Annotated in this window: 51 protein-coding genes and 2 riboswitches (1 of these 53 running past the window's edge); of the genes, 29 read left to right on the plus strand and 22 right to left on the minus strand. The window is 67.5% G+C overall.

The features are described from left to right. Positions 1-162: 162 nt before the first annotated feature. Entirely contained in the window at positions 163-891 is a 729-nt protein-coding gene (locus EKL94_RS09185) for a DOPA 4,5-dioxygenase family protein (protein ID WP_126928848.1), read from the minus strand. A 166-nt stretch (positions 892-1,057) separates the two neighbouring features. Between EKL94_RS09185 and EKL94_RS09190 the strand changes: the two genes are divergently transcribed. Continuing rightward, complete coding sequence (locus tag EKL94_RS09190) at positions 1,058-1,885, plus strand: isocitrate lyase/PEP mutase family protein (protein WP_126928849.1); 828 nt, start codon at positions 1,058-1,060, stop codon at positions 1,883-1,885. A 74-nt stretch (positions 1,886-1,959) separates the two neighbouring features. On the opposite strand, the gene EKL94_RS09195 is transcribed toward EKL94_RS09190, so the two are convergent. Beyond that, the gene (locus tag EKL94_RS09195) at positions 1,960-2,493 is read right to left on the minus strand and encodes a hypothetical protein (protein ID WP_126928850.1); all 534 of its coding nucleotides are present in this window, start codon (positions 2,491-2,493) and stop codon (positions 1,960-1,962) included. Between the two features lie 126 nt (positions 2,494-2,619). On the opposite strand from EKL94_RS09195, the gene EKL94_RS09200 reads away from it, so the two are divergent. Continuing rightward, entirely contained in the window at positions 2,620-3,216 is a 597-nt protein-coding gene (locus EKL94_RS09200; RefSeq protein WP_099605076.1) for an NAD(P)H-dependent oxidoreductase, read from the plus strand. A 16-nt stretch (positions 3,217-3,232) separates the two neighbouring features. Continuing rightward, entirely contained in the window at positions 3,233-3,826 is a 594-nt protein-coding gene (locus EKL94_RS09205) for a TetR/AcrR family transcriptional regulator (protein ID WP_126928851.1), read from the plus strand. Positions 3,827-3,839: 13 nt separating this feature from the next. On the opposite strand, the gene EKL94_RS09210 is transcribed toward EKL94_RS09205, so the two are convergent. Beyond that, the gene (locus EKL94_RS09210; protein WP_126928852.1) at positions 3,840-4,634 is read right to left on the minus strand and encodes a D-alanyl-D-alanine carboxypeptidase family protein; all 795 of its coding nucleotides are present in this window, start codon (positions 4,632-4,634) and stop codon (positions 3,840-3,842) included. A gap of 121 nt (positions 4,635-4,755) precedes the next feature. Here EKL94_RS09210 and EKL94_RS09215 point away from each other — a divergent pair, with 121 nt between their 5' ends. Beyond that, positions 4,756-6,303 (plus strand): alkaline phosphatase, encoded by a 1,548-nt coding sequence (locus EKL94_RS09215; protein ID WP_126928853.1) that lies wholly within the window; start codon positions 4,756-4,758, stop codon positions 6,301-6,303. On the opposite strand, the gene EKL94_RS09220 is transcribed toward EKL94_RS09215, so the two are convergent. Beyond that, positions 6,300-6,485: a hypothetical protein gene (locus EKL94_RS09220; protein ID WP_126928854.1), complete on the minus strand. Its 186-nt coding sequence runs from the start codon at positions 6,483-6,485 to the stop codon at positions 6,300-6,302. The two genes, EKL94_RS09215 and EKL94_RS09220, sit on opposite strands and share 4 nt — an antisense overlap. Before the next feature lie 98 nt (positions 6,486-6,583). Between EKL94_RS09220 and EKL94_RS09225 the strand changes: the two genes are divergently transcribed. Then, positions 6,584-7,483: a LysR substrate-binding domain-containing protein gene (locus EKL94_RS09225; RefSeq protein ID WP_126928855.1), complete on the plus strand. Its 900-nt coding sequence runs from the start codon at positions 6,584-6,586 to the stop codon at positions 7,481-7,483. 92 nt (positions 7,484-7,575) lie between these two features. Here the strand turns inward: EKL94_RS09225 and EKL94_RS09230 are convergent, their stop codons facing one another. From EKL94_RS09230 to EKL94_RS09240, 3 genes are all read right to left on the minus strand, one after another. Beyond that, positions 7,576-8,292, minus strand: coding sequence for an ABC transporter substrate-binding protein (locus EKL94_RS09230; protein WP_126928856.1), 717 nt, complete (start codon positions 8,290-8,292; stop codon positions 7,576-7,578). Positions 8,293-8,354: 62 nt separating this feature from the next. Next, positions 8,355-9,878: a carotenoid oxygenase family protein gene (locus EKL94_RS09235; RefSeq protein WP_126928857.1), complete on the minus strand. Its 1,524-nt coding sequence runs from the start codon at positions 9,876-9,878 to the stop codon at positions 8,355-8,357. Positions 9,879-9,903: 25 nt separating this feature from the next. Then, a complete protein-coding gene (locus EKL94_RS09240) occupies positions 9,904-10,326 on the minus strand; it encodes a DUF2141 domain-containing protein (RefSeq protein ID WP_012481398.1) in 423 nt (140 codons plus the stop codon). A gap of 156 nt (positions 10,327-10,482) precedes the next feature. On the opposite strand from EKL94_RS09240, the gene EKL94_RS09245 reads away from it, so the two are divergent. Genes EKL94_RS09245 through EKL94_RS09255 form a run of 3 tightly spaced genes read left to right on the plus strand, consistent with a single transcriptional unit; the run spans position 10,483 to position 12,612 of the window. Continuing rightward, the gene (locus EKL94_RS09245) at positions 10,483-11,583 is read left to right on the plus strand and encodes a sensor histidine kinase (protein WP_126928858.1); all 1,101 of its coding nucleotides are present in this window, start codon (positions 10,483-10,485) and stop codon (positions 11,581-11,583) included. Then, on the plus strand, positions 11,580-12,218 hold the full coding sequence (locus EKL94_RS09250; RefSeq protein ID WP_126928859.1) for a response regulator transcription factor: 639 nt from the start codon (positions 11,580-11,582) through the stop codon (positions 12,216-12,218). The genes EKL94_RS09245 and EKL94_RS09250 overlap by 4 nt, the downstream gene beginning before the upstream one ends. Positions 12,219-12,240: 22 nt before the next feature. After that, positions 12,241-12,612, plus strand: a complete 372-nt coding sequence (locus EKL94_RS09255; protein WP_126928860.1) for a VOC family protein — start codon at positions 12,241-12,243, stop codon at positions 12,610-12,612. A 95-nt stretch (positions 12,613-12,707) separates the two neighbouring features. Here the strand turns inward: EKL94_RS09255 and EKL94_RS09260 are convergent, their stop codons facing one another. Beyond that, on the minus strand, positions 12,708-13,550 hold the full coding sequence (locus tag EKL94_RS09260; protein ID WP_126928861.1) for an arylamine N-acetyltransferase family protein: 843 nt from the start codon (positions 13,548-13,550) through the stop codon (positions 12,708-12,710). Positions 13,551-13,753: 203 nt separating this feature from the next. Here EKL94_RS09260 and EKL94_RS09265 point away from each other — a divergent pair, with 203 nt between their 5' ends. After that, the gene (locus EKL94_RS09265; protein WP_126928862.1) at positions 13,754-16,291 is read left to right on the plus strand and encodes a methyl-accepting chemotaxis protein; all 2,538 of its coding nucleotides are present in this window, start codon (positions 13,754-13,756) and stop codon (positions 16,289-16,291) included. A 46-nt stretch (positions 16,292-16,337) separates the two neighbouring features. Here EKL94_RS09265 and EKL94_RS09270 read toward each other — a convergent pair whose 3' ends face one another. The 5 genes from EKL94_RS09270 to EKL94_RS09295 all read right to left on the minus strand — a co-directional run bounded on the left by EKL94_RS09270 (position 16,338) and on the right by EKL94_RS09295 (position 24,524). Further along, positions 16,338-18,860 (minus strand): PepSY domain-containing protein, encoded by a 2,523-nt coding sequence (locus EKL94_RS09270; RefSeq protein WP_126928863.1) that lies wholly within the window; start codon positions 18,858-18,860, stop codon positions 16,338-16,340. Between the two features lie 525 nt (positions 18,861-19,385). Next, positions 19,386-19,949 carry a TlpA family protein disulfide reductase gene (locus EKL94_RS09280; protein WP_126928865.1) on the minus strand — a complete coding sequence of 188 codons (564 nt, stop codon included), beginning with the start codon at positions 19,947-19,949 and terminating at the stop codon, positions 19,386-19,388. Beyond that, positions 19,946-22,330, minus strand: a complete 2,385-nt coding sequence (locus EKL94_RS09285; RefSeq protein ID WP_126928866.1) for a protein-disulfide reductase DsbD domain-containing protein — start codon at positions 22,328-22,330, stop codon at positions 19,946-19,948. Before EKL94_RS09285 ends, EKL94_RS09280 begins: the two co-directional genes overlap by 4 nt. Further along, a complete protein-coding gene (cutA, locus tag EKL94_RS09290) occupies positions 22,327-22,665 on the minus strand; it encodes a divalent-cation tolerance protein CutA (RefSeq protein ID WP_010481118.1) in 339 nt (112 codons plus the stop codon). Before cutA ends, EKL94_RS09285 begins: the two co-directional genes overlap by 4 nt. Before the next feature lie 68 nt (positions 22,666-22,733). Then, positions 22,734-24,524 (minus strand): endonuclease, encoded by a 1,791-nt coding sequence (locus EKL94_RS09295; protein ID WP_126928867.1) that lies wholly within the window; start codon positions 24,522-24,524, stop codon positions 22,734-22,736. A gap of 357 nt (positions 24,525-24,881) precedes the next feature. Between EKL94_RS09295 and EKL94_RS09300 the strand changes: the two genes are divergently transcribed. Together EKL94_RS09300 and groL are read left to right on the plus strand one after the other, a co-directional pair. Then, positions 24,882-25,169 (plus strand): co-chaperone GroES, encoded by a 288-nt coding sequence (locus EKL94_RS09300; RefSeq protein ID WP_006396661.1) that lies wholly within the window; start codon positions 24,882-24,884, stop codon positions 25,167-25,169. Positions 25,170-25,250: 81 nt separating this feature from the next. Further along, entirely contained in the window at positions 25,251-26,900 is a 1,650-nt protein-coding gene (gene groL / locus EKL94_RS09305; protein ID WP_126928868.1) for a chaperonin GroEL, read from the plus strand. Between the two features lie 183 nt (positions 26,901-27,083). Here the strand turns inward: groL and EKL94_RS09310 are convergent, their stop codons facing one another. Further along, positions 27,084-28,007, minus strand: a complete 924-nt coding sequence (locus tag EKL94_RS09310; protein ID WP_126928869.1) for a LysR substrate-binding domain-containing protein — start codon at positions 28,005-28,007, stop codon at positions 27,084-27,086. Between the two features lie 249 nt (positions 28,008-28,256). On the opposite strand from EKL94_RS09310, the gene EKL94_RS09315 reads away from it, so the two are divergent. The 7 genes from EKL94_RS09315 (at position 28,257) to EKL94_RS09345 (ending at position 33,360) form a co-directional block, all read left to right on the plus strand. Beyond that, entirely contained in the window at positions 28,257-28,892 is a 636-nt protein-coding gene (locus EKL94_RS09315) for a glutathione S-transferase family protein (protein ID WP_126928870.1), read from the plus strand. Between the two features lie 13 nt (positions 28,893-28,905). Next, positions 28,906-29,934 carry an LLM class oxidoreductase gene (locus EKL94_RS09320; protein WP_126928871.1) on the plus strand — a complete coding sequence of 343 codons (1,029 nt, stop codon included), beginning with the start codon at positions 28,906-28,908 and terminating at the stop codon, positions 29,932-29,934. A 55-nt stretch (positions 29,935-29,989) separates the two neighbouring features. Further along, a complete protein-coding gene (locus EKL94_RS09325; RefSeq protein ID WP_126928872.1) occupies positions 29,990-30,490 on the plus strand; it encodes a MarR family winged helix-turn-helix transcriptional regulator in 501 nt (166 codons plus the stop codon). Next, a complete protein-coding gene (locus tag EKL94_RS09330; RefSeq protein ID WP_126928873.1) occupies positions 30,487-31,227 on the plus strand; it encodes a DNA alkylation repair protein in 741 nt (246 codons plus the stop codon). Before EKL94_RS09325 ends, EKL94_RS09330 begins: the two co-directional genes overlap by 4 nt. A 55-nt stretch (positions 31,228-31,282) precedes the next feature. Further along, positions 31,283-31,621, plus strand: a complete 339-nt coding sequence (locus EKL94_RS09335; protein WP_126928874.1) for a DUF6616 family protein — start codon at positions 31,283-31,285, stop codon at positions 31,619-31,621. A gap of 112 nt (positions 31,622-31,733) precedes the next feature. Further along, positions 31,734-31,991, plus strand: coding sequence for a hypothetical protein (locus tag EKL94_RS09340; RefSeq protein WP_005411217.1), 258 nt, complete (start codon positions 31,734-31,736; stop codon positions 31,989-31,991). Between the two features lie 295 nt (positions 31,992-32,286). Further along, positions 32,287-33,360, plus strand: a complete 1,074-nt coding sequence (locus EKL94_RS09345) for a 3-deoxy-7-phosphoheptulonate synthase (protein WP_071227875.1) — start codon at positions 32,287-32,289, stop codon at positions 33,358-33,360. Positions 33,361-33,411: 51 nt separating this feature from the next. Here EKL94_RS09345 and EKL94_RS22405 read toward each other — a convergent pair whose 3' ends face one another. From EKL94_RS22405 to EKL94_RS09365, 5 genes are all read right to left on the minus strand, one after another. After that, positions 33,412-33,552: a hypothetical protein gene (locus tag EKL94_RS22405; protein WP_167796840.1), complete on the minus strand. Its 141-nt coding sequence runs from the start codon at positions 33,550-33,552 to the stop codon at positions 33,412-33,414. A 23-nt stretch (positions 33,553-33,575) separates the two neighbouring features. Then, the gene (locus EKL94_RS09350) at positions 33,576-36,635 is read right to left on the minus strand and encodes an efflux RND transporter permease subunit (protein ID WP_126928875.1); all 3,060 of its coding nucleotides are present in this window, start codon (positions 36,633-36,635) and stop codon (positions 33,576-33,578) included. Continuing rightward, positions 36,632-39,709 (minus strand): multidrug efflux RND transporter permease subunit, encoded by a 3,078-nt coding sequence (locus EKL94_RS09355; RefSeq protein ID WP_126928876.1) that lies wholly within the window; start codon positions 39,707-39,709, stop codon positions 36,632-36,634. Before EKL94_RS09355 ends, EKL94_RS09350 begins: the two co-directional genes overlap by 4 nt. After that, positions 39,706-40,872, minus strand: a complete 1,167-nt coding sequence (locus tag EKL94_RS09360; protein ID WP_126928877.1) for an MdtA/MuxA family multidrug efflux RND transporter periplasmic adaptor subunit — start codon at positions 40,870-40,872, stop codon at positions 39,706-39,708. Before EKL94_RS09360 ends, EKL94_RS09355 begins: the two co-directional genes overlap by 4 nt. A gap of 284 nt (positions 40,873-41,156) precedes the next feature. Further along, positions 41,157-41,774 (minus strand): trimeric intracellular cation channel family protein, encoded by a 618-nt coding sequence (locus tag EKL94_RS09365; protein WP_005411215.1) that lies wholly within the window; start codon positions 41,772-41,774, stop codon positions 41,157-41,159. Positions 41,775-41,858: 84 nt separating this feature from the next. Then, positions 41,859-41,962: riboswitch (glycine riboswitch) on the minus strand. A gap of 13 nt (positions 41,963-41,975) precedes the next feature. Next, positions 41,976-42,065: riboswitch (glycine riboswitch) on the minus strand. Positions 42,066-42,105: 40 nt separating this feature from the next. Here EKL94_RS09365 and EKL94_RS09370 point away from each other — a divergent pair. From EKL94_RS09370 to imm9, 4 genes are all read left to right on the plus strand, one after another. Continuing rightward, positions 42,106-42,381 (plus strand): GIY-YIG nuclease family protein, encoded by a 276-nt coding sequence (locus tag EKL94_RS09370; RefSeq protein WP_049443272.1) that lies wholly within the window; start codon positions 42,106-42,108, stop codon positions 42,379-42,381. A 73-nt stretch (positions 42,382-42,454) separates the two neighbouring features. Then, positions 42,455-42,886 (plus strand): nuclear transport factor 2 family protein, encoded by a 432-nt coding sequence (locus EKL94_RS09375; RefSeq protein ID WP_126928878.1) that lies wholly within the window; start codon positions 42,455-42,457, stop codon positions 42,884-42,886. 3 nt (positions 42,887-42,889) lie between these two features. Next, complete coding sequence (locus EKL94_RS09380) at positions 42,890-43,345, plus strand: hypothetical protein (RefSeq protein ID WP_126928879.1); 456 nt, start codon at positions 42,890-42,892, stop codon at positions 43,343-43,345. A gap of 251 nt (positions 43,346-43,596) precedes the next feature. Continuing rightward, positions 43,597-44,073: an Imm9 family immunity protein gene (gene imm9 / locus EKL94_RS09385; RefSeq protein ID WP_126928880.1), complete on the plus strand. Its 477-nt coding sequence runs from the start codon at positions 43,597-43,599 to the stop codon at positions 44,071-44,073. A 179-nt stretch (positions 44,074-44,252) separates the two neighbouring features. Here imm9 and EKL94_RS09390 read toward each other — a convergent pair whose 3' ends face one another. Next, a complete protein-coding gene (locus EKL94_RS09390) occupies positions 44,253-45,533 on the minus strand; it encodes an NAD(P)/FAD-dependent oxidoreductase (RefSeq protein ID WP_126928881.1) in 1,281 nt (426 codons plus the stop codon). 123 nt (positions 45,534-45,656) lie between these two features. Here EKL94_RS09390 and EKL94_RS09395 point away from each other — a divergent pair, with 123 nt between their 5' ends. Continuing rightward, positions 45,657-46,436: an NYN domain-containing protein gene (locus EKL94_RS09395; protein WP_059035564.1), complete on the plus strand. Its 780-nt coding sequence runs from the start codon at positions 45,657-45,659 to the stop codon at positions 46,434-46,436. Between the two features lie 144 nt (positions 46,437-46,580). After that, a complete protein-coding gene (locus tag EKL94_RS09400) occupies positions 46,581-47,201 on the plus strand; it encodes a glutathione S-transferase family protein (RefSeq protein WP_059035562.1) in 621 nt (206 codons plus the stop codon). A 93-nt stretch (positions 47,202-47,294) separates the two neighbouring features. On the opposite strand, the gene EKL94_RS09405 is transcribed toward EKL94_RS09400, so the two are convergent. Then, positions 47,295-49,472, minus strand: a complete 2,178-nt coding sequence (locus EKL94_RS09405; RefSeq protein WP_126928882.1) for a primosomal protein N' — start codon at positions 49,470-49,472, stop codon at positions 47,295-47,297. A 413-nt stretch (positions 49,473-49,885) separates the two neighbouring features. Here EKL94_RS09405 and EKL94_RS09410 point away from each other — a divergent pair, with 413 nt between their 5' ends. From EKL94_RS09410 to sppA, 4 genes are all read left to right on the plus strand, one after another. Next, positions 49,886-50,890, plus strand: a complete 1,005-nt coding sequence (locus EKL94_RS09410) for a hypothetical protein (RefSeq protein ID WP_126928883.1) — start codon at positions 49,886-49,888, stop codon at positions 50,888-50,890. Continuing rightward, positions 50,883-51,473 (plus strand): DUF3106 domain-containing protein, encoded by a 591-nt coding sequence (locus tag EKL94_RS09415; RefSeq protein WP_126928884.1) that lies wholly within the window; start codon positions 50,883-50,885, stop codon positions 51,471-51,473. Before EKL94_RS09410 ends, EKL94_RS09415 begins: the two co-directional genes overlap by 8 nt. A 236-nt stretch (positions 51,474-51,709) precedes the next feature. Then, complete coding sequence (locus EKL94_RS09420; protein ID WP_099554534.1) at positions 51,710-53,074, plus strand: MATE family efflux transporter; 1,365 nt, start codon at positions 51,710-51,712, stop codon at positions 53,072-53,074. Positions 53,075-53,190: 116 nt separating this feature from the next. Then, positions 53,191-55,113: a signal peptide peptidase SppA gene (gene sppA, locus EKL94_RS09425; protein WP_126928885.1), complete on the plus strand. Its 1,923-nt coding sequence runs from the start codon at positions 53,191-53,193 to the stop codon at positions 55,111-55,113. Positions 55,114-55,190: 77 nt separating this feature from the next. Here sppA and EKL94_RS09430 read toward each other — a convergent pair whose 3' ends face one another. Further along, the gene (locus tag EKL94_RS09430; protein ID WP_010481162.1) at positions 55,191-55,403 is read right to left on the minus strand and encodes a hypothetical protein; all 213 of its coding nucleotides are present in this window, start codon (positions 55,401-55,403) and stop codon (positions 55,191-55,193) included. A gap of 111 nt (positions 55,404-55,514) precedes the next feature. On the opposite strand from EKL94_RS09430, the gene EKL94_RS09435 reads away from it, so the two are divergent. Beyond that, positions 55,515-55,730: the start of an SDR family oxidoreductase gene (locus EKL94_RS09435; protein ID WP_126928886.1), read on the plus strand. 561 nt of this gene lie beyond the right edge of the window; only the first 216 of its 777 coding nucleotides appear in the window; it begins with the start codon at positions 55,515-55,517; the stop codon falls past the right edge of the window.

Raw genomic sequence — 55,730 nt, forward strand, 5'->3', positions numbered from 1 at the left:
CTTGTCAAGTAGCTTGTGGTGACCATGTGTAATCTTCCGTGTCGGTGAGGGAGTGCTAGTGCTGCGTGTTCTTTATTATTAGAATGCCGGCGCCGCCCACATCACGACAGCGTAAGTTGGTCGGCCGCGTCAGTTTGGTATAAGAGCCAGCCACACAGCCGCTCACGTCTCCAGCGGCACCGTCGGCACCACGTTCGGGAACACTTCCTCCAGCGGCTCCCGTTCCCCCGGCTTCGGTGCCGGCCAGTTGTAGGCGTTCACCGGCTGCGCGCGGTTCACCCATAACGCGTAATACAGATGGTCGGCGCGGCCATCACCGGTGTTGGGGTGGATCAGGATGGTCAGGCCCAGGCTGTTGAGCTGCAGCCAGGGCACCAGCACAGGCAGCAGGTCGTTGGTGAAGCCGAAATAGAACGACGGGGTGACGTGCGGTCCGCGTGGCTCCAGGTTCCAGTTGCCCAGCTCCACCGGGAAGCGCTCGGCGGCCCAGCGCCGCAGCAGCGCGGCCTTTTCGAAGTTGTCCTCGTCGAAGTAGATGTGCGCGTGATAGCTCTTGATGGCGGTGTAGGCGCGCGGGGTGGTGGGGAGCGTGGCCTCACCCGGGCGCACGCTGGCCGGGCGCGGGGTCGGTTCGCTGGCGGTGGCCTGGCCCCAGGGGCTGCGGCCCTCGGGCGCCGGCGGAACGATGGCGCGGAAGCCGGGGCGGCCAGGCTCGGTGGTGTTCACCACGCCGTCGCTGCGGGGTGCTGCGGTGGCGGTCGAGGCACTGGCCAGGCCGCCGGCGGCCAGACCCGCCGAAGCGATCAGGCGGCGCCGTGCGGGCGAGAGCAGGTCGGCCCAGTGGGCGTCATCATCGCCGGCGTCGGTGAGGGTCTGCGGGTCCGGGTGCATGAAGGGCTCCGTGGCGGCATTGTGTGGGCAGGCAAGCACGCTCGGACACCCGCATCCACAGCGTCCAATAAGCAGGGGGCATCACCTCATGCAGGTTCGCTCCGTCGTCGTTGAGCGTGGCCTCTGGGCGGGCTAGGGTGCAGGTCTGCCGCCCCCGGAGCCCGCCATGACCTCGCTCGATGCCGACACCCCGCGCATGCGCGCGGCATTCCGCCAGCTGCATGCGCAAGGTTGCTTCGTGCTGCCCAATCCGTGGGACGTGGGCAGTGCGCGCTACCTGCAGCGGCAGGGCTTCCTGGCGTTGGCCACGACCAGTGCCGGCTGTGCCTGGAGCGAGGGCCGGCCGGACGGCGCGGTATCGCTGCCGGCCACGCTGGCGCATCTGCGCCTGATGACGGCGGCGACCCCGTTGCCGTTGAATGCCGACTTCGGTGATGGCTTCGGCGCCACGCCGCAGGCGGTGGAGGAGGCGGTGGCTGCGGCGATCGACACCGGCATCGCGGCGTTGTCGATCGAGGATGCCAGCGGCGTCGCCGATGCACCGCTGCGTCCGGTCGACCAGGCGGTCGAGCGCCTGCGCGCTGCCCGTGCAGCCATCGACCGCGCGGGCGGCGACGTGCTGCTGGTCGGGCGTGCGGAGAACTTCTTCGTCGGCGTGCCGGATCTGCAGGACACGCTGCAGCGCCTGCGTGCCTACGCAGAGGCTGGTGCCGATGTGCTGTATGCACCTGGCATCAGCACGCGCGAGCAGATCAGCGCGGTGGTTGCCGCTGCAGGGGCGAAGCCGGTGAACCTGCTGGTTGGTGGACCAACACCGCTGAGCCTGCAGGACATTGCTGCACTCGGCGTACGCCGGATCAGCCTGGGCGGCGCACTGGCCCGTGCCGCGTGGGGCGGGCTGATGCAGGCTACACAGCCGATCGTGCAGGACGGACGCTTCGATGGCCTGCAGCAGGCGGCGTCGGGCGCGGCGTTGAACGCCTTGTTCCGGTGACGGAAACCCCGGCACTGGCCCTGGCCAGCAGACGGCAGTAGATCCACGCCATGCGTGGATGGATGCGCCTGCGATTACAGCGCTTCCATCCCACCCTTGGGCAGCGTTACGCCAGGCTCCAGCGCCGGCAGCAGTTGACGCAGCAGCGCGGGGTTGTCCAGCAGCGCGGCACCGTCAATGAAACTCCATTGGGTTGTGCCGACGCGGCGCACGGCGAGCATGAACGAGGTGCTGCGCATCGGCGCCTCGCGTACGCGCAGCAGCGACTGGCGGGGCACGAAGCAGACTTCTTCATCACCGGCTGCATAGGTGTGGCCCGGCACGCCGGCCTCGTCGCTGATGATGGTGACCCCGGCCTTGCGCAGTTCTTTCAGGGTGTCGCGGGTCATCCGCGCATAGGCCTCATCGCCCCCGGCCAGGCGCTTCAGGCTGGGATGGGTGCGGGCGATGATCAGCTCGGCATCGCCGCGGGCGAATGCGCCCATCATCGCCTGCACGTCCTGGCGCAGGGCCGCCGACTCGTCGGCGCTGAGTACGCCGGCCAGCGCCGCCGGGGCCATCGCGGCCAGCAGCAGGAGCAACAGGGGAACAAGCAGGTATCGGCGCATAGGCGGGTGTCTCACAGGGCAGCGCCGCACTATACGGTGGACGCGAAAACAGCGTCCCATCGATGGCGCTGGTATCCCGGGAATCACTACTTACTATTGGTAGGTATTGATTTCTGGAGATCCCCCATGCACAGCCTCATTGTCATCGCCCACCCTGAACCCGGTTCGCTGACCCATGCGATGGCGCATCGCATCGGCGATGCCATCACTGCCGCCGACGCCCGCAACACCGTGGCCTACGCCGATCTGATGGCCGAAGGTTTCGATCCGCGCTTCAACGCCCAGGATCAGGCCTTGTTCCGCAGCACTGGCGCGGTACCGGCCGACATCGCCGCCGAGCACGCACGGCTGGAGGCCACCGATACGCTGGTGCTGGTGTTCCCGTTGTACTGGTGGTCGTTCCCGGCACTGCTGAAGGGCTGGATCGACCGTGTCTTCACCAACGAATGGGCCTACGCACAGGATGCGCAGGGCAAGCTGGTGAAGAAGCTGCAGCGCCTGAACGTGCATCTGGTGGGGCTGGGCGGTGCCGATGCAGCGATGGTCGAACGACGCGGCTACGACGCGGCGATGAAGACGCAGATCGACATGGGCATCTTCGACTACTGTGGCGCACGCGTGCTGACGTCCGACCTGCTGCTGGATGCCGATACCGGTGCGGCCGGAACGCATCTGCAGACCGCGCTGGCGATCGGCCGTAAAATAGGCACTCCGATGCGCTGATCGCCGTGTTCCGCCGATGCCTGCCAACGCCGCTCCCACGCGCCGCCGATTGACCCGTGAGCAACGCGCCCGCCAGTTGCTGGATGTGGCCTGGGCGCTGGTTGGCGAAGAAGGCACCGACGCGTTGACGCTGGGACGGCTGGCCGAGGCGGCGGGCGTGACCAAGCCGGTGGCCTACGATCACTTCGTGACCCGTAACGGCCTGCTGGCCGCGCTCTACGATGACTATGACGGGCGCCAGACGGTGGTTTTCCACGAGCGTATCGGCCGCGCCCGGGCGCAGCTGGCCGACCGTGCGGCGGCCATCGCCTCCGGCTACATCGACTGCATCCTCAGCCAGGGTACTGAAGTGCAGGGCATCCTCGCCGCGCTGGTGGGGGCGCCGGAACTGCACGAAGTGCGGCGGCGCTATCAGCAGGATTTCATCGACAACTGCGACGCCTGGCTGGGCCCGTTCGCCATCGATGGCTCGGTGCCGTTGGCGGGACGCTGGGCGATCCTTGGTGCGGCTGAAACCCTGTCCGAGGGGGTGGCCGCCGGCGCGCTGGACAAGACCAACGCCGAGGCCGAGCTGCAGCGGCTGATCATGGCGACGGTAAAGCGTCGCTGAGCCGCTTCGGGAGTCAGGCCCCGGCAGTACTGCTGGCCAGCGTGGCGAATCCTGCCGCCAGCTGATCGCGTACCAGTGCGTCGCGCGCGTCGCGGCTTTCAGAACCCAATACCACGGTGATCAGGCGTATCGGCTCGTCCCGCCCGCGTACCGCCCGGCATGCGGTGGCGGCCAGGCAGAAGCCTGCGGCCCGGGTGTAGCCGGTCTTCAATCCATCCACGCCGTCATCGCCAAGCAGGGCATTCTGGTTGTTGCGGCTGAAGCTGCCGTGCGCGAACGCGCGCTGCGCGGTGACCGCCAGGATCTGTGGATGATCGTTCAACAGGCAGGCGGCCAGCACCGCCATGTCGCGCGCGCTGGACGCATGGTGCGGCGTGGTGATGCCGGAGACGCTGGCGAACCAGGTGCTGCGCAGGCCGAGCTGGCGTGCGTGCCGGTTCATGCGCTCCAGGAACGCAGGCTGCGATCCGTCCAGGTGGCGCGCGACCGCCAGCGCCGCGTCATTGCCGGAGACGATCATCAACCCTTCCAGCAGGCGCGCGAGCGTGACCGTTTCGCCGGGCACCAGGCCCATGCGCGTTTCATCGTCGGCGACCGCATGCACGTCGTCGGCGGCGATGGTGACTTCGTCGCCCCACGAGCGTCCACGCTCCTCGACACATTCGTAAGCGGCGTAGGCGGTCATCAGCTTGGTCAGCGAGGCCGGTTGCCTGGCGATGTCCGCGTTGTGCTGGTGAATCACCGCGAAGGTTGCCGCATCGAGGGTGATGGACGACAGCGGTGCACGCGCAGGAGCAGGAGACGGCATGGAAACGATGATGGCAGTGGGGACCCTGGAGGTTAGTGTGCGGCGGCTGCACGAAGCTGAAATATTGCAACGATATAACGTATCGTCATTATGGGCCGCCGATGGCCCGACAGGACATCCGATGACTGCACGTATTCCACGCCGCTGGCTTCATTCTTCGCTGCTGCTCGCGCTGGCCGCACTTGGCGGCTGCCAGCCCAACCTGCGCGCCGAGGCTGTTTCCACCGTCGAAGCCGGTCCGCTCAATGTGATCGTGATGATCAACGACGGTGCCGGCTGGGGTACCTGGGACGCCGCTGCCTACTGGCAGTACGGTAGCCGCGAAGGTGCACCCTATGCGGATTTCCCGCTGCGCCTGGCGGTGACCACCTTCCCGTTGAACGCGAGCAGCCAGCCGACCCGCGACAACGCGCAGACGCTTGGCTACGACCCGGGCAAGGCCTGGGATGACACGCCGGTTCCTGCGCAGGACCTGCCGTTTGCCGGCTACCAGTACCTGGCCGCGGTGGCTACCGACAGTGCGGCGGCGGGCACCGCGTTGTCCTCGGGCATCAAGACCTACAACAACGCCATCAACTACAACAACGATGGCCAGCCGGTCGAGTTCAATACGCTGCGCGCCAAGCGCCTGGGCATGGCCACCGGCGTGGTGACTTCGGTACCGTTCGCGCATGCCACACCCGCCGCATTCGCGGCGCAGAACGAATCGCGCAACAGTTATCACGCCATTGCGCACCAGATGCTGGCGCAGGGCCACATGGACCTGGTGATGGGCACCGGAGGCCCGGGCTACAGCGTCGACGGCCGCGCCTGCAACGAAGGCACGGACGCCGCCAAGGCAGAGGGCTGCGCGAATCCATGGGAGTGGGTGTCGCAGCAGGATTGGCAGCAGCTGGAAGCGGGCAGCACCATCGGCGGCAATCCGGCGGGACCGTGGCGCCTGATCCGCAGCAAGGAAGCGTTCGCCGCGCTGGCGCAGGGACGGTTGCCAGCCGACCGGCCGCTGATCGGTGTACCGCGCGTGGCCAACACACTGCAGCAGGCGCGCCACCTGCAGGTGCTGGGCAAGGATGCAGCCACGCCTTCGGGAGTGAGGAAGATCGACAGTGTGCCCGATCTGGCGACCATGACCCGCGGCGCGCTGCAGTTCCTGCAGCAGCGCTCGTCCAAGGGGCTGTTCCTGATGGTGGAAGGCGGCGCCACCGACTGGGCGGCGCATACCAGTGCCTGCGGCACCGAATGGCATTACGGCCAGTGCAGCGATCAGCCGCAGTATGGCCGGTTGATCGAAGAGACCGTGGAGTTCAATGACGCGGTGACGGCGGTGGTCGACTGGATCGAGCGCAACGGTGGCTGGGAGCGCAACCTGTTGATCGTCACCACCGACCACGACAACAGCATGCCGATGGGCCCGGATGCACAGAACGTTGCCTTCGCGCCGGTGCGCAACAACGGCCGTGGACGCATGCCGGGGATGAGCTTCCGTCCCACCGGCAACCATTCCAACGCGCTGGTACCGCTGTGGGCCAAGGGCGCCGGCGCGGAGCTGCTGGGCAAGCGCGTGCGGGGCGTTGATGCCGGCTACCGTCAGCACGTGCGCTGGAACGACGGCAGTTACATCGACAACACCGACGTGGCTGCAGCGGTGCAGGAAGCGCTGCAGCGTTAGGGGCGCGCCGGCCGTTGACCGGCAGTTGTGGGATGCCCGGCCGGCGAGGTTGCCGGCCAGCGGCCGGCACTACCGGGGGTGCTGCTGGGCGGCGGCGCCGGGGACGGGCTGGCCAGTTGGCGAGCCAGCTCGGCGCTGGCCACGTGGCCCTGCAGGAACAACAAGCCGCCGAAGATGTTCATGAGCGTGCCTCCACTTGAGTGGATTGCACGATACGGGCAGCATGGACGGGCAAAAAGCGATATTTCCGCAAGCGTGCCTTGAGAGGAATTCAAGCCTGATGTCCCGCCCACCGCTCCATGCCCTGCAAGGCTTCGTGGCCGCCGCCCGGCTCGGCAACCTGTCGCGCGCGGCGGCGTCGATGAACCTGACCGTCAGCGCGCTCAGCCATCAGATGCGGCAGCTGGAAGAACGGCTCGGGCAGCCGCTGCTGATCCGCCAGCCGCGTGGTGTCACCCTCACCCTTGAGGGGCAGCGCCTGCTCGACCAGGTGGGGCCGCACCTGGATGCGATCAACGAAGCCTTCCAGCCCTATGCCGCACGCGCCGAGCACGTGCTGACGATCAGCGCGGTGCCGTCGATGGCGTCGGCGTGGCTGGTGCCGCGCCTGGGGCACTTCGTGGCTGAGCACCCACAGATCGAGATCAACCTGCAGTCGAGCGAACGCCTGATTGATTTCGAGCGTCAGCGCCAGTTCGACGCCGCGCTGCGGCTGGGCAGCGGGCAATGGCCGGGCCTGGTCGTGGAACCGCTGTTCGACGAGTGGCTGGTGCCGATGGCGAGCCCGGCACTGATCGAACGCATGGGAGGCGTCGACCGTGTGCCGTTGGCCCGGTGGCCGCTGCTGGGTGATCCGGACGGGGCATGGGGCGCCTGGTTCGCGTTGAGCGGGCAGAGCCCACCGTCGCGCTTCGTGGCGGTGCTGGATGATTCGGAGGCGCACCATCGCGCGGCTCTGGATGGCGTGGGCGTGGCCCTCGGCCGGGTGACGCGGGCGCGGCTGCTGCTGGATTCCGGCCAGCTGGTCGCACTGTCCAGCCAGCGCTTGAAGACCGACTGGCCGCATTGGCTGGTGTACCCGCAGCGCTCGGCCCACCATCGTGGCTTCCTCGCGTTCCGCGACTGGCTGCATGCGCAGGCCGCCGAGCACGTGCGGCACATGGCAGACGCACATCTGTAGCGTTGAGCCAAGCCCGACCATCGCATCTGTAGAGTCGCGCCATGCTCGACTGCTCCTGCGAATGGCCAGTCGAGCATGGCTCGACTCTACAGTCACTGCACCAGCGTGACCGCCTGCCCGGCACGCGCGAAGGCTTCGCCCAGCAACGGGCCGGCCTTGATCGCTTCCACTTCCTCGAACAACGCCCGCAATGCATCGGCCGGGCGTGAGGCCGGTGCCGCCACCGCCTGCTGGATCGCGGTGAAACGGTCGGCCAGCACGCGGTGGCCGGGATGCGTCTGCGCCCATGCGTCCAGCGGCTGGCGTACACCGGCCGCGGCATCCAGACGCTGCTGATCGAACAGGGTGATGGCCGCCGCCGAGGTCTCTGCCCGCTCGATCGTGGCGTGGCGCAGCTCACGGCTCAGGAACAGGTCATAGGCCGCGCCACGCCCCACCGCGATGCGCAGCCCCTCGCGGTCGAGGTCGGCCACCTGCTGCGCAGGGCTGTTCTCGCGTACCAGATAGGTGCCTTCGATCTCCACATACGGGGCACTGAAGGCGATGCGGTCGGCGCGTGCCGGATCGATGGCCAGGAAGGCCAGATCCCAGCCGTCTTCGCCTGCTGCGGCGACCACCGAGGCTGCGGCCTCGTGGCATGTGAAGCGTGCCTGCACCCCCATCCGTTGCGCCAATGCGGTAGCCAGTTCCAGTGAGGGGCCGCGCGGTGAGCGCGCATCGCCCTGTGCCAGCACCGGGTTGCCCAGGTTGATCGCCACGCGCAGGAAACCGTGCGGTGCCAGCGTACTTCGATGGTCGGCCAAGGACATGCAGGACTCCACGGGGCAGGGGAGGCCCAGCATGCCAACAACGGTGTCCGCGTGGCGTGGAGTCAGCCGCGCGCGGCAAAGGTGCCGTGGAAGCCCAGTGGCACCGCATACGGCAGCCAGGCCTGTGCCAGCGGGCCGTCATCCACATGGCGCGCATCCAGCACGGCCAGGCCGCTGCGCTTGTTCACCGGATCGAGCAGGGTGCCGATCAACCAGCCGTCATCGGCGTTGCGGCTGCCCGGACGCGGCACGAACACATGCTCTTCGGCCATGATGTCCGGCCCGTAGTTCCACAGCTGGCGGCGCCCGTGCGCGATGTCGAACGCGGCCACGGCGTTGAAGTACGGCGCAGTGGCCGTGCCGTCGATGGTCGGCGCATACAGCCGTGCGCCACGTGTGTTCGTCGAGCGCGGGTCGAACAATGGGAACTCCACCGCGCTGATGCCCAAGGTCTCCCAGCGGGCCTGTCCACGACGCAGGTCCAGATGCAGCTCGACCAGGCTGGCGCCACTGTTGGCCGCATGTGCGCCGTCACCGGCCATCGCTTCCTTCATCGGCGAGCGTGCTTCGTTGATGTCGTCATGGCGTACTGCGCGCAGCACGATGCCGCCATCGCGGGTGAACGCGTCGCCGAAGTGGTAGATCGCCGCGAATGGAGCCTCGAACCATTGCGCCTTGTCCGGCGCATCCTTGGCGACCACCGCGATGCGCACAGGACGCTGCGGTGCGAACTGCATGCGCTCGAAGAAGCTGCCACCTGTGCCGGTGAAATCGAACGGCATCATCACGAACACCAGGTGCTGGTCGGTCATCGCGAAGGCATGCAGGTAGCCATGCTCGGGTGTTTCGATCACATTGGCGCTGCGCAGCTGGCCGTCCGCACCAATGTGCCAGACCAGCAGGCCATGGCCCCCCATCAGGCTGATCGAGCCGAAGTTCCAGAGGCTGCCGTCGCGGTCGCGCAGCGGGTGCGCCGAGAACGGCAGCGCCGCCAGGTCCGGACGCCAGGTGACCGGGCCAAGCGTCTGCAGCGAATCGGGGTCCACTTCGAACGCCGAACCGGATTCGCACAGGGCGAACAGGCGGCCATTGATCATCGTCACCGAGGTGTTGGCCACGTTGGCATCATCGTTGTTGCGTACCGCCAGCGCACCGGGAACGCTGGTGCCGGCAGCCGGATACTGGAAGCGGCCGGCCTTCTGTTCACGGGTGAATTTCGGCGTGGCGACCATGCGCCCGTGATGGGTCAGGCTGCCATCACCATTGAAGCGCCAGCCATGCACCATGCCGTCGCCATCGAACCAGTGGTCGTAGCGGAAGCCATCGCGCTCGGTCCACGCCGGGCCGTTGCGGTACAGCGTACCGGCCAGGCCTGACGGCAGCTTTCCGTGCAACTGCACGGTGGCCGGGCCGAGGCTTTCGCTGCCGACGCTGCGCCAGCCGAGCAGCCATGGGTGTTCCTGCATGCCCTGCGCGAACCGCGCCGGGTCGCCGGCGAAGGCGGGAGCGCTGCGCAGCGCGGTGGCGCCCAGAGCCAGGCAGGCACTGCTGCTGAGCAGGGTACGAAGGAAGCGGCGACGGTCCATGGTGGCCTCGGGTCTGGATGCGGAATCAGCGCAGGGTGATGTCGATGGCGGTGCCAGCGGCCGGCACGTCGACGCGCGCCTCGTCGAAGGTCGGCTTGCGCATCACCTGCGGGTTGTTGCTGAAGCCGTAGCCTTCCACCGGCATGCCGACCAGGTTGGTGTCGAGCTTGCCGTTGTCGTTCTCGTCGTGGGTGAGCAGCACGGCATAGCTGCCGGCCGGCACGCCCTTGAACGTGAAGTGGGCGCTGTCGCCGCTGGGCGCCGCCTGCTGGGCCTGCACGGGCCTGGCCTTGCCGTCCCAGGCGGCAGCGCTGTCGACCAGCGCAACGCGCAGGGTGCCGGTCTGCACGCGGACGTCGTGCACGGTCACGGCCAGGTCGGCGGCGTGGGCACTGCCGGCCAGGGCCAGGGCAGTCAGGGCAGTGCTGAGCAGGGCGGTACGGATCATGGCAGTGGCTCCGGAAGTGTGTGTGGCGGTGTGGAGCCAGTCTGCGTGGGGCGCTGCACTGGGTTCAGGGCCAGTGGTCATCGATTCGACGTGCCAGAAGTCACTTTCTGCGCCGGACCCATTGCCGCCGGCGTGCGCGGCGGTCAGCATCTGGCCATGCCCAGCCTGTTCCGCCATCTGTTGCGTCCCCTCAGCCTTGCCGGCCTGGTCACCGTGCTGGCGGTGGGCCTGTCGTTCGCTGTACAGCGCAGCGGTGCCGGGCTGAGCCTGCTGCTGCTTGCCGCGTTCCTGCTGCTGTTCGTGGTGCACGGCTGGGCGTCGGTGCCATCCCGCGTGCGCGCCGTCGCGGCGGTGTTGCAGGCGTTGCTGGCGGTAGTGCTGGTTGCGCTGCAGCCGCGTACTGGAACCGCTCCGGTGCTGCTGGTGGTGCTGGTCGCACAGCTGGCCGAGCACTGGCCGCCGCGCTTCGTGCTGGGCGTTGCGCTGCTGGCCAACCTGGCGGTGTATGCCGCGCTGCGCCACAGCGGCTTCAGCCAGCCGCTGCTGGTGGTGCTGCTCTATGGCGGCTTCCAGGCCTTCGCCGCGTTGACTGCACACTATGCCCGCAGCACGGCGCTGGCCCGCGATGACCTGGCCCGGGTCAACGCCGACCTGCTGGCCACCCGCGCGCTGCTGGCCGACAGCGCACGCGATGCCGAGCGCCTGCGCCTGGCGCGCGAACTGCACGATGTGGCCGGGCACAAGCTCACCGCGATGCGGCTCAATCTGCGCGCCCTGGCCGCTGACCCTGCGCTGGCCGGTCGCGAAGGGCTGGTGCTGGCGGAACAGTTGTCCGGCGAGTTGCTGGCCGACATCCGCCAGGTGGTGCAATCGATGCGCGATGATCGCGGCCTCGATCTGGCCACCGCACTGCATGCGCTGGCCGCACCCTTCCCACGACCGAAGCTGCAGCTGCAGATCGGCGACGGGGTGCGCGTGGCAGACCCGTTGATGGCCGAGACCGTGCTGCGGCTGGTGCAGGAAGCCCTGACCAACGCCGCCCGCCACGGCAATGCAGACACCGTGTGGCTGATGATCAGTGAAGAGGATTCCCAGTTGCGTATCGATATCCGCGATGACGGCCAGCGCGCCGAACGCATCCGCGAGGGCAATGGCATCGCCGGCATGCGCGAGCGTCTGGCGGCCGTACAGGGGCGGTTGGAGCTGGCGCGAACCGCGCAGGGCGGCATGCATCTGACCGCGCGGTTGCCGGCATGAGTGCCGCCAAGATCCGGGTGGCGCTGGCCGATGACCAGGCGCTGGTCCGCGCCGGCCTGCGCGCGCTGCTGCAGGGCCTGGGCGTGGACGTGGTGCTGGAGGCCGAGGAGGGCCAGACGCTGCTGGACGCGTTGGCCGCCCAGCGCGTGGATGTGGTGCTCAGTGACATCCGCATGCCCGGGATGGACGGCATCGAGGCAGTGCGCCAGCTGCGCGCGCGCGGCGATGCCACGCCGTGGCTGCTGCTGACCACCTTTGATGAAAGTGATCTGCTGCTGCGTGCCAGCGAGGCCGGCGCACAGGGCTTCCTGCTCAAGGATGCGGCACCCGCAGACCTGCGCGAAGCGATCGAGCGCGTCGCCGCTGGTGAGACCCTGCTGCTGCCGGTCAGTACCGAGCCGGTGCGCGCCCGTTACCGCTTCCACGACGAAGCACCGCCCACCGATACCTTCGGGGAACGCGAAGTGGCGATCCTGCGCCTGTTGGCTGGGGGATACAGCAACAAGGAGATCGCACGCAGCCTGTTCCTGGCCGAAGGCACGGTGAAGAACTACGTGTCCGCCATACTCGACAAGCTGGGCACCCGCGATCGCACCCGTGCGGTGCTCAAGGCGATTACCCTGCGCATCATCTGAGTGGACCGAGCAAGGAGTGCCAGTGAACCCGATCCTGCATGTGGAAATCCCGGCCAGTGACCTGGACCGTGCCATCACGTTCTACCAGCGGTGGCTGCAGGTCGCGGTGGACGAACCTATCGTGCTGCACGACTGCCGGATGGCCTACCTGCCGTTCTCCGATGAGGCCGCCGGTGCCAGCATTGCGCTGGTGCACGGCGCGGACTACCGGCCCTCCGAGCAGGGTGCGCGCATCTACATCGGCGTCGATGACCTGGATGCGAGCCTGGAGCGTGCACTGCAGGCCGGAGCTGAGCTACGCTTCGGACCCGCCGATGCGGGTGACTGGCGTGTGGCCGAGATCCGCGACAGCGAAGGCAACCGGATTGCGTTGCAGGCGCGCGCGTCCATGTAGCGTCGAGCCATGCTCGACTGCTTCTGGGGCGCTGGGAACGCGCCAGTCGAGCATGGCTCGACTCTACAAAAGCACCCGTCGGGCAGGGCTCGACGCTACACGTGGGTCGCGGCGCGCGAGCGCTGCAGCCAGTCATTGATGGCCGGGTCCAGTCGCGGGTCGTCCGGCAGCTGCATGCCGAAGCGCTGCTGCAGCACGTCACGCACATCACCCACATCATGCAGCGGGCGCTTGTCCGGTGCCTGGCCAGGGCGGTACTCGGTGTAGTTGCCGCTGCCGATGGTACGGCGCCAGTCCGGCCCGGTCAGCGATGCGCGCAGCTGGCCGGGGAAACTGGAATCGGGATGGGTGCATACGTACCAGTTGCCCACCACGTTGTCGATCGGTGCCGGCGCCTGCAGGTCGAACCGATACATCGCCCGCCAGCCATCGTTGGATTCGGCCGACAGCACGAAATCACCCTCGTCGGGCAGGCGCTGCAGCAGATAGCGTTCGTGCGGCGTGACCTGCGGCTGCGGATCATGCAGCCGCAGGGGCACGGTCGGGGTCAGGCTGCCGAAACCGGCATCCACCAGCCAGTCATCGCCATCCACCTGCACGCGTAGCAGCAGGTGGGTACGCGCGGTCAGTTCGCCGTCCTGGGCGGCCAGCAGTACGCGCGCGCTCAATGGCTGCGCGTCGAAGTCCAATGCCTGCAGCAGCGCCAGCAACCCGCCATTGAGTTCGAAGCAGTAACCACCGCGGCGGTCGTCCAGCAGCTTGCGCTGCACGCTGTCCAGGTCGATCGGCACCGCATCGCGCAGCAGGCAGCTGAGGGTCTCGAAGGGCAGCAGTGCGTTGTGGCGCTGCTGCAGCAGGGTCAGGCCGGCCAGGGTCCGCGGTGGCGGCGCATCCAGCTGCAGCCGCTGCAGGTAGCGGGGGACATCGAGCGTCGTCATGGAGGCACCGGGCGGGGGAGGGATGTCCACTGTGCTCCCCCAACCGGGGTTGAGGTCAAGCGCGGCGGCGGTGTCATGCCCCCGTCGCCTGCACCCGGTACAAAGGCCGCGTCCACCAGCGATGGAGGGACGCAGACGAAGAAAGCGCTAAAGTTGTCCTGAATAAGGCCGATACAGGTGCGTCCTTCCGCCTGGAGTCTGTCATGTCGGCCGTTGTCCCCCACCTCCGGTCCCTGCGCACGCGCCTTGCTGCGTTGCACTCGGCGTCTCCCGGGCTGCTGCGCTGGCTGCAGCCTCATCGGCTCAGCGTGGCCAACAAGCTCAAGGCCACACTGTGGATCTGCGGCCTGGGCCTGGTGGCGATCGCTGCTGTCTACGCCTGGACTGGCCATGCCAACGCACTGGCTGCGCGCAGCCAGGCCAGCTACCAGCGCGGCAGCGATCTGGCTGCCAGCCTGTCCACGCGGGTGGCCGAAGCGCGTCGCCTGCAGACCCAGTATGCACGCAGTTTCGATGATGCCGACCGCGCGCAGCTGTTGGCCACGCAGAAGGCGTTGCAGACCGATCTGCAGGCGCTGCGCGCGACGCCGATGGATGCTGGCCGGCGCAAGGCTCTGCAGGCACTGACCGAAGCTGCCGACGCGTTCTCACAGGGTGTGGCCGCCCTGTTCGAACGTGTCGACGAGATGGGCCGTGGTGATGCCGGCCTCGCTGCGCAGTTGCAGCAGGCCGCCGACACGCTGCAGGCGCAGGTGGATGTGCAGCAGCGGCCCGCGCTGGCGTTGTCCCTGCAGAAGATGCGAAGGCAGGAGGCACTGCTGCTGCTCGACGGTGATTCCACCCACGCCGACCGTGCCAGCGAGGAGAAGCTGCCGTTTGATCTCGCGCTGGCGGGCCTGCCTGCGGATGTGCAGGACACCCTGCGCACCGGGATGGAGGCGTATCAGGCTGCATTGCTGGGGTATACCGCTGCCCGCGTCGGCCTGGATGTGGAAGCGCAGTCGCTGCTGGATACTGCCGCGGGCGTAGCGCCGGCGCTGGCCGCATTCCAGCAGGCACAGGTGGCGGCGCTGGCCAAGGCGCAGGCGCGGCAACAGGCCGGCGCGCGTACGATGAGCGTGCTGTTCGCACTGACCCTGCTGCTGGTGGCCGGCGTGCTGATCACCAGCCTGGTGCTGGTGCTGCGTGCGGTGCGCCAGCCGATCCAGGACACCCTGCGTTTCGCCAGCGACATCGCCGACGACCGCCTTGACACCACTCTGCGCGTCTACAACGCCAACGATGAGATCGGCCAGCTGGCCCAGCGCCTGGTCGACATGCAGCAGCGCTTGCGCGCGCGCATCGAGACCGAGCGTGCCGTGGCCCGCGGCAACACCCGCGTGCGCCAGGCATTGGACAGCGCACAGGCTGGCTTGATGGTGATCGATGCCGAAGGCCTGGTGGCGTACGCCAATCCGGCGCTGCTGCAGCAACTGGAATGCCAGGGCGACGAGCTGGTGGGCAGCGATGCGGTGCGCCTGCATCCGGCGCTGGCCAGCCTGGCCGGCGTGCGACATCGCGAAGAACGCGAGATCGGCCATGGCGGCGTGCGCTATCAGCTGATCGCCAATCCCATCGTCGACGAAGGGCATTTTCTCGGCGTGGCGGTGGAATGGCGCAGCCGCGCGCTGGAAACCCTGCTGGAAACCGAAGTGGCAGCACTGGTCGACGCCGCCGCACATGGCGACCTGCACGGCCGCATCGCGCTGGAGGGAAAGCAGGGTTTTGTGCGTACGTTGTCGACCAGCATCAATCGCCTGTTGACCACCTTCGAGACCAACCTTGGCGATCTGCAGGCACTTCTGGCGGCGCTGGCCCGTGGTGACCTCAGCGTGCGCATGGAAGGTGAGCTGCAGGGCGTGTTCGCACGCATGCGCGACGATGCCAACGCCACCGTCGCGCAACTGGGCCGCATCGTCACCCGCATCCAGCAGGCGACGTCCAGCCTCGACACGGGTGTCGGTGAGATCGTTGCCGGTCACCATGATCTGTCGCAGCGTACCGAACAGCAGGCGGCCAACCTGGAAGAGACGGCAGCGTCGATGCACGAGCTGACCGACACTGTTGGCCGCAATGCCGATGCCGCGGGCCGTGCCGACATGCTGGTCAAGGGCGCGGCGGCAGTGGCGCAGCGCGGTGGCGAGGCCGTTGGCCAGGTGGTTGCGACCATGCATGGCATCAGCGAGGCCTCGCGGCGGATCGGCGACATCACCCAGCTGATCGATGGCATCGCCTTCCAGACCAACATCCTCGCGCTGAATGCTGCGGTGGAAGCGGCGCGCGCGGGTGAGCAGGGTCGCAGCTTCGCTGTGGTAGCCGCGGAAGTGCGCCTGCTGGCACAACGCAGCGCGGAGGCGGCCAAGCAGATCAAGGGCCTGATCGAGGATTCGGTGGCGCGTGTGGGCCAGGGCAACCAGCAGGCCGAACAGGCCGGCACCACGATGGGCGAGATTGTCGGCAGCGTGCAGCAGCTTGCGGATCTGCTGGCCGGTATCCGCAGCGCATCGCAGGACCAGCATGCCGGCATCGCCCAGGTGAACCAGACCATCGTGCAGATGGAAGCCAGTACCCAGCGCAACGCCAGCCTGGTGGAAGAGGCTGGTGCTTCTACGGCGCAGATGCAGGCGCAGGTGCATGCCCTGGCCGAAGCGGTGGGCGCGTTCCACCTGCAGTCGATGACACAGGCGCACGCTGCAGCCTGATCCTGCTCCGGTAGTGCCGGCCGCTGGCCGGCACTACCCTTGTGGCTCAATACACGTCGCGCCGGTAGCGCCCGTTTTCCAGCAGCGTTTCCACAACCTCATCGCTCAGCGCAGCGCGCAGCACCTGGTCCACGCCTTCGGCCATGCCCTGCAGCGAGCCGCAGACATGAATCACCGCGCCACGCTGCATCCATTCGCGCAGCGCGTCTGCGGCTGCATGCAGGCGATCCTGCACGTAACCACCTTCGCCATCGCGCGAGAACGCCAGGTCCACCCGCGCGAGATGGCCATCGGCCTGCCACGCTTCGATCTCATCGGCGAACAGGAAGTCGTGCGCGCGCTGGCGTTCGCCGAACAGCAGCCAGTGCCCGTGCTCACCTGCATGCGCGGCTTCGCGCAACAGGCTGCGCAGGCCCGCGATGCCGGTGCCATTGCCGATCAGCACCATCGGCGCACCGCCAACGCGATGGAAACCGGGGTTGCGGTGCACGCGGGCCACGATGCTGGCACCGACCGGCGCATGCAGCGACAGCCAGCCCGAACCCAGCCCGGCACGACCCGACGGGTCATGTACAAGGCGCACCACCAGTTCCACCACTTCGTCATCCGTGGAAGAGGCGATGGAGTATTCGCGCCCGGGCAGCGTTGGCAACCCGGACAACCACAGGCAGGCATCCTGCACCGCCAGCGCGGCGTCGGCCTCGGGCAGCTCGCGTTCACTGGCCAGCGCCAGCAGGGTGCGTGGGTGGCCGTCCACCAGCAGCGGCTGCAGCGGATCCAACCCCTGTGCTTTCAACACCGCGCTGGCGTGCCGCGCGTTGTGCCGGGGCGCGATATGCAGGATGTCGCCCGCCTGCCACTGCACATCGGCCGGTGGCGCAAGACGGATGCGCCAGATGGCACCGCCCACGCTGCCCGGATTGAGCCGGTCGCGGCCGAGCAGCCGCCACTCATGCATCCGCGTGGCCGCCGGCAGCACGCTGTCATCGGTGACGATGCCGGTCAGCGCGCCCAGCTGCAGCTGCCATTGGCGCAGCGCCGCTACTGAGGCGGCATCGACTTCAATGCGCTCGAACAACGGGCGCGCACCGTTGCCGAGCAGCCAGCCATCAACCTGGCGACCGAAGCCGCAGTAGTGCGGGTACTGTCGGTCACCCAGCGCCAGCAGTCCAAACTGCAGGCCCGACAGATCGAGTGTCTGTGCCATCAGCCGTCGTGCAGCGCCTCGTGCCGCATCCGGTGGTTCGCCATCGCCGAAGGTGCTCAGTACCAACAGCACCTGCGCGGTGCGTGCCAGCTGCGCGGCATCGACGCGGGCCAGCGGCAGCACCTGCACCGCATGACCGGACGCCTGCAGCTGCGCGGCTGCGCGCCATGCGAGTTGTTCGCCCAGTCCACTCTGGCTGGCATGCACCACCAGCCACGGCGTGCCGCCGCCATCGGCAGGCGTTGCTGGCAGCGACTGGCGCAGGCCACGCGCGGCGCGCTGGCTGCGGCGCCGGTCCAGGTAGAGCATCCAGCCGGTGATGAAGAACAGGCTCATGCCCAAACTGCTGAGCATCACCACGACACGCCCGGGCACGCCGAAGTAGCTGCCCGAGTGCAGCGCGAATACGCTGGTGGCCAGCTGCGCGCCGGCGCCCTGGCGCGCGTAGGGGCGGGCATCGAGCGTGGCACCGGTGCCCGGGTCGAGCTGCAGCAGATCATGCGCGCGGTCATGCTGGCCACCGCGCTGCGACGGATCACCGGCCATCACGCGCACATTCAGTGCCTGCCCGGGCTTCTCCGGCAGGCGCAGGTCGATGTAGCCGGTGCGCACGCCGGGCAGTGCATACAGCGTGGCTTCGATGCGCTCCAGGTTCAGGGCGGTGTCGGTGGCGACCTTGTGCTTGGCGGCCGGTGCGACGCCCAACAGAGTGTTGGCGGCACTGCGATACCAGTCGAAGGACCACCACAGGCCGGTCAGTGCACTCATCAGGTAGATCAGCAGCACCCAGGTGCCGACCACCGAGTGCAGGCTCCACAGGAAGCCACGGCCGCTGCGTTTCCATTCCACCGCCAGCCAGCTGCGCCAGTGCCACCAGCGTCGCGGCCAGCGCAGATAGAGCCCGGACAGGGTGAAGAACAGCAGGGCGATGGCGCAGCTGCCGGTGATCCATTTGCCGCGCTCGCCGGCGGCGAGGTGGCGATGCAGGTCCTCGACGAAATCGAAGAACGCCTGCCCACGCAGGGCGCTGAAGCGCTCGCCGGTGTACGGATCGAAGTAGACCCAGTGTTCCTTGCCGCCGGCGAAGCGTGCCACCGAGGGCCGTTGCCCGGTGGCATCCACGCGCAGGCGCTGCAGGGGGCGATCACTGCCGGCCTGCAGCAGCGGCACCAGTTCGCTGAGTTCAAGCGGAAGCTGGCCGTCGGCATGGTGCTCGGCGATCTCGGCGAAGCCGGGATTGGCCGCGCGCAGCAGTTCATCCTCGAAGGACAGCATGGCGCCGCTGAGGCCCATCACGGCCAGTACGGCACCGGCGGTGATGCCCAGCAGCCAGTGCAGTTGGAACAGGACGTTCTTGAACATCGAAGGAGGAGGGCCCGGAAGGCTGCCGCCCGCATCCTGCGCAACAGCAAATGAGAATTAGTCGCGGAATTCTCCGTGGCGCCCCGGCTGCGGTCAAGCAGGGGTTGCCGGCCGGGCTGCGCCCGGCACCCGCGGTAGTGCCGGCCGCTGGCCGGCAACCTCAGAAGCAACAGCGTGCATTCCGTGGGATGGCGGGCTGGGTCCGGTTGCGGGGGACGGCGCAAGTACGTCCCTGTAGCCTTGGCCGCGGCATCCATGCCGCGGACACCCCCGCAACCGGACCCACCCCGCCTTCGACAGTTTCCTGCGATCTGTCGGAACGGCGTTCTGCTTTGGTGGGTGCCGACCGTTGGTCGGCACGGGGTCTGATTCCGTTCTGAATATCGATATCTGACAGATGTGCCGACCAACGGTCGGCACCCACCAACAGCCGCCCCGCCATCCCACGAAATGCCCGCTTTGGCTTTGGCTGTTGCCGTTGCATTGAGCAGGGTGCAGGGCTGCAAGCCCTGCAAAAAAACACCCTCACTTCACCCAGCCGTCGATCTCGCCGTGGGCGAACGGTCCCAGCTTCGCCTTCACCAGCCGCCCCTGCGCATCGAACAGCACGCTGTAGGGCAGCAGGCCCTGTGTATTGCCCAGCTGCACGCTGGCATCGCGCGGCCCCGGGGTCTCGATCACGATCGGGTAATCCACCGGTACCCGCTGCAGGAAACCGCGCACGTCTTCCGGCGTATCCAGCGCCAGGCCCAGCACCTGCACGCCTGGGTCGCCCTGTGCAGCGGCAAAGCGCGCCAGTTCGGGCATTTCTTCAACGCAGGGCGCGCACCAGCTGGCCCAGACATTGATCAACAGCGGGCGACCGGCAGCGTGCTGGCGCAGGTCCAGCGGCCGGCCTTCAAGATCGGGCAGCGACAGCGCGGGCAGGCTGTCGCCGACCCGCAGGGTAGGTGCGGCAGCCGCCACAGCAGGTGCCGCTGGCGTTGCCTCAGGCGCAACCGGCGCAGGAGCCAATCGATGCCCGGCCCACAGGCCGAGGCCGGCGGCCAGCACCGCAGTCCACAGCAGCGCTGGCCGTTGCCACTTCATCGTGCCGTGCGCAGCAGCGCTTCCTCGACCACCGCCTGGGTCAGCAGGGTCGGCAGCACGGTCGGCGGCGCACCGGGGCCGTACACCACGTACAGCGGCACGCCGACGGCCTTGTGCTCTTCCAGGAACGTGGTGATCTGCGGATCGACGTTGGTGTAGTCACCGCGCATGTACACCGCGTTGGTGCGCTTGAGCAGTTCCTTGAACTCCGGCCGCGACAGCACGGCGCGCTCGTTGGCCTTGCAGCTCACGCACCAGTCGGCGGTCATGTTCACGAACACCACGCGGTTGTCGGCGCGCAGGCGGTCCAGCAACTGCGGCGAATACTCGACCACGTTGTCGCTGGCGGCTTGTGCGGCACGCGCCGGCGCTGCCAGCTGGGTCACGCCCCAGGCCGGAACCAGTGCACCGATCGCCAGCAGCACGCCGAGCAGGGTGACGGCGCGCGAGCCGGTCCAGCGGTTGCGTTCAAACAGCCACAGGCCGAAGGCGAGCAGCAGCAGGCCGCCCAGCACCAGCGCCATGCCGTCCACGCCGCGTTGCTTGCCCAGCACCCACAGCAGCCACAGCACGGTGGCATACATCGGGAAGGCCAGCACGTGCTTGAGCGTTTCCATCCACGGGCCCGGCTTGGGCAGGCGGCGTGCCAGCGCCGGCACGAAGCCGATCAGCAGGAACGGCAGCGCCAGGCCCAGGCCGAGGAACAGGAACACGGTCATCGCCTTCAGCGGCGGGGCAATGAATGCGTAGGCAATCGCACCGCCCATGAACGGGCCGACGCAGGCGCTGCCGACCACGCAGGCCAGCGCACCGGTGAAGAAATCACCGGCCGGGCCACTGCGGCTGGCCAGCGACTGGCCCAGGTTGCCGATGCCACCGCCGAGGGTGAATACACCAGACAGGCTCAGGCCCACCGCGAACATGATGTAGGCCAGCGCCGCCACCACACCCGGGTGCTGCAGCTGGAAGCCGATGCCGACGGCGTTGCCGATCGCACGCAGGCCGACCATCAACGCGCCGATCACCGCGAACGCGACCAGCACGCCCAGCGTGTACCAGAGGGCGTGGCTGCGCGCGCGCTGCGGGCTTTCGCCACTCTGCGCCAGGCTCAGTACCTTCAGCGAGAGGATCGGTAGCACGCAGGGCATCAGGTTCAGTACCAGGCCACCGGCCAGGGCCAGCAACAACACCCATACGAACGAACGGTCCGGATTCGGCGTGGCCACCGGCGGTCGCGTGCGCAGTGCGTTGTCGCCCTGTGCATCGGCGGCGGATTCACTGCTGGCGGTGCCGTTGCCTGCGGTGGCCGGGACCGTTGCATCCGAGTTGGGCACAGTTGGCAGCAGGCGCAACGGGGCGCCGTTGGCGGCTTCGCGTGGTGCGCCGTTGGCAGCAGGCAGCGGGCTGATCACCTCGTTGCGCGGCGGCGCCTGATCCGTGCTGGCGTTGATCTTGCCGACCGGAATGGACAGCTTCACCCGGCGGGTCATCGGCGGGTAGCAGATGCCATCGGTCTGGCAGCCCTGGAAGGTCACTACCAGGGTACTGTCGACCGCATCGGCGACGGAGCGGCGCAGCGGCAGCGGCACTTCCACCTGGTTGAAGTAGACCGAGACATCGCCGAAATGTTCGTCGCGATGCGACTGCGCGGCAGGCCAGCGCAGCTTGTCGGCCAGCACCCCGGTGCTGCCGTCCAGCTTTACCGAAGTGCGGTCGCGATACAGGTAGTAACCCGGCGCCGGGCTGAAGCGCAGCAGCAGGGTGTTGCCGTCACTGGCGATGGCATCGAAGCCGAACGCCTGTTCCGACGGCAGCGGCAGCGCCTGGCTGTTGCTGGCGGCACCCGGCAGGCGCAGGCCGCCGCTGTTGCCGGCACCGGCCAGCGGGTTGTTGAACGGGCTGGCGGCGCCGGCACGCGGGGCCGGGGCGGTGGCCTGTGCACCGGCACCGGGCAGGGTGACCTGCACCACGCGCTTCTGCGGCGGGTAGCAGACACCGGCATCGGCGCAGCCCTGGTAACGCACTTCCAGGCTGATGGTGCCGGCGGCCTCGGTCGGCGTGCCGGGCAGGGTGGCCTGCAGGCGCTCGCGATAGGTTTCGACCTCGCCGAAGAAATCATCGTGGTGCTTGTCGCCCTTGGGCATCTGCAGCGCGCCGGCATTGAAGGCCGGGTCGGCCTTGACGCTGGTGCGGTGGCGATACAGGTAATAGCCCGGCGCGATCTTGAACTGCAGCTGCACCTGGCCACGTTCGGGAGCGGTGGCGGTCAGCGCGAACGCCTGGTCCACCGGCAGCAGGTCCTTCTCATCCAGGGCGAAGGCGGGCAGCGAGAGCCACATCAGGGCGCACAAGGCGGCGCCACGCGCAAACAGAGTCTTCAATCAGTGTCCTCCCGGGTCTGTGCCCGGATCCAGTCCAGATACGCCGGCAGGCCGGCCCGGGTTTCGACCGCGATGCACTCCGGGAGTTCATACGGATGCAGTTCGACGATCCGGGCAATCGCGTCGTCGACGCGACTCGCGGTGGTTTTCACCAGCAGCTGCAGCTCGGCGTCGGTGGTCACCTCGCCCTGCCAGCGGTAGGTCGACTGCGCGCCATCAAGGCGGGTCACGCACGCGGCCAGACGCTCGCCGACCAGCGCGTGCGCGATGCGCTCGGCACTGGCCCGGTCCGGGCAGGTGGTCAACAGCAGCAGGACGGGATCGACGGTCGACATGACCGTCGAGTATAGGGCCGCCGCCGGGTCAGGGCCCGGCGGCGGCGATGGACCGCTGCGTTGCGCGGTCAGTTGGCCAGCTGGCAGGTGGCCGGCTTGGCCGAGGTGAACAGGCCAGGGGTCGCCCACTCGGGGTGGTCGATGAACGGGTTGCGGTTGCCCTGGAAGCTGTAGATCACGTCATTGCGCGCACGCTCGGCATCATCCGGCGGATCGGACAGGTGCCAGTCGATCAGGGTCGACAGCAGGCCCATGTAGGCCGGCGAGCTGCTGGTCTTGACGATCTTGCTGCGGTCGTCGGTCAGCTCCAGGTCCGGCTCGGACTGGCCGGTGGCTGCATCCTTGCCGCCCTCGTAGCGGATCGCCATGTACAGCACCGCACGCGCCATGTCGCCCTTGCGCTTGCCCCACACCTCGAAGGTGCCGGTGTTGCCGTCCGGCGTGCGCACCCAGTTGGAGTTGCCCGGGTAGCCGCCGCTGCCGCCGCCCTGGCCGTTGTTGGCCTCGGTGGCGCGCTCGCCGCAGTTGGCGTCGCACTTGCCGAACGGCTTGTTGCCACGGTCGGCGTTCCACTGCGCGTCGGTCAGGTACAGCATGTGGGTGTCGGTGTACGGCGCGTACGGCAGGCCCTTGTCACCGGTGGTGCTGGCAAAGCCCAGCGAGTTCGGCCAGGTGTGCTCGCGGTTGTACTTCAGGCCGCCGCCGCTGCCGGCGCGGTCGGTCACCTTGGCGTAGCTGCGGTTGCGGTACGCATCCAGGATCCTGCCGCTGTTGTTCGGATCCTCGTCGGCGATCTCCAGGATGGTCCAGGTGCTGGTGCTCGAGCCGCTGTACGGGTAGGCGGTGTGGCCCTTGATGGTGGCGTGCAGCGAGCAGCGCAGCTGGCTGGGGCTGCTGGTGTTGACCTTGGAGTAGTAACCGGCCGGCACGCCGGGGTTGCCCGGGTCCGGATTGCCGCCGGTGGTGGCCACGGTGAAGGCGATGCGGCTGTCGGCGGCCGGGCGTGCGCCCTGCAGGTCGGTGATGCGCGCGGCGCGGATGTCGAAGCGGCAGGCTTCACCGGCCACCAGCGCGGTGTTGGTGGACAGCTTCACGTTGCGGCCGCTGGCCGGGTAGGTCAGCGGCACGCTTCCGGAGGTACCGCAGCTCAGCGCGAACGCGCCGCTGGCCAGGTTCACCGTCTCGCTGAACACCACTTCCAGATCGGCCGCGGCCGGGAAGGTGCTGCTGCCCTGTGCCGGGGTGGTGGTGGACACCGACGGCGGCGTGTTCGGGCCCGGGGTGCCGCCACCGCTGAAGGTCTGGCCGTTGTTGCAGCTGCCGAAGGTCTGCCTGGCCGACTCGGCCCAGGTGAAGTGGGCGTACTGGCTGCCGCTGCCGGTCAGCTGCAGCGAGGTGCCGGGGGCCGTGCTGTTGGTCTCGGCCACCGGAATGTTCTGGCTGGTCATGCCGGCGGCAGGGCCACCGGAGGCGGTGATGGCGCCCTCGTAGCTGAGGAACTGGACCACCTTGCCGCTGGCATCGACCAGGGCGATGCCGTCGTTGGGGCCGTTCTGAAGGCCGTTGGTCGGGTAGCTGACCACGGCCAGGGTGGCGCTGCCGCAACCGGCGGCGGTGCCGGCCGGGACCGGGTTGTTGGCGTAGACCGTGGCGGCCGAAGGATTGCTGCCGTTGTAGAGGTAGAGGCGGTAGCCGGACAGGTCTTCACCCGCGGTAGCGACCACTTCGATGGCTTCGCCGACGTCACCGGCGGCGGTGCTGTCGTCGTAGTGCAGTTCGTTGATGAAGACCTCGGCCTGGGCCGGCGCGGCGGCCAGGGCCAGCAGGCAGGCGGCGGCAAGCGGGGACAGCAATCGCATCGACAACTCCTTGTGATTGGGAATGCGCGGCCGAGCCTAAGGCCGATCCAGTGACACTTTGTCGTAAATGAACGTCAGATATCTGACAGTGCGACGCGGATCACCAAATGTCGAGGGCCGAGGACAGGGCGGTGCCGCGTTGCACCCATATGAACCCCTTCACGCGGGGCGTGGACGCCCATCCCGCTGGGCCGAGAATTTTTTTCGGGAGCGGCCTTGAAAGGTCCGGGGCCAGCTCCATCTCTGTCCTGCTCCCGATTCATCGGGCTTTTTCGCGAGCGATGCTGGCAGTCACCTGGGGTGAGTGCTAACATCGCCAGACTTTTTCAGACCAATCAATAACTTAAGAGGTCTCTCATGAGCATCAAGCCGCTGCACGACCGCGTTGTGGTCAAGCCGATCGAAGCCGACGAAATCTCCGCCGGTGGCATCGTCATTCCGGATTCGGCCAAGGAAAAGTCCACCAAGGGTGAAGTCGTGGCCGTCGGCCCGGGCAAGCCGCTGGACAACGGCAGCGTGCGCGCTCCGTCGCTGAAGGTCGGCGACAAGGTCATCTACGGCCAGTACGCCGGCAGCTCGTACAAGAGCGAAGGCGTCGAGTACAAGGTCCTGCGCGAAGACGACGTGCTCGCCGTCATCGGCTGAGCCTCGGCGCGACCTGTTTCAACCTGATCCCCAAATCCCAGCCGCCGGGCATCGTCCGGCGCTACCAATGAGGTAATTGCAATGGCTGCCAAGGATATTCGTTTCGGTGAAGACGCCCGTTCGCGCATGGTGCGCGGCGTCAACGTTCTCGCCAATGCCGTCAAGGCCACCCTGGGCCCGAAGGGCCGCAACGTCGTGCTGGAAAAGAGCTTCGGCGCGCCGACCATCACCAAGGACGGCGTCTCCGTCGCCAAGGAAATCGAACTGGCTGACAAGTTCGAGAACATGGGCGCGCAGATGGTGAAGGAAGTTGCTTCCCGCACCAACGACGACGCCGGCGACGGCACCACCACCGCCACCGTGCTGGCCCAGGCCCTGATCCGCGAAGGTGCCAAGGCTGTTGCCGCCGGCATGAACCCGATGGACCTGAAGCGTGGTATCGACAAGGCCGTCGTGGCCGCCGTTGCCGAGCTGAAGACCATCTCCAAGCCGACCGCCGACGACAAGGCGATTGCCCAGGTCGGTACCATCTCGGCCAACTCGGACGAGTCGATCGGCCAGATCATCGCCGACGCGATGAAGGAAGTCGGCAAGGAAGGCGTGATCACCGTTGAAGAAGGCTCGGGCCTGGACAACGAGCTGGACGTGGTCAAGGGCATGCAGTTCGACCGCGGCTACCTGTCCCCGTACTTCATCAACAACCAGCAGTCGCAGACCGCAGACCTGGATGACCCGTTCATCCTGCTGCACGACAAGAAGATCTCCAACGTCCGTGACCTGCTGCCGGTGCTGGAAGGCGTCGCCAAGGCCGGCAAGCCGCTGCTGATCGTTGCCGAAGAAGTCGAAGGCGAAGCGCTGGCGACCCTGGTGGTCAACACCATCCGTGGCATCGTCAAGGTCGTGGCCGTCAAGGCTCCGGGCTTCGGCGACCGTCGCAAGGCGATGCTGGAAGACATGGCCGTGCTGACCGGCGGCACCGTGATCTCCGAAGAAGTGGGCCTGTCGCTGGAAAAGGCCACCATCAAGGACCTGGGCCGCGCCAAGAAGGTGCAGGTCTCCAAGGAAAACACCACCATCATCGATGGCGTGGGTGACAAGGCTGCGGTCGATTCGCGCGTTGCGCAGATCAAGACCCAGATCCAGGACACCTCCTCGGATTACGACCGCGAGAAGCTGCAGGAACGCGTGGCCAAGCTGGCTGGCGGCGTTGCCGTGATCAAGGTCGGCGCTTCGACCGAAATCGAAATGAAGGAAAAGAAGGATCGCGTCGACGACGCCCTGCACGCGACCCGTGCAGCCGTTGAAGAAGGCGTGGTCCCGGGCGGCGGCGTTGCCCTGGTCCGTGCGGTCACCGCACTGGCCGGCCTGAAGGGTGCCAACGAAGACCAGAACCACGGCATCCAGATCGCCCTGCGCGCGATGGAAGCCCCGCTGCGCGAAATCGTTGCCAACGCCGGTGAAGAACCGTCGGTCATCATCAACAAGGTCAAGGAAGGCACCGGCAGCTTCGGCTACAACGCCGCCACCGGCGAGTTCGGCGACATGCTGCAGTTCGGCATCCTGGACCCGACCAAGGTGACCCGTTCGGCGCTGCAGAACGCGGCCTCGATCGCTGGCCTGATGATCACCACCGAAGCCATGGTTGCCGAAGCTCCGAAGAAGGACGAGCCGGCCATGGGCGGCGCCGGTGGCATGGGTGGCATGGGCGGCATGGGCGGCATGGACTTCTAAGTCCCCGCTTTCACCCCGCAATGAAAAACCCCGCCGCACGGCGGGGTTTTTTTTGTGGCCGGTTGGAATAGAAGTAGTAGATCCACGCCATGCGTGGATGCCGCTGCCAACCTGGGATCTACCTGCCACCCTCGCGCCGCTGCCGATATGCGGCCTCGGCAATCGCATCGCTTTCCTGGCGGCTCATCCTGCGTCCGGCAGGGCGTGTGCGCCTGCTTCCTGCGGCGTCATCAGTGCTGCATGCAGCCAGGCCATGAACGCAGGTATCGCAGCGTTGGATTCGCCGTCCGCACGCGTCACCGCGTAGTAGGCGAAGGCCTGTGGCCAGGGCTGGTCGATCACCACCTGCAGCCGGCCATTGGCCAACTCTTCGGCCGCGTGGATGTCGCGTACCAGGGCGATGCCTTGCCCGGCCACCGCCGCGCGGATCAGCAACAGGTCGTCATCGAAGGCAGGGCCACGCTCCAGTCGCTCATCGACGGACAGATCCAGTGCCTGGAACCACAGCCGCCAGTCGCTGCGGTCGGCGTCCTGCAACAGGGGCAGCTGCAGGCAATCCTGTACCGAGCTGACCGTCGGTGCGCCGGCCAACAATGCTGGACTGGCCACCGGCAGCAGCACCGGTGCCATCAGGTGCTCAGCGTGCAGCCCCGGGTAGCGGCCGAGGCCGTGGCGGATGGCGATGTCCACCCCCTCGCGGCGCAGGTCGACCAGCACCGCGCTCGAGTCCAGCTGCACGTCCACCTGCGGATGCAACGCACTGAACGCGCCCAATCGCGGCGCCAGCCACTGTGCGGCGAAGCTCGGTGCGGCGCTGATGCGCAGCGTGCGCCGCGTTTCCCAGCGCTCCAGGGTCTGCAGGCTGTGCGAGATCTGCTCGAAGGCCTGCAGCAGTTCCGGGTAAACGCGAGCGCCCGCGGCGCTGAGCACCACGCCATGCCGGGTGCGGTCGAACAGGCTCACGCCCAACCGCTCCTGCAGCTGGCGCAGTTGCTGGCTGATGGCGCCGGGCGTGACCCCCATCGCTTCGGCGGCAGCGGTCAGGCTGCCATGGCGGCCGGTTTCAACGAAGGCCCGAAGGCCCAGCAGCGGCAGCACCGCACCCATGTCCATTCTCCTGTAGCCGCGTCGGCACCCGCCGCGCTGCGACAGCATATCGAGCGTGCTGCAGGCTGTCGCGCGCCTGCCGCCCTCGTTGAGCTGCGCTCAACTTCCCATGCAGGAGACATCGTTTCCTTCCCGCGCCAGCGCTTCCTAGACTGGCTGCACGGCTGCTGCAGCGCCCGTTTCCGCATCGCCCGGCCAGTTTCGTTGAAGACCGGCGCGTGCCGTCGCTCCCTGCCGTCCAGGAACCCCATGAACGAACCTTCGCTGCACCTGTACTCCGACAGTTCTCCCAATGGCTTCAAGGCCACCATCGCACTGGAAGAGCTGGGTCTTCCCTATCGCCTGCACCACGTGCGCATCGTGGATGGCGAACACCGCCATCCGGACTTCCTGCAGCTCAACCCGCATGGGCGCATTCCCGTGCTGGAGGATCGCGCGCGCGGCATCGTTGTCTTCGAATCGGCAGCGATCCTGATGTACCTGGCCGAACAGGGCAATGCGTTGCTGCCTTCCGAACCGGCTGCACGCTGGGAGACACTGACCTGGCTGATGTTCCATGCCGCCAGCGTCGGCCCGATCCTAGGCCAGCGCGTGCATTTCGAGCATTTCGCGCAAGCACCGGACACTACGGCGATCGAACGCTACCGCCGCTTGAGCGACGACCTGTTCGCCGTACTCGACCAGCGCCTGCAGGGACGTGAGTGGTTGGCTGGCGATCACTACTCGATCGCCGATATCGCCCACTTCGGCTGGCTGCATATCGCCCGCATCATCGACATCGATTTCTCGCGGCATCGCCATCTCGATGCGTGGTACGCCCGGGTTGCCGCACGCCCTGCGGTACAGCGTGGCGTGCAGCTGCCCGAGCCGGCCACCGGTCCGTAAGGAGGGCATGCAGATGAATGATTCCATTGCGATGCCGGGCGCGTCGGCGCCCGCCTTTGCCACGCATCCCGGCTACCAGCGCATGTTCCGGGCCGATGCACTGACGCTGGGCATCTACCTGCCGTTGCGTTTCTACCAGGGCGACATGAGCGTGCTGCAGGGTCAGGCGCGGTGGGTGGAGGACATCGATCACCACGGCTTTGCCGCGGTATGGGTGCGCGACGTGCCGCTGTTCGATCCGATGTTCGGTGATGCTGGCCAGTTGTTCGACCCGTTCACCTACCTTGCATGGCTGGCGGCGCGCACGCAACGCGTGGCCCTGGCCACCGGCAGCGTGGTACTGCCCCTGCGCCACCCGATCGATCTGGCCAAGGCGGCGGCATCGATCGATCAGCTGTCCGGTGGGCGACTGGTGATGGGTGTGGCGTCCGGTGATCGACCGCTGGAGTTCCCGGCCTATGGACTGGAGCACGCGGCACGCGGAGAGCGTTTCGCCACCGCAATGAACGAGATGCGCCGTTGGTTGCAGCCGGGCACGGATGGGCGGATGACGCATGCCGGGGCCGAGCAGGGCGTGCAGTTGCTGCCGTCCACAGTCAGTGGCCGTGTTCCGCTGATCGTCACCGGCGGTGCGCGCCAGCCGCTGGAATGGATCGGCCAGCATGCCGATGGCTGGCTGACCTATCCCGAGGCCACCCACGACGCCGCCGGCCCGCAGCGGCTGGCCGCGAAGATCCGTGCCTGGCGCGCGCTGATCCCGGAGGGGGGCTTCCGTCCGCACATGACCAACGAATGGATCGACCTGGTGGATGACCCGGATCATCCCCGCACGCCGCTGCAAGGGGGGTATACCCTGCGCACCGGCCGCAAGGGCCTGATCGAGCTGCTGCAGGCATGGCAGCGTGCCGGCGTGAATCACGCGGCACTGGGTATCCAGTTTGCCGAGCGGCCTGCCGGCGATGTGCTGCAGGAGCTGGCCGAGGAGGTGCTGCCGTTGTTCCCATCGCATCCTGGGCCGGCGCCGCAGGTGATGGACTGGTAGCCATCCCCGTGGGGATAAAATATGATTAGGCGCCTAATCATATGTTCGTCACGAGATGATCGAAGCCAAGCACCATGCCCTGATGGATGAGGCGCAGCGACGCGGCCACGCCAACGTCGCACCGCTGCGCCTGTGCTTCCAGCTGCTCTCGTTGTCCTCGTCGATCGATCGCGACTGCGCCGCCCGGCTGGCACCACACGGGCTCAGTGAGGGGCGCTTCATCGTGCTGTTCCTGTTGCATGGGGCCGGCGGCACGTTGCCGCCCCACGTGCTGGCCGAGCGCGCAGGCGTGACCCGCGCCACCATCAGCGGACTGCTCGATGGCCTGCAGCGCGAAGGACTGCTGCAGCGTCGCAGCGATGCCGAGGATGGCCGCCGCCTGCAGATCGTATTGACCGCACCGGGAAAACGCTTGGCCGAGACGTTGTTCGACCAGCACACGCAGTGGATCGGTGGCCTGTTCAATGGTCTGGACACCGATGAACAGCAGCAGCTTTCGCGGCTGCTGCACAAGGTCTGGCAGCACACCGATGCCGGACGAGAGCCTGCAGCATGAGCCCGGCGATTGCGGCGCAACGGCTGCATGCCCTCAACGCTGGCTGCGTTCCCGCCACCCATCTGGCCGAATGCCTGGCAGTGGACTTCGCCGCGCTGCTGCAGGTGGTGGCTCCTGTGCTTGCGCCGGAAGCGCTGCAACGCATGCGGGATGCCTCAGGGAAGGGCATCACGCTGCGCATGACCTTGGCCGCGCAACTGCTGCGTGAGGCGGGACAGGGCGCGCCTGCGCTCTGGCAGCATCACGGCTCCGATACCGTGCGCGGCTGGGCCTGCTACCTGATCGGCAGCGATGCCCGCGCAACGTTGGCAGAGAAGCTGCAGCAGATGCGCACTCTGGCCGACGACCCACACTTCGGCGTGCGCGAATGGGCGTGGCTGGCGCTACGCACAGACATCGTTGCCGCGCCGATGCAGGCGCTTGAATACCTGCAATCGTGGACACAGGAAACATCGCCGTACCTGCGACGCTTCGCCTGCGAAGCACTGCGTCCGCGCGGTGTCTGGGCCACGCATATCGCACTGTTCAAGCAGCACCCGGAACATGCATCCACGCTGCTGGAAGCACTGGCTGATGACCCGGAACGCTATGTGCAGGATTCGGTCGGCAACTGGCTCAATGATGCCGGCAAGACCCAGCCGCAGTGGCTGCGCCAGCTGTGCACGCGTTGGCAGCACGAGCGCCACAGCGACGCCAACGCCTACATCCGCAAACGCGCATTGCGCTCGCTCCGGTAGTGCCGGCCGCTGGCCGGCAACCCCGCAACCTCGTAAACCTCAAGGAAGAACCACCATGTCGCACACCTTCATCGAGCTCTATACCGCCACCCCGGCCTGGACCACACTCCCGCCCGAGCAGCGGAATGCCTTCTTCGCCCGCATCGGCGCTGGCATGCAGCAGTTCGATCCAGCCCGCATCACGCCGCTGGCGATGGGCCGCATCGCCACGGGCGTACCGCACGGCAGCGATGAGCAGTTCTATGCGGTCTGGCGCTGCGCAAGCCGCGCGGAGGTCGATGCGCTGGTGGCCGGCATTGCCGCTACCGGCTGGCATGCGTACTTCACCACCACCCATGCGATAGGCGCGATGGACAGCATGGCCCAGCACCTGGCCGACCTGGCCGCCTTGTAGCGGGGCGGCAGGTGCCGATGGATCCCGGTCCTCGGCATGGGGGGCACATGCGCCTGTCACCCAGACGCGGTAAACAGGACATTGCCCATGTCCATCCGCAGGGAAGTCGATCATGCAGAGCACGCTTCAGGTCACGCTGTTCGGCCCTCTTGGCGACAGCCCGGCGTTGCAGTTGCCGGGGCTGGAGGGTCCGTCGGTGGCCATCCAGGAATCGGCCCTGCGGCGGTTGGTTTCCGACCTCTACACCGCGCGTTCCCTGCTCAACCCCGAGCAGCTGGACGAGGCCCGGCAGGAACTGGATCGCGTGCTGGAACGCTGGGCCGACATCCATGAGGGCCTGCTGCTGGACGTGGAAGTGCATGGCAAATGAGCGACTTTGCGTGGTTGCCGCCGCGTAGGCCGGGCTTGCACGTATCTCGCTGAACCGCGTCCCCAGTTGCGGATGAAACATTTTGCACTGCGCAAAAGCTGTGCTATCAATAGATCCCATGAACGCAGCCCCCACCAGCTTTTACTGGTATTACTTTCCGAAGCCACTGGCGGAGGAAGGACTGCGCTCACCCTGAAGAAAGCTTCAGACGCATTCCCGAAAGCCGCCAGCGAACCTGGCGGCTTTTTTCATGCCGCCACGCTGGGGACCCCCAACGTTCCGGAGATCTCCTGCAATGCCCCCGCACACCGACGACCTGCGTATCCGCACCATCGAACCGCTGACACCGCCTGCCCAGCTGCTGGCGATGCTGCCCTGTGACGATGAAGCCTCCGACACCGTCAGCGCCTCGCGCGCGGCCCTGCACCAGATCCTGCACGGCCGTGACGACCGCCTGGCAGTGGTGGTGGGCCCGTGCTCGATCCACGACCCGAAGGCCGCCATCGAGTACGCCCAGCGCCTGAAGCCGCTGCGCGACGCGCTGGCCGGCGAGCTGGAAATCGTCATGCGCGTGTACTTCGAGAAGCCGCGCACCACGGTGGGCTGGAAGGGCCTGATCAACGATCCGGACCTGGACGGCAGCTTCAAGATCGACAAGGGCCTGCGCATTGCCCGTGGCCTGCTGCGCGACATCAACAAGCTTGGCCTGCCGGCCGGTGTCGAGTTCCTTGACGTGATCTCGCCGCAGTACATCGCCGACCTGGTGGCGTGGGGCGCGATCGGTGCACGCACCACCGAAAGCCAGGTGCATCGCGAGCTGGCCTCGGGGCTGTCGTGCCCGGTCGGCTTCAAGAACGGCACCGATGGCAACGTGAAGATCGCTGCTGACGCGGTGGGCGCGGCGTCCAATCCGCATCACTTCCTGTCGGTCACCAAGCAGGGCGGCACCGCCATCGTGTCGACCACCGGCAACCCGGATTGCCATGTGATCCTGCGCGGCGGCAAGCAGCCGAACTACGACGCAGGCAGTGTTGCCGAGGCCTGCCAGGTGCTGGCCAAGGCCAAGCTGCCGACGCGCCTGATGATCGACGCCAGCCATGCCAACAGCCTGAAGAACCCGGAGAACCAACCGAAGGTGATCGACGACATCGCCGTTCAGCTGGAAGACGGCGAACAGCGCATCGTTGGCGTGATGATCGAGAGCCATCTGGTCGGTGGCCGCCAGGAACTGGTGGAAGGCCAGCCGCTGGTCTACGGGCAGAGCATCACCGATGGCTGCATCGACTGGGACACCACCGTGACGGTGCTGGAGCGACTGGCCGCGGCCGTGCGCGCCCGTCGCGACGTGAAGGTGTCCGAAGCCGCTTGAGTGCGGCACGTGTGTGGATGGCGGCCAGCGCCTGCGGGGGTGCGGCCGCGATCAGGGCCGGTCGGAGTTGGAGACCGGCCCATCTGCACCGGCGATGCGCCTGGCGCTGCGCATGAGCGACAGCGCCAGGTACATCGCCGGGGTGGTGTGAACCCCGACCGCGATGCGGTCGAACCGGTAGATCCACGCCATGCGTGGATGGCGCACAGCCGCGTTCACCGTGTTGCGCGCAACCTCGCCAACGCCAGATACATCGCCGGGGTCGTGTACAGCGTCAGCCACTGGCTGACCAGCAACCCGCCCACAATCGCGATACCCAGCGGTTGCCGGAGTTCCCAGCCTTCGCCGTTGGCCAGCATCAGCGGCAGCGTGCCCAGTAGTGCCGCCAGCGAGGTCATCAGGATCGGCCGCAGGCGCAACCGCGCAGCTTCCATCACAGAGTCCTGCGCGCTCAGCCCGCGCCGCTCGCCGGCCAGCGCGAAGTCCACCAGCAGGATGGTGTTCTTCATCACCACGCCCACCAGCAGGAACAGGCCGAGCAGGGCGATCAGGTTCAATTCGTTGCCGAACAGCCACAACGCCAGCAGCGCGCCGACACCGGCCGAGGGCAGGGTGGACAGGATCACCAGCGGCTGCAGGAAGCTCTCGTAGAGGATGCCCAGCACCAGGTAGACCGCCAACGTGGCGCCCAACACCAGCCATAGCTGGCGCGCGCGCAGCTGATCCAGGCCGCCGGCCTCACCGGACAGCTTGCCCTGCACCGAACGTGGCAGCATCAGTTTCGACATCGCACCATCGATCGCCTGCGTGGCCTGTTCCAGCCCCACGCCCGGTGCCAGCGCGAACTCGATCCAGATCGAGGCGAACTGTTCGCTGTGATACACCCGGTCCGGCGCCATGCCGTAGCGCCAGCTGGCGATGCTCGACAGCGGAATGCGCTGGCCGTTGCCATCGATCACCTGCAGCCGCGCCAGCGTGCCGGGGTCCTGGGTGTGCTTCGGGTCCAGCTCCATCACCACGCGGTACTGGTTGAGGCTGTCGTACAGCGTGGCTACCTGGCGCTGGCTGAAGGAGTTGTTGAGCATGCTGGCGACGGTACGCAGGTCCACGCCGTGGCGCGCGGCCGCTTCGCGGTCGATATCCAGCACCACCTGGCGCATGCCGGCATCACCCTGCGCTTCCACGTCCACCAGTTCGGGCAGGCCACGCAGCGCGGCAGCCACCTTCGGTGCCCATTCGCGCAGGGGCGCAGTATCGGCCGACAGCAGCTGGAACTCGTACTTGCCGCTGCTGCCGGCGCCTTCCAGGCGGATGTCCTGGTCCACCCACAGATAGAGATTGCCGCCGGGCAGCTTGGGCAGCCGCGCGCGCAGGCGGTCGATCACCTGCTGGCTGGACACCTTGCGCTCGGCCAGCGGCTTCATCTTGATCATGATGAAGGCGTTGTTGACCCCGTTGCTGCCACCGATGTAGCCGATGATGTCCTCGATGGCCGGGTCGGACAGCAGCAGCGCGCGGTAGGCATCGATCTTCGGCTGCATGGCCTGGAAGGAGAGCCCGTCGTCGCCGCGGGCAAAGCCACGCAGCTGTGCGGTGTCCTGCTTGGGCACGATGCCCTTGGGTACCTGCTGGAACAGCCAGGCGTTGAGGGCGATCACGGCCACGAACGCCAGCAACGGCCAGCGCAGCCGGCGCAGGCTGGCCTGCAGCGTGCGCAGGTAGGCCCCGCGCAGGCGCTCGAACAGTGCGTTGCTGCCGCGCTGCCACGCCGAGGGCTGCCGTGCGTCGTCCACGAACAATCGCGCACACAGCATCGGAACCAGGCTCAGGGCGACCAGCACCGATACCGCCATCGCCGCCACCAGGGTCAGCGAGAACTCGCGGAACAGGCGTTCGACGAAGTCGTCCAGGAACAGGATGGAGATGAACACCACGGCCAGCGCCAGGTTCATCGACAGCAGCGTTGCTCCCACTTCCGAGGCGCCACGTACGGCGGCCTGCCAGCGATCGGCGCCCAGTTCGCGATGGCGGGCGATGTTCTCCAGCACCACGATGGCATCGTCCACCACCAGCACGGCGGCCACGATCAGGGCCATCAGCGAGAGCGTGTTGAGCGAGAAGCCCATCAACGCCACCAGCGCGAGCGTGCCGAACAGCACCACCGGAATCGCCACGCTGGGCACCAGCGCTGCACGCCAGTGGCCGAGGAAGCCGAGCACCACCAGCACCACCAGCACGATCGCCAGCACCAGCGTGAGCTCCGCTTCGTGCAGGGTGGCGCGGATCACCGGCGAGCGGTCCATCACCAGGCGCATGTCCACGCTGGAGGGCAACAGTGCATGCAGCTGCGGCAGCTGCGCCTGGATGGCATCAACGGTGGCGATGATGTTGGCACCGGGTTGGCGGCTGACGATCAGCAGCACGGCGGGGCGTTCATTGTGGAAGCCGCTGGCGTAACGGTCTTCCACGCCATCGGCAACGGCGGCGACATCGCCCAGCCGCAGCGTGCGGCCGTCGCTGACCTTCAACGCCAGTTCGCGGTACTGCGCGGCCTGGCGCAGCTGCAGCGGCGCTTCCAGCTGCCACTGCTGGCGCGCGTCCCCCACCGCGCCCAGGGGGCGCACCGCATTGGCACGCGCGATGGCCCGGGCCACGTCCTCAAGCGCCAGGCCTGCATGGTTCAGTGCATTCGGGTCCAGCGATACGCGCACGGCGGGCAAGGCACTGCCGCCCACCTGCACTTCACCCACGCCCGGTACCTGCGACAGCTTCTGCGCCAGCACGGTGGAGGCCAGGTCATACAGCTGGCCGGGCGGCAAGGTGTCCGAGGTCAGCGCCAGCGCCAGGATCGGTGCCTGTGAGGGATTGACCTTGCGGTACTGCGGCATGCCGGGCATGCCACTGGGCAGCTGCCCGCGTGCAAGGTTGATGGCGGCCTGCACTTCGCGCGCCGCTTCATCGATGTCGCGGCCGAGCACGAACTTCAGTTCGATCTGGGTCTGGCCCTGGGTGCTGGCCGAGTCGATGCGTGAGATGCCGGGCAGGCTGCCCAGTGCACGCTCCAGCGGCGTGGCCACGGTGGCCGCCATCGACTCGGGCGAGGCGCCGGGCAAGCTGGCACTGACTTCAATGGCGGGGTAATCGACCTGCGGCAACGGCGCCACCGGCAACAACCGCAATGCCAGCAGGCCAGACAGCACCAGCGCCACGGCCAGCAGGATCGTGGCCACCGGGCGCTGCACGCAGGCCTGTGCCAGGCGCTCCACAGGGGTCACGCGCTGGCCTCTTCAGCGACGGTGGTTGCTGCCGCGCGGCCGCGCTGCAAGCGATCGAAGGCGAGGTAGATCACCGGCGTGGTGAACAGGGTCAGTACCTGGCTGACCAGCAATCCGCCCACCATCACCCAGCCCAGCGGTTGCCGCAGTTCGGCACCGGAACCACTGGCCAGCATCAGCGGCACCGCGCCAAAGAGTGCGGCCAGCGTGGTCATCAGGATCGGCCGGAAGCGCAGCAGTGCCGCCTGGTGGATCGCTTCGCGTGGCGTCATGCCGCGTGTGCGCTGCGCGTCCAGCGCGAAGTCGATCATCATGATCGCGTTCTTCTTCACCAGGCCGATCAGCAGCACGATGCCGATCACTGCGATCAGGTCCAGGCTGCGGCCGCTCACCCACAACGCGGCCAGAGCGCCGACCGTTGCCGAAGGCAGGGTGGAGAGGATGGTGACCGGATGGATGAAGCTCTCGTAGAGCACGCCCAGCACGATGTACATCACCACCACTGCAGCCAGGATCAGCCACAGTGTGGACGACAGCGAACTGCTGAACGCCGCTGCGGCACCCTGCAGGCGCAGCTCGATGCTCTGCGGCAGATCCACGTGTGCGCGTGCGGCGTGCACAGCCTCCACCGCTTCGCCCAGCGATGCGCCCGGGGCCAGATTGAATGACAGCGTGGCCGCCGGGAACTGGCCGACATGGTTGCGCAGCAGGGCGGTCGGGCCCAGATCCACGCGTGCCACCGCACCCAGCGGCACGGTCTGCCCGCTGCTGCTGCGCACACGCAGGCCCGTGATCGCCTCCGGCCCGGGCTGCCGTGAAGGATCGGCCTCCAGCACCACCCGGTACTGGCTGGCCTGGGTGAAAATGGTGGAGATCTGGCGTTGCCCGTAAGCGTCGTACAGCGCATCGGCCACCGCTTCCACGCTCACGCCCAGGCGCGCTGCGGCGTCACGGTCGATGTTCACCCGTGCCTGCCGCCCCTGCATCTGCAGATCGCTGGCGACATCGCGCAGTGCCGGTTGCTGGCGCAGCGCCTGCAGCAGCTTCGGGGTCCAGCGCTCCAGTGTTTCAAGATCCGGCGTGGTCAGCGTGAACTGGTACTGGGTGCGGCTGATGCGGTCTTCGATGCCCAGCTCCTGCACCGGCTGCAGGTACAGGGTGATGCCGGGGATCTTCGACACGCGCTGTTGCAGGCGCGCCATCACCTCGGTTGCGCCATCGCGGTCGCCATGCGGTTTCAACTCGATCAGCAGGCGGCCGGTATTGAGCGTGGCATTGTTGCCGTCCACGCCGATGTACGAGGACACGCTGGCCACCGCCGGGTCCGCTTCGATGGCGGCGGCCAGCGCCTGCTGGCGCTCGCGCATGGCCTGGAACGAGATGGCCTGCGGGGCTTCGCTGATGCCCTGCACCAGGCCGGCATCCTGCACCGGGAAGAAGCCCTTGGGTACGGCGAAGTACAGCGCCACGGTGAGTGCCAGCGTGGCAACGGTGGCCAGCAGCATCAGCGGCTGGCGCTGCAGCACCCAGCGCAGTTGTCGGTCGTAGAGGCCGATGACGCGGTCGAAGACATCGGGCGCATGTGCAGTCTTCGCGTGCGGCTTCAGGAACCGCGCGCACAGCATCGGCGTCAGCGTCAGCGAGACCAGCAGCGAAATGCCGATGGCGACCGCCAGTGTCACCGCGAACTCATGGAACAGCGCGCCGACCAGGTCGGCCATGAACAGCAGCGGGATCAGCACCGCGATCAGCGAAACGGTCAGCGACACCAGGGTGAAGCCGATCTCGGCGGCGCCTTTCAGCGCTGCATCGCGTGGGCTTTCACCTTCCTCCAGATGGCGGGCGATGTTTTCCAGCATCACGATGGCATCGTCCACCACGAAGCCGGTGGCGATGGTCAGCGCCATCAGCGTGAGGTTGTTGAGCGAATAGCCGGCCAGCAGCATCACCGCGAAGGTGCCGATGAGCGACAGCGGCACCGCGACGCTGGGAATGAGCGTGGCCGGCAGATTGCGCAGGAACACCCAGGTGACCAGCACCACCAGGCCGATGGCCAGCACCAGTTCCTTCTGCACGCCGCGCACCGACGCGCGGATCGATTCGGTGCGGTCGCTCAGCACGTTCATCTGCACACCGGCCGGCAGCGTGGCCTGCAGCTGCGGCAGCAGCGTACGCACCTGTTCGACCACGGCGATCACGTTTGCACCGGGCTGGCGCTGGATGTTCACCAGCACTGCCGGGGTGGTGCCGCTCCACGCCGCCAGCTGGCGGTTCTCGGCGCCATCGGTGATGGTGGCCACGTCGCCCAGCCGCAGCGGCGCGCCGTCGCGCCAGGCCAGCACCAGGGCACGGTACTCATCCACGCTGCGCATCTGGTCGTTGGCATCGAGCATCACCGCGCGTATCGGGCCGTCGAAGCTGCCCTTGGGCAGGTTGACGTTGGCGGCGGCGATGGCGGTGCGGATGTGGTCCATGCCCAGGCCGTTGGCGGCCAGTGCCGCTGGATTGACCTGGATGCGCACCGCCGGGCGCTGGCCCCCGGCCAGGCTGACCAGGCCGACGCCGGGCAACTGCGCCAGGCGCTGGGCAATGCGCGTATCCACCAGATCGTGCACCTGCGGCAGCGACAGGCCTTGTGAGGTCACCGCCAGGGTCAGGATCGGCGTATCGGCCGGATTGACCTTGCGGTAGACCGGTGGCACCGGCAGGTCGCCGGGCAGGAAGCTGCCCGCCGCATTGATTGCGGCCTGCACGTCCTGTTCGGCCACGCCCAGCGACACCTCCAGGCCGAACTGCAGGGTGATCACCGACGCACCGCCGGAACTGGTCGACGACAACTGCTTCAGCCCGGGAATCTGCCCGAGTTGGCGCTCCAGCGGCGCGGTGATGGTGCGCGTGGTCAGCTCCGGGCTGGCGCCCGGGTACAGCGTGGTGATCTGGATGATCGGGTAGTCGACCTGTGGCAGCGCTGCCACCGGCAGCAGGCGGTAGGCCAGCACGCCCGACAGCAGCAGCGCCACCATCAGCAGCGTGGTGGCGACCGGACGCAGGATGAAGGCGCGCGAGAGGTTCATGCGCCGGCCGTGGTCACGGCCTCCTCGGTGATGATCTCCACCGCGGTGCCGTCTTCCAGTCCGTCGATGCCTTCGATCACCACCTGATCGCCCGCGGCCAGTCCCGAGCGCACGGCCACACGTCCGTCATCGGCAGGCCCAAGCACCACGTTGCGCCGCTGCGCCTTGTTGTCCTTGCCGACGACATGCACGTAGTTGCCCTGGCTGCCGAACTGTACGGCGGCATCTGGAATCAGCAGCGCGGGCTGCTCGCCCAGCTGCAGGCGTACGTTGACGAACTGGTTGGGGAACAGGGCCAGGTCGTCGTTTTCGAAGTGCGCACGCAGCTTCAGCGTGCCGGTGGTGGTATCGATGCGGTTGTCGACGCTGGACAGAGCGCCACGGGCCAGCTGCCGGCGTTCTTCGCGGTCCCAGGTTTCCACTGCCAGCGCCGGTTGCGCCTGCACGGCATCGAGCAGCGCGGGCAGCTCGGGTTCGGGCACGGTGAACAGCACGCTGATCGGCGCGGTCTGCGCCAGCGTCACCAGGCCTTCGGCATCGCTGGCGCGTACCAGGTTGCCCACGTCCAGCCGGCGTAGCCCGACGCGGCCACTGACCGGTGCGGTGATGCGGGTGTACTGCAGCTGCAGGCGCGCTTCGTCAACAGACGCCTGATCGCTGATCCGCCGACCCTGCAGCTGGCGCACCTTGCTCTGCTGGTCGCTCAGTTCCTGCCCGGACACGTAGTTCTGCTTCTGCAGTTCGCGATAGCGCTGCAGCTGGCGTTCGGCGTTCTCCAGCTCGGCCAGGTTCTGCTGCTGGGTACCCTGGGCCTGTGCCAGCTTCACCTCATACGGGCGTGGGTCGATCTGTGCCAGCAGGTCACCCGCTTTGACCTGTTGGCCTTCCTGGAAGTGCAGGCGCAGCAGTTCGCCATCCACGCGGCTGCGTACCACCACGCTGTGCAGGGGGGTGACCGTACCGACCGCCTTCAGGCGCAGCACCAGCGGCTCGGCGCTGGCGCGCGCCACGCGTACCGGCACCGTCTTGCCCGGCGCATCGTCGCTGCTGCCGGCGTCGTCCCGGGGCCACAGCCACCACGCCAGAAGGGCGGCGAGGGCGATAGCCAGCACCGCCTGCAACGGGCGGGCACGGCGGAAACGGGAATTTTCGGCGACAGACATGGGGCATCCTGCGCCCTGCGCGCGCAGGGACATGCGGGCCCGTCGGCGCGCTCACGGCACCACGGGCAGCGGGGAGGGAGTGTCTGGCGGGGCCGCGGGCGCGGCGTGGCTGGATGCCGTCGCGGCAGCGACGGGGTGACAATGGTAGCCAATCACCCCGGCCAATGCCGCATGACCATGGTCATGCAACGCATTCGGTAGTGCCGGCCGCTGGCTGGCAACCTGCTGGAATCTGCGGGCATGTGCCGTGTTGCCGGCCAGCGGCCGGCACTACCGTCAAACAATCAATGCACTTCGTCGTGATAGACGAACTTCGGCATTTCCCAGCGGTAGTGGATCGCCAGCAGGCGCAGCGCGAAGCCGCCGCCGAGGCAGCACAGGATCGCGGTGGCGTCGGCCACGCCCCAATGCAGCAGCAACAGGTAGGCCGCGCCGGTCAGCAGCGCGATGATCGCGTACAGCTCTTTCTGGAAGATCAGCGGCACCTCGTTGCAGAGGATGTCGCGCAGCACGCCGCCGAACGCGCCGGTCAGCATGCCGGCGATCAGCACGATCGGCATCGCATGGCCGGCTTCGCGCGCGATCGAGCAGCCGATCAGGGTGAAGGCGATCAGGCCCAGGCCATCGAGCACCAGGAAGGTGCGGCGGAAGTGGTGCATCCAGCGTGCGACCCAGGTGGCGATCAGCGCCGCACACACAGTGAAGCCCAGGTATTCGGGATGCTTCACCCAGCCCAGCGGATAGTGGCCGAGCAGGATGTCGCGCAGTGAACCGCCGCCGAGTGCGGTGACGCAGGCGATCATGACCACCCCGAACAGGTCCATGCGGCGGCGGCCGGCGGACAGCGCGCCGGTCATGGCTTCAGCGGAAATGGCAATCAGGTAGATGATGGACAGCAGCATGGGGCAGGCTCCGGGCGCGGTGGGGCCGGCCATGCGCGACTACCGCCACTGCCTGCGCAATGACGGGATGACGATGACCGGTGCCGCTCCCGCTGTCCTTTTGCCTGAGAGTTCAGCGGCGTAGGCCGCGTGCCCCTTCGGCGGATCGTCCCGGGCGTGCCCGGTGACCTCTCTCCAGCTCGGCGAGTCGAATGCATGGTTGGTGGGATTCCAGCCCACCGGCCTGAGCGATCATGGGAGCCTGCGCCTTCGGCGGGCGCCAGCGCGGCGCCTCTCTCCTGCATTCGGGCGCCAGTATATCCGCTGCAGTGCAGCACGGCATAATCCGGGCATGGCCCCGTCCCTCCGCCCCTGGTTCCTGTACCTGCTCGAATGCCGCGATGGCAGCTATTACGCCGGCATCAGCACCGATGTGGAGGCGCGTTTCGCTGCCCACCAGGCCGGCAAGGGCGCGCGCTACACCCGGGCGCGGCCACCGCTGCGTGTGCTGGCCGTGCGCGAATACCCGGACCGGGCCGCAGCCTCGCGGGCCGAGTGGCAGCTCAAGCAGCAGCCGCGCGAACGCAAGCTGGCCTGGCTGCAGGCACCTGCCGAGACGCTTCTGTAGATCCACGCCATGCGTGGATGGGCGCTTCCAGCCATGCCATGATCGCCCCGCGCCCTCAGCGCTGGAGACCCGGATGTCCACGATCGCCCTGCTGTTCGCTCTCTCCGCAGCAACGAGCCCTGCCGCCGACCCGGCCACGCTCGCGGCCATCGAAGCCACCTGCCACGACTACGTCGACGGCCAGCTGGAGGCCGACCCACAGCGCGTCGCCCGCTCCCTGCATCCGGACCTGGCCAAGCGCGCGGTCCTCGGCGATACGCCCGACGAGCGGCTGGGCCTGCGCCGCATGTCGAAGGAAGAACTGGTCGCGCTGACGAAGCAGGGCGCGCTGAAAACCCCGAAGGATCAATGGGACCGCCGCTGCACGGTGCTGGACGTGACCGGCAACGCCGCCTCGGTGCGATTGGAAACGCCGTGGTTCGTCGACTACTTCCACATGGGCCGCTTCGACCAGCGCTGGGTCATCGTCAACGCGTTGTGGTACCCGAAGCCGAAGGCGCAGTGAGTGATGCGTGCGGCCGGCAAAGCATGGATCTCCGTCGTCGTACTGGTCGCCGGTATCGCGCTGCTGCCAGGCCTGCTGTATCTGCTCGGGCTGGCATTGGTGGACGGTCGACCGAAGCCGGCCGACCGCACGCCCAGTGGTGTGGCCGCATGCAGCGGTGAACCACGGGCGGGATACCAGCCGATGAATCCCTGGCACTTCACCGCCCAGTTCTTCGACAAGGACGGAATGAAGAAGAAGGTGCCTGAAGTTGAGCGGGAGGCCTTCTGGATTGCTCGACGCCACCTGTGGCGGCAACCGCAGCGCGCCATGCTGCGCTGGCATCTCAGCAGTACCGCACTGACGATCTGGATCACCCGGCATTGGAGTACCGCGCAGATTGCCGATACCGCGAGGAAGGAGGACTTCTGCCGGGCATGGTCGAAACGGCAGGTCCCCGGTGGCCCGATGAGGAAGTAGAGCCACGCTGTGTGTGAATGGTCCTACTCTCCGCTACGCCGTGTCGTATACGGCACTAAAGTAAATTCGTAGCACGAAACCTCTCGTTTCCCGCTGAGCAACTTGTCTGGAAGTCGCGACTGCGAAGAATCACCTTATCCCAGACGCCCGGCTTCATTTCATCCCGGTCTGTGGCCAGGCACAGTGGGTGGAATAGTTGCTACGGAAGTTGCATTACGGAAGGCTGATGCCATCAGACAGACAGCACATTCATGGAAAAGCAGATCAGATGCATTGTGTCGAGCGAATCTCCTGGTGTCAGCAGAACGCTCGATATCTTTGAAATCAACCGTATGTTGGACTGCTACCTGCAGAGGAAGATCGATCAGGTGAACGTTGCGGATCTGGGAGGTTGGCGATTGCTGATGTACGTCGTCATCCGGAACACCGATTCCATTGGAGTCTTCAAACGCACGAGGCGATACCCCTCCGAGATGGAGTTCTTGGTCAGTGTTTCGATTCCGGTTCCCAGCATCGAGGTCGTGGGGTACGGCCTGCCCGACCATGCCATGTATGGACTAGGCTTCTTCCATCCCGTGAATGAAGCGAAGTCCCACGTCATCAATCCGCAGTTTGCAGACTACGCAGGGCTGCAGGAGTACTTCGTGGGTAGCGCGGAGCGTGCCATCGACATGGCATTTGAATTGGGCTTCAAGTGCAACGGAAAAGTGATTCGATACGTTGCTTGACGAGAGCGGCGGGAAGCACAGCAACCATTCCTGACTGCGGCTTCTCAAAAATTCAGGGGGCTGACGCATGGATGAAGATGGGGGGATGTGCGGGTGCTCATCCACGCATGGCGTGGATCTACTGCAAGGGGTCAGAGCCCTTTCCTGCGGAAAGGGATCCGACCCCGTTGCGTGCGGTCCTAGCGCCTCGGCCGGCGGTCTTCCTGGTCATCACCAAAAATGATGCGCGCGCTGCGCTGGTAGCTCCAGTACGCCACGGCCCAGTTCAGCAGCACCACGATGCGGTTGCGGAAGCCGATCAGGAAGAACACGTGCGCGGCCAGCCAGAACCACCAGGCCAGCACGCCGGACAGCTGCAGCCGGCCCAGGTGCACGATCGCGGCCATGCGGCCGATGGTGGCCAGGTTGCCGAAGTCGGCGTACTTGAACGGACCGGGCTCGGGCTTGCCGTGCAGGCGCGCACGGATCACCTCGGCCACGTACTTGCCCATTTGCTTGGCGGCAGGCGCCACGCCGGGCACAGGCTTGCCGTTGGCCTGGTTCAGCGCGGCCAGATCGCCGGCCACGAACAGTTCCGGGTGGCCAGGCAGGGTCAGGTCCGGTTGCACCTGCACGCGTCCGGCGCGGTCCAACGGCACGTCCAGCGTGCGCGCCAGCGGTGAAGCCGCCACGCCGGCGGCCCAGACCACGGTGCGTGCCGGTACGAACTGATCGCCGAGCTTGAAGCCCTGGCTGTCGATGTCGCTCACCGGGGTGCCGGTCAGTACCTCCACGCCCAGTTTTTCCAGCTGCCGGCGCGCCTTCAGCGAAAGCACTTCCGGGAACGAGGACAGTACGCGCGGACCAGCCTCGACCAGCCGTACCTTGGCGCTGGCTGGATCAATGTGGCGGAACTCATTGCGCAGGGTGTGGCGCGCGATCTCGGCCAGCGTGCCGGCCAGTTCGACGCCGGTAGGTCCACCGCCAACCACGGCGAAGCTCAGCCACGCGGCCTTCTTCGCCGGGTCCGGTTCCGCCTCGGCGCGCTCGAACGCCAGCAGCAGCTTGCGGCGCAGCGCGATCGCATCGTCCAGCGTCTTCAGGCCGGGCGCATCATCGGCCCACTGGTCGTTGCCGAAGTAGGCGTGGGTGGCGCCGGTGGCCAGCAGCAGGCTGTCGTAGTCCAGTGTGCTGCCATCGGCCATGCGGATCTGCCGGGCCTGCTTGTCGATGGTCACCACTTCGCCGAGGCGGACTTCCACATTGCGCTGGTGGCCGAGGATGTGGCGCAGCGGTGCGGCGATATCCGGGGCGGACAGGCCGGCGGTGGCCACTTGGTACAGCAGCGGCTGGAACAGGTGATGATTGCGGCGGTCGACCAGGGTGATGCGTATGCGCTCGCGGGCCAGGGCACGGGTGGCCCAGAGACCGGCAAAACCGCCGCCGACAACAACCAGGTGGGGAACGCGCTCGCGACTCATCGACTCACTCCAGTGGGGGCATTGGGGGAAGCGCCTGGCATCTTCGCACGATGGCCCCCTGTCACGTCAGCGCCCGCGTGGATCGGCGATACTCGGGTTCAGGCAACGGCCCGTGAGGAGCCCATGAGCGAACCGGAAAAGCGCATCGCCCTGTTGATCGACGCCGACAATGCGCCGGCCTCGAAGATCGACGAGGTCCTGGCCGAAGTCGCCCGCTACGGTGTGGCGAACGTGCGCCGCGCCTATGGCAACTGGAAGAGTCCGCGGTTGAAGGGCTGGGAGGCGGTACTGCACGAGTATGCGATCCGCCCGATCCAGCAGTTTGCCTACAGCAAGGGCAAGAATGCCTCGGACATGGCGATGGTGATCGATGCCATGGACCTGCTGTACGCGCGCAACCTTGATGGCTTCGCCATCGTCTCCAGCGATGCCGATTTCACCCCGATGGTGATGCGCCTGCTGACCGACGGCGTGAAGGTGTATGGCTTCGGCGAGAAGAAAACCCCGGAGCCGTTCGTCAACGCGTGCTCGAAGTTCACCTACCTGGAAGCGCTGGGCCAGACCCATGCCAGCGTGCCGGATATCGAACAGGCTTCCAGCGAACAGGCATCGAACGAGCCCGTTGCCAACGACGATGCCCGGCCACGCAAGAGCGGTGCGGAAATGCGCAGTGACACCCGGCTGGTGAAGATGCTGCGCCGCGCGGTGTCCTCGGCCGAGGGCGAGGATGGCTGGTCGCACCTTGGGCCGGTGGGTAGCCAGATCGGCAACCAGGCTTCGTTCGATCCGCGCAACTACGGCTACGGCAAGCTCAGCGATCTGCTGGCAGCGATCGGGCTGTTCGAGCTGAAGAAGGACGGCAAATCGTCCTACGTGCGCGCGCTGCCGAAAAAGAACCGGTAATGCCGGCCGCTGGCCAGAAAGGAACCGGTAGTGCCGGCCGCTGGCCGGCAATCCCCAGATGCCAGATCCCGCATCCGGCACGCCCACACCCCACCCGATCAGGCGTATCGTTGCCGCTCGCATTGCCAGCAAGGAAAAACCCGCATGTTGAAGATCTGGGGCCGCCGCAATTCCAGTAACGTCCGCAAGGTGCTGTGGTGCGCCGAGGAAATCGGCCTGCCGTACGAATCCATCGAGGTCGGTGGCAGCCATGGCGGCACGCAGACGCCGGAGTACCTGGCGATGAATCCCAACAGCCTGGTGCCGGTGATCGAAGACCACGGCCTGCCGCTGTGGGAGTCGAATGCCATCGTGCGTTACCTGAGCGCACGCTACGCGCTGGGCACGCTGTACGCCGAAGACCCGATGGAACGCGCCCAGGCCGAGAAGTGGATGGACTGGAGCACCTCGCGGATGGCGCCGCTGTACACCGACCTGATCTGGGGCATCATGCGCACCGCCCCGGCCGACCGCGACGAAGCGCGGATCAATGCCGCCATCGTACGCGCCGGCGACTACCTGGCGATGGCCGATGCCACGCTGGCCAGACAGCCGTGGCTGTCCGGCGAGAAATTCGCGATGGGTGACATCCCGCTGGGCTCGCTGGTCTATGCCTGGTTCGAACTGCCGATCCAGCGCCCGGAACTGCCGCACCTGGCCGACTGGTACGCGCGCCTGCGCGAACGCCCGGCCTACCAGCGCGGCGTGATGTCGCCGCTGACGTAAGCGGGGCCGGGTCTCTTTCCCCGGAAAGAGAAGCAGCCGAGCATGGCTCGGCTCTACAGTAGTGCCGAGCCATGCTCGGCAGCACCTGCCGGATCAATACAGGTCCGTCGGATCCACATCCAGCGACCAGCGCACTTTGCGTGCTTCCGGCAGCGCATACAGCTGCGGAACCAGCTGCGAAAGCACCCCATGCAGCGGCGGCCGCTGCAGCGCAGACAGCAGCAGCTGGGTGCGCTGGTAGCCGGCACGCCGTGGCATCGGCGCCGGCATGGGCCCATAGGCTTCAACCACATTCTGTTCGCCCAGCAGTTGCCGCGCCGCCAGCAGGAACGCATTGGCATGCTCCACCTGCTGCGCTTCGGCGCGCATCAGCGCCAGATGCGCGAACGGCGGGAATCCGGCGGCCTGGCGCTGGTTCAACTCGGCCTGCGCGAACGGATGGTAGCCGCCGCTCACCAGGGTTTCCAGCAACGGGTGCCCGGGATGATGGGTCTGCAGCCAGACTTCGCCAGGATCACGCGCGCGTCCCGCACGGCCGGCAACCTGGATCAACTGCTGCGCCAGTTTCTCGCTGGCACGGAAGTCAGCCGAGAACAGGCCCTCGTCAATGCCGACCACCACCACCAGGGTCAGCTTCGGCAGGTCGTGGCCCTTGGCCAGGATCTGCGTGCCGACCAGGATGCCGGGCTGGTCGCCCAGTTTCGCCAGTTGCTGTTCCAGCGCGTCGCGTCGTGAGGTGGTGCCGCGGTCGATGCGCACCACCGGGAAGTCGGCGAAGGCTGCGGTGAGATGCTCTTCCAGGCGTTCGGTACCGATGCCCTGGGGTTGCAGCGCCAGGCTGCCGCAGGCCGGGCATGCCAGCGGCGCCGGTTGCCGCGCGCCGCAGTGATGGCACTGCAGGCGACGGCCGCCGCCGTGCACGGTCATCGGCGCATCGCAGCGCTGGCACGGCGCGGTCCAGCCGCAGTCGTGGCACAGCAGCACCGGCGCGTAGCCACGGCGGTTCTTGAACACCAGCACCTGCTGGCCACGCTGCAGGTGTTCGCCGATGCCGGCCAGCACATCGGCCGAGAGGCCATCGTGCAGCGGCCGCTTGCGTACATCGAGGATGCGCACGCGCGGCGGTCGTGCATCGCCTGCGCGCTGCTTCAGGCGCAGGTGCGTGTAGCGCCCGGCGTAGGCGTTGTGCAGCGTTTCCAGCGAAGGGGTGGCACTGCCGAGCAGCACCGGAATACCGAGCGCCTTGGCACGCACCAGAGCGAAATCGCGCGCATGGTACCGGATGCCATCCTGCTGCTTGTAGCTGCCGTCGTGTTCCTCGTCGATGATCAGCAGGCCGGCCTGCGGCAATGGCGTGAACACCGCCGAGCGGGTGCCGACGATGACCCGTGCCTCGCCACGTGAAGCCGCCGCCCAGACGCGCGCGCGCTCGTTGTCGTTCAACCCGGAGTGCAGCGCGTGCACAGCGATGCCGAGGCGGCCGCGGAAGCGTGCCAGGGTCTGCGGGGTCAGGCCGATTTCCGGCACCAGCACCAGCGCCTGCTTCCCCTGCGCCAGGCAATGGATGATCGCCTGCAGATAGACCTCGGTCTTGCCGCTGCCGGTCACGCCATCCAGCAGGAAGGGCTGGAAGCCTTCGGCGGCGTTGATCGCGGCCACCGCCTCGGCCTGGTCCGGGTTGAGCGTTGGACCGGGCAGTGGCTGCGCATGTTGCGGTGCCACCGTCAGCGCCACGCGCTCGGCCAGATCACGCTTGGCCAGACTGCGTGCTGCGGCGCGCCAGTCCTGCATGCGTTCGCCCAGTACATCCTCATCCACCACGGCCTCGGCCAGCAGTTCGGCCAACTGCCGCGGGCGGCTGCCGGCGCGCAGCGTCCCGCGCTGGGCATGGCCTTCGGGTGTCAGCTGCCAGCCCCAGTGATGGGTGTCGGGCAGGGTCTCGCCATGGCGCAGCGGGCCGGGCAGGGCGGTGCTCAGCACCTCGCCGAGAGGGGCATGGGTGTAGCGCGCCAGCCACTGCAGGCTCTGCCACAGCTCACCCTGCAGCAGCGGCTGCGGGTCGCACCAGGCCAATGCCTGGCGCAGTCCCTGGCCGTCGTCGGTCTGGCCGTGCCCCACCACCACGCCGACCAGCTCGCGGTTACCGAACGGCACCTTCAGGCGGCAACCGACCGCAACCGTGGGGCCATCGCCCTCCGGCGACAGGTAGTCGAACAGGCGGGGCAGGGGGACGGGCAGGGCGACCTGCAGGGTCGGAATCGGTGAAAGCATCGGGCCAGTGTACCGGGCCATGCGCGCGCGAATGGCGGGGTGGGAGGCGGTGGAGCGGCGCCCGTTGAATCATAAATGTCACCTAAATATCGGTGTCCATTGGAGATTCAGTCTTATCCACATGTTCTGTGGATAACGCTGTGCGTTACCGGTCGGCGGGCGCGCAGGAGGCCGATGGCGACGGCCTCACGCTCGGGTTGGTCAAAAAATCGCCATACTTTAAAAGTCATCAAAATCAATGATTTAAGTGTGAAACAATGCTGAAACAGAGTGAATTCAGCTGGATGCCACAGTTTCCAGCGCAGGCAGCGTGGTGCTGTGCACAACCTGCAGCACGAAGTGCCTGCGGGCGCAAGTCCTGCCGGGCGCCGATGGCCTGCCGCTATCATGCGGGCAGACCTTTGGAGTGACCGATGACGGCTGTGCCCGCCCCTGTTTCCTCGACCGCGGCCGGCGCGCTGTCGGCGTTCCTGCGAGGCGTTGAACGCCGCGCCCTGGTGGTGGCTGAACTGCAGTGCGGCGATGCTGCCCGTGCCGAGCAGACCCTGGTGGCGGTGATGCGCGCGTTTGCGGCGGTCGCCAGTGACCTGCCGATGGCGCAGTGGCCGACCCGCTTCTGGACCCTGCTGGGCCAGCGCCAGGCGCTGCGCGAGCCGGTGGGCGGCCAGTGGGAACCGCCGCTGGCCGCGTTGGGCGAGATGGGGCCGTTGCCGCGCCTGGCACTGTTGCTGCGGGTAGGCGGCAGCCTGGATGAAGGTATCGCCACGCGCGTGCTCGACCAGGACGAAGCCGGCTACCAGCACCTGCTGGCCGATGCCTGCCCGCGTGACGCGCACGGCCAGCCCGATGCCTCGGCCTGGCGCCAGCTGGCCGAACAGGTGCAGCTGCGCATCCGCGACCTGCCCGCCAAACGCCTGCAGCAGCTGCAACAGCCGACGGCACCGACGACCAGCAGCGAAGTCCCGACCTCCAGCTGGCGCACCCCGCAGCGCGACGAGCGGGCCGCAGCCACTGGCAAGCGCCGCCGCGCCAATGCCAAGCCGCGCTGGCGCGGTCCGTTGATCCTGCTGGTGACCGTGGCGGTACTGCTGGCCGCCGCGCTGGGCTGGCGCTACTGGCAGGGACATTCGTTCGGCAGCGACGCTCCATTGCCGGAAGGCGTGGTCGGTGAGGCGGGCCCCGTCACGGTGGAAGCACTGCCGCCGAGCAAGGTCAATGCCACGCCGGACGCGTCCCCTGCGCAGGCGGCGGACGACGCCACCATGCTGGCCGACCGCGACTATCCGCTGGTGGCCGATGCCGATCTGTATGCGTGGACGGCGGCCGGTGGCCCACTGCCGGTGGACGAATCGCAATCCAAGCCGAGCCGGCCCGAGCCGGCCAGCGCCACGCTGGAAACCGCTGCTGCCGATGAATAAGACCCTGTTCGCCAGCCTGCTGCTGGCCCTGCCGTTGTCGCTGTCCGCCGCGCCGCAGACCTTGAGCGTGCCGCTGCCGCCGCCAGTGCCGGGCAGTTCACCGGCGGCTCCGGCTCCGGCCCCGGTCACCACAAGCACGACGCCCGCTGCGTTCACCCAACTCGATGCCCAGCAGCAGCGCCAGCGTCGCGCCGACTACGAGGCCTGGCGCGCCCTGCCGGAGGGCGAGCGCGAGCGGATCCGTCAGGCCGCTGCGCGATTCAATGCGCTGCCGGCCGACCAGCAGCAGCGCCTGCGCCAGCAGTTCCAGGCGCAGGACCAGGCGTTCCGCGAAGGCTGGCGGCTGGGCCCGCAGCTGGGCCTGGAGTTCCCCAAGCTGCACGGCCTGTTCGGGTTTGTGCCGCCGGAACAGCGCGAGGCCGCGCTGGCCGTGCTGCGCCAGCTCAGCCCGGCGCAGCTGGCCCAGCTCACCCTGGTCGCGCAGCGCACGCCGCCGCAGGAGCGCGACAAGGTACGCGGCGCGTTCCTCGCGGTACCGCCCGCCGAGCGCGACACCTGGCTCAAGCGCCAGGCGGGTCAGTAAACAAAGGGGACGGAGGGGATTAAGTCGTATTCGGCACAGCCGGGCTTGAAACGACTTAATCCCCTCCGTCCCCTTTTTCTGTTCGTAACGCGATCGCAACGCGTGATGGCGGGGCCTGCCGGAACCCAGCATTCACGCCATGCCATGGGAATGCGCGCGCTGCACGCGTAAGATGGCGGCCCGCAACCCGGTGCCTGTGCCCTTCGCGCGCAACCGCAGTTCGCGTCAAGCACCTTATGTCTACTGCAACCTCCACGCCGCGCTTCAGCAAGGAAGTCGGCGCCACCGGTCTGCTCGCCCTGCCGCTTGTGCTCGGGCATGTATCCACCGGTCTGATCTCCTTCGTCGACAACGTCATTGCCGGCCACCACGCCACCGCGACCCTGGCCGCGGTGACCATCGGCACGGCGCTGTTGTGGCTGCCGATGCTGATCCCGATCGGCACCCTGATCTCGCTCACTGCCTCGGTGTCGCAGCTGCATGGCGCCGGCCGCGAGCGCGAGATCGGCCCGCTGTTCCGCCAGGCACTGTGGCTGGCGTTGGGCTTGGGCCTGATCATGTTCACCTTCCTCACCGTGGTGCCGCCGTTGCTGCCGGCCTTCGGCATCGCGCCGGACATCGTGCCGGGGGCGACCGCGTTCCTGCATGCGGTGCGCTGGGGCGGCCCGGCGCTGACCCTGTACTTCTGCATGCGCTATCTGAGCGAGGGCATGCACTGGACGCTGCCGACCATGCTGCTCGGCTTCGGTGGCCTGCTGGTGCTGGCGCCGATGGGCTACGTGCTGGCCAACGGCAAGCTGGGCTTCCCGGAAATGGGTGCCGAGGGCCTGGGCATCGCCTCGGCGGTGATGATGTGGCTGCAGGCGATCGCCTTCGCCACCTACCTGTGGTTCACCAAGCGCTTCGCCCACCTGCAGCTGTTCTCGCACTTCGAAGGACCGCGCTGGTCGGCGATCTGGGATCTGCTGCGCACCGGCCTGCCGATCGGCATCACCGTGCTGATGGAGGGCGGCCTGTTCATCGTCACCGCGCTGCTGATCGGCCGCCTCGGTGCCAATGAAGCGGCCGCGCACCAGATCGCGATCAACGTCGCCCAGCTGTGCTTCATGATTCCGATGGGCGTGGCCGAGGCCACCACCGTGCGCGTCGGCCATGCGGTCGGCCGTGGCGATGGCTTCGGTGTACGGCGTGCGGCCTGGGCCGGCTACGCGATCATCATGGGTACGCAGACATTGTCGGCGGCGGTACTGCTGTTCGGCCACGATGCCATCGTCGGTGTCTACACCAACGACCTGGCGGTGGCCGGCCTGGCCTCCACCCTGCTGCTGTACGCGGCCACCTTCCAGTTCCCGGATGGCATCCAGGTACTGTCGGCCGGCGCACTGCGCGGTCTGAAGGACACCCGCGTGCCGATGTTCATCGCCATGTTCGCGTACTGGGGCCTGGGCATGCCGCTCGGCGCCGGGCTCGGCCTGGGCCTGGGCATGGGCCCGCAGGGCATGTGGATCGGCCTGATCGTCGGCCTGACCGCCGCCGCCATCCTGATGGGCTGGCGCCTGCGCCGCAGCAGCCTGCGCATCGGCCAGTCCGTACTGTCCTGATCCGCCCCGCCCGCCGCGATGACCCGTGGCGGGCGATCCCCTGACTTGTGTCCGATGCCGCATCACGCGGCACCGGCTATGCTGGCACCACGGCAAGAAGCCATCCGGAGCGTTCCATGAATCAACCCGTGCCCCCGCTGCCCCCGGCGCGTCGCAATCCCGTCGCCAGCTTCTTCATCGGGCTGTGGGACGTCATGAACTTCACCCGCCGGTTGATCCTCAACCTGGTGTTCTTCGGCCTGCTGTTCCTGCTGCTGGTGATGTTCGTCATCGCCGCCGGCATGGGCGCCGGTGCCAGCAAGTCGCTGCAGGATCGCACCACCCTGGTGATCGCGCCGGAAGGCCGTCTGGTCGAGCAGTTCAGCGCTGATCCGGTCAGCCGCGCGCTGGCCAAGGCGGTGGGCGACAACGGTGCTGAAGAGATCCAGCTGCGCGACCTGCTGCGGGTGATCGAGTCGGCCAAGGAAGACAAGAAGATCGAGCGCGTGGTGCTGGAGCTGGACAAGCTGCAGCCGTCGGGCTTCGCCTCGCTGCGTGAAGTGGCCGCGGCACTGCAGGACCTGCGTGCGTCCGGCAAGCAGCTGGTGGCCTACAGCGAGAGCATGGGCCAGTCGCAGTACCTGCTGGCCGCTCAGGCCGACGAGGTCTACCTGGACCCGATGGGGTCGGTGGTGCTCGAGGGCCTGGGCCGCTACCGCCAGTATTTCCGCACCGGCCTGCAGGACAAGCTGGGCGTGGACGTGCACCTGTTCAAGGTGGGTGAGTACAAGTCCGCCGCCGAGCCGTACGTGCTCGACGCCGCCTCGCCGGCCTCCAAGGAAGCCGACCTGTTCTGGATGAACGACGTGTGGCAGCGCTACCTGGGCGACATCGCCAAGGCCCGTCGCCTGGACCCGGCACAGCTGGCCGCCGGCATCGACACGCTGCCAGAAGGCATCGCCGCTGCCGGTGGCGACCTGGCCAAGTTCGCCCTGCAGCAGAAGCTGGTGACTTCACTGAAGACCCGCGAGGAATTCGAGGATCTGATGATCGAGCGCGGCGTGGCCGACGACGATGCCGATGGTGGTTTCCGCAACGTCGATTTCGGCACCTACCTGGGCCAGCTCGATGCGCGCCGCAACCCGGTCGACAACCGTCCGCAGGTAGCGGTGGTGGTGGCTGCCGGCGAAATCAGCGGTGGCGATCTCCCGGCCGGCCGCATCGGTGGCGAATCGACTTCGGCGCTGCTGCGTGCCGCGCGTGACGACGAGAACGTGAAGGCCGTGGTGCTGCGCGTGGATTCGCCGGGTGGTGAAGTGTTCGCCTCCGAGCAGATCCGCCGCGAAGTGGTGGCCCTGCAGGCCGCCGGCAAGCCGGTGGTGGTGTCGATGGGCGACCTGGCCGCCTCCGGTGGCTACTGGATCAGCATGAATGCCGATCGCATCTATGCCGATCCGTCGACCATCACCGGTTCGATCGGCATCTTCGGCATGGTGCCGAACTTCAGCCGCGCGCTGGACAAGATCGGCGTGCACACCGATGGTGTCGGCACCACCCGTTTCGCGGGTGCGTTCGATGTCACCCGCCCGATGGAGCCGGCCGTGGGCCAGGTCATCCAGTCGGTGATCAACAAGGGTTACGCCGACTTCACCGGACGCGTCGCTGACGCCCGCAAGAAGCCGGTCGAGGCCGTCGACGAAGTGGCGCGTGGCCGCGTGTGGAGCGGTGCGCAGGCAAAGGAACGTGGCCTGGTCGATGCCTTCGGTGGCCTGAAGGATGCCGTGGCCGATGCCGCCAGCCGCGCCAAGCTGGGCAAGACCGATGCCTATCGCGTGCGCTACATCGAGAAGGCGGCAACGCCGTTCGCACAGTTCGTCAGCGGTTTCGCCGGCAGCCGTGCCGGTGCCTGGATGCTGTCCGACTCGGGCATGGCGCGGATGGTGCTGGCGCGCACGATGCCGGAAGTGGATACGCAGCTGCGCTTTGTCGAGAACGCGGCCCGCGAGAAGGGCAACGGCACGCCGGTGAAGGCGCTGGCGTACTGCTTCTGCGGGTTCTGACCGGAAGCCATCCACGCATGCATGGCGTGGATTTACTGGAAACGCCCGGCCTTGGCCGGGCGTTTTCGTCTGGAGCGTTACTGCGTGGCGTCAGCCTCGGCCTTGCGCTCGCTCGCAGCGGCGTCATCGACGGTTTTCTGCACGCGCTTGGCGCGGTCCAGTGGCTGCTGGATCGCGCGGGCCATGGCCTGCGGTTCCGGCGGCTTCTCCGGGTTCGGCGTGGGCGGGCGCTGGCAGGCGGACAGCAGCACGGTGGCCAGCAGGGACGTGGACAGGATCAGGATGCGCATGGCGGCACTCCGTGATGGGCGTGCGGGCAGTGTCGCATCCTCGGCAGGGGGCGGCCGTGAGCGCGTATCCTTGCCGCATCGAAATACAGCGGGCGCGGCCCCGGAGAGCACATGACCCAGCAACGGTGGCGCCTGGACGGCCAGACCGCCCTGATCACCGGCGCCAGCGCCGGCATCGGCCTTGCCATCGCGCATGAACTGGCCGGCTTCGGCGCCGATCTGATGATCGTCGGCCGTGATATCGACATGCTGGAGACCGTGCGCGACGAACTGCTGGATGTGTATCCGCAGATGCAGGTGCATGCGCTGGCCGCCGATGTTTCCGAC

The organism is Stenotrophomonas maltophilia, assembly GCF_003970865.1.
Classification (GTDB): domain Bacteria; phylum Pseudomonadota; class Gammaproteobacteria; order Xanthomonadales; family Xanthomonadaceae; genus Stenotrophomonas; species Stenotrophomonas maltophilia_AR.

Coding starts and splice junctions, on each gene's coding strand:
- EKL94_RS09315 (WP_126928870.1), top strand. CDS start 28,257: ATGAACGAACCTTCGCTGCACCTGTACTCCGACAGTTCTCCCAATGGC.
- EKL94_RS09260 (WP_126928861.1), bottom strand. CDS start 13,550: ATGACGACGCTCGATGTCCCCCGCTACCTGCAGCGGCTGCAGCTGGAT.
- EKL94_RS09230 (WP_126928856.1), bottom strand. CDS start 8,292: ATGTCCTTGGCCGACCATCGAAGTACGCTGGCACCGCACGGTTTCCTG.
- EKL94_RS09240 (WP_012481398.1), bottom strand. CDS start 10,326: ATGATCCGTACCGCCCTGCTCAGCACTGCCCTGACTGCCCTGGCCCTG.
- groL (WP_126928868.1), top strand. CDS start 25,251: ATGGCTGCCAAGGATATTCGTTTCGGTGAAGACGCCCGTTCGCGCATG.
- sppA (WP_126928885.1), top strand. CDS start 53,191: ATGAATCAACCCGTGCCCCCGCTGCCCCCGGCGCGTCGCAATCCCGTC.
- EKL94_RS09395 (WP_059035564.1), top strand. CDS start 45,657: ATGAGCGAACCGGAAAAGCGCATCGCCCTGTTGATCGACGCCGACAAT.
- EKL94_RS09400 (WP_059035562.1), top strand. CDS start 46,581: ATGTTGAAGATCTGGGGCCGCCGCAATTCCAGTAACGTCCGCAAGGTG.
- EKL94_RS09340 (WP_005411217.1), top strand. CDS start 31,734: ATGCAGAGCACGCTTCAGGTCACGCTGTTCGGCCCTCTTGGCGACAGC.
- EKL94_RS09250 (WP_126928859.1), top strand. CDS start 11,580: ATGAGTGCCGCCAAGATCCGGGTGGCGCTGGCCGATGACCAGGCGCTG.
- EKL94_RS09300 (WP_006396661.1), top strand. CDS start 24,882: ATGAGCATCAAGCCGCTGCACGACCGCGTTGTGGTCAAGCCGATCGAA.
- EKL94_RS09410 (WP_126928883.1), top strand. CDS start 49,886: ATGACGGCTGTGCCCGCCCCTGTTTCCTCGACCGCGGCCGGCGCGCTG.
- EKL94_RS09390 (WP_126928881.1), bottom strand. CDS start 45,533: ATGAGTCGCGAGCGCGTTCCCCACCTGGTTGTTGTCGGCGGCGGTTTT.
- EKL94_RS09295 (WP_126928867.1), bottom strand. CDS start 24,524: ATGCGATTGCTGTCCCCGCTTGCCGCCGCCTGCCTGCTGGCCCTGGCC.
- EKL94_RS09360 (WP_126928877.1), bottom strand. CDS start 40,872: ATGTCTGTCGCCGAAAATTCCCGTTTCCGCCGTGCCCGCCCGTTGCAG.
- EKL94_RS09320 (WP_126928871.1), top strand. CDS start 28,906: ATGAATGATTCCATTGCGATGCCGGGCGCGTCGGCGCCCGCCTTTGCC.
- EKL94_RS09330 (WP_126928873.1), top strand. CDS start 30,487: ATGAGCCCGGCGATTGCGGCGCAACGGCTGCATGCCCTCAACGCTGGC.
- imm9 (WP_126928880.1), top strand. CDS start 43,597: ATGGAAAAGCAGATCAGATGCATTGTGTCGAGCGAATCTCCTGGTGTC.
- EKL94_RS09405 (WP_126928882.1), bottom strand. CDS start 49,472: ATGCTTTCACCGATTCCGACCCTGCAGGTCGCCCTGCCCGTCCCCCTG.
- EKL94_RS09235 (WP_126928857.1), bottom strand. CDS start 9,878: ATGGACCGTCGCCGCTTCCTTCGTACCCTGCTCAGCAGCAGTGCCTGC.
- EKL94_RS09415 (WP_126928884.1), top strand. CDS start 50,883: ATGAATAAGACCCTGTTCGCCAGCCTGCTGCTGGCCCTGCCGTTGTCG.
- EKL94_RS09375 (WP_126928878.1), top strand. CDS start 42,455: ATGTCCACGATCGCCCTGCTGTTCGCTCTCTCCGCAGCAACGAGCCCT.
- EKL94_RS09370 (WP_049443272.1), top strand. CDS start 42,106: ATGGCCCCGTCCCTCCGCCCCTGGTTCCTGTACCTGCTCGAATGCCGC.
- EKL94_RS09205 (WP_126928851.1), top strand. CDS start 3,233: ATGCCTGCCAACGCCGCTCCCACGCGCCGCCGATTGACCCGTGAGCAA.
- EKL94_RS09200 (WP_099605076.1), top strand. CDS start 2,620: ATGCACAGCCTCATTGTCATCGCCCACCCTGAACCCGGTTCGCTGACC.
- EKL94_RS09210 (WP_126928852.1), bottom strand. CDS start 4,634: ATGCCGTCTCCTGCTCCTGCGCGTGCACCGCTGTCGTCCATCACCCTC.
- EKL94_RS09365 (WP_005411215.1), bottom strand. CDS start 41,774: ATGCTGCTGTCCATCATCTACCTGATTGCCATTTCCGCTGAAGCCATG.
- EKL94_RS09190 (WP_126928849.1), top strand. CDS start 1,058: ATGACCTCGCTCGATGCCGACACCCCGCGCATGCGCGCGGCATTCCGC.
- cutA (WP_010481118.1), bottom strand. CDS start 22,665: ATGTCGACCGTCGATCCCGTCCTGCTGCTGTTGACCACCTGCCCGGAC.
- EKL94_RS09270 (WP_126928863.1), bottom strand. CDS start 18,860: ATGTTCAAGAACGTCCTGTTCCAACTGCACTGGCTGCTGGGCATCACC.
- EKL94_RS09380 (WP_126928879.1), top strand. CDS start 42,890: ATGCGTGCGGCCGGCAAAGCATGGATCTCCGTCGTCGTACTGGTCGCC.
- EKL94_RS09345 (WP_071227875.1), top strand. CDS start 32,287: ATGCCCCCGCACACCGACGACCTGCGTATCCGCACCATCGAACCGCTG.
- EKL94_RS09195 (WP_126928850.1), bottom strand. CDS start 2,493: ATGCGCCGATACCTGCTTGTTCCCCTGTTGCTCCTGCTGCTGGCCGCG.
- EKL94_RS22405 (WP_167796840.1), bottom strand. CDS start 33,552: ATGGCGTGGATCTACCGGTTCGACCGCATCGCGGTCGGGGTTCACACC.
- EKL94_RS09215 (WP_126928853.1), top strand. CDS start 4,756: ATGACTGCACGTATTCCACGCCGCTGGCTTCATTCTTCGCTGCTGCTC.
- EKL94_RS09325 (WP_126928872.1), top strand. CDS start 29,990: ATGATCGAAGCCAAGCACCATGCCCTGATGGATGAGGCGCAGCGACGC.
- EKL94_RS09355 (WP_126928876.1), bottom strand. CDS start 39,709: ATGAACCTCTCGCGCGCCTTCATCCTGCGTCCGGTCGCCACCACGCTG.
- EKL94_RS09220 (WP_126928854.1), bottom strand. CDS start 6,485: ATGAACATCTTCGGCGGCTTGTTGTTCCTGCAGGGCCACGTGGCCAGC.
- EKL94_RS09245 (WP_126928858.1), top strand. CDS start 10,483: ATGCCCAGCCTGTTCCGCCATCTGTTGCGTCCCCTCAGCCTTGCCGGC.
- EKL94_RS09280 (WP_126928865.1), bottom strand. CDS start 19,949: ATGAAGTGGCAACGGCCAGCGCTGCTGTGGACTGCGGTGCTGGCCGCC.
- EKL94_RS09185 (WP_126928848.1), bottom strand. CDS start 891: ATGCACCCGGACCCGCAGACCCTCACCGACGCCGGCGATGATGACGCC.
- EKL94_RS09335 (WP_126928874.1), top strand. CDS start 31,283: ATGTCGCACACCTTCATCGAGCTCTATACCGCCACCCCGGCCTGGACC.
- EKL94_RS09310 (WP_126928869.1), bottom strand. CDS start 28,007: ATGGGTGCGGTGCTGCCGCTGCTGGGCCTTCGGGCCTTCGTTGAAACC.
- EKL94_RS09430 (WP_010481162.1), bottom strand. CDS start 55,403: ATGCGCATCCTGATCCTGTCCACGTCCCTGCTGGCCACCGTGCTGCTG.
- EKL94_RS09265 (WP_126928862.1), top strand. CDS start 13,754: ATGTCGGCCGTTGTCCCCCACCTCCGGTCCCTGCGCACGCGCCTTGCT.
- EKL94_RS09225 (WP_126928855.1), top strand. CDS start 6,584: ATGTCCCGCCCACCGCTCCATGCCCTGCAAGGCTTCGTGGCCGCCGCC.
- EKL94_RS09420 (WP_099554534.1), top strand. CDS start 51,710: ATGTCTACTGCAACCTCCACGCCGCGCTTCAGCAAGGAAGTCGGCGCC.